Annotated in this window: 57 protein-coding genes (1 of these 57 only partly in view); 28 read left to right on the forward strand and 29 right to left on the reverse strand. The window is 61.7% G+C overall.

The annotated features are described in order from the left end of the window. Positions 1-256 precede the first annotated feature (256 nt). Positions 257-862, forward strand: a complete 606-nt coding sequence (locus ACODSV_RS12665) for a TetR/AcrR family transcriptional regulator (protein ID WP_150056003.1) — start codon at positions 257-259, stop codon at positions 860-862. Positions 863-980: 118 nt separating this feature from the next. Here ACODSV_RS12665 and ACODSV_RS12670 read toward each other — a convergent pair whose 3' ends face one another. Continuing rightward, positions 981-1,421 carry a GlcG/HbpS family heme-binding protein gene (locus ACODSV_RS12670; RefSeq protein ID WP_024074283.1) on the reverse strand — a complete coding sequence of 147 codons (441 nt, stop codon included), beginning with the start codon at positions 1,419-1,421 and terminating at the stop codon, positions 981-983. 256 nt (positions 1,422-1,677) lie between these two features. On the opposite strand from ACODSV_RS12670, the gene gcl reads away from it, so the two are divergent. The 8 genes from gcl (at position 1,678) to ACODSV_RS12710 (ending at position 11,361) form a co-directional block, all read left to right on the forward strand. Continuing rightward, positions 1,678-3,453 carry a glyoxylate carboligase gene (gene gcl, locus ACODSV_RS12675; RefSeq protein WP_069075578.1) on the forward strand — a complete coding sequence of 592 codons (1,776 nt, stop codon included), beginning with the start codon at positions 1,678-1,680 and terminating at the stop codon, positions 3,451-3,453. Positions 3,454-3,463: 10 nt separating this feature from the next. Then, positions 3,464-4,246, forward strand: coding sequence for a hydroxypyruvate isomerase (gene hyi / locus ACODSV_RS12680; protein WP_150095574.1), 783 nt, complete (start codon positions 3,464-3,466; stop codon positions 4,244-4,246). Between the two features lie 161 nt (positions 4,247-4,407). Next, positions 4,408-5,298 (forward strand): 2-hydroxy-3-oxopropionate reductase, encoded by an 891-nt coding sequence (locus ACODSV_RS12685; RefSeq protein ID WP_024074280.1) that lies wholly within the window; start codon positions 4,408-4,410, stop codon positions 5,296-5,298. A gap of 167 nt (positions 5,299-5,465) precedes the next feature. Then, on the forward strand, positions 5,466-6,746 hold the full coding sequence (locus ACODSV_RS12690) for a glycerate kinase type-2 family protein (RefSeq protein ID WP_150055856.1): 1,281 nt from the start codon (positions 5,466-5,468) through the stop codon (positions 6,744-6,746). Beyond that, positions 6,736-8,151 carry a pyruvate kinase gene (gene pyk / locus ACODSV_RS12695; protein WP_150055857.1) on the forward strand — a complete coding sequence of 472 codons (1,416 nt, stop codon included), beginning with the start codon at positions 6,736-6,738 and terminating at the stop codon, positions 8,149-8,151. The genes ACODSV_RS12690 and pyk overlap by 11 nt, the downstream gene beginning before the upstream one ends. A gap of 378 nt (positions 8,152-8,529) precedes the next feature. Further along, positions 8,530-9,405, forward strand: a complete 876-nt coding sequence (locus ACODSV_RS12700) for an urea transporter (RefSeq protein WP_150056580.1) — start codon at positions 8,530-8,532, stop codon at positions 9,403-9,405. Positions 9,406-9,436: 31 nt separating this feature from the next. Continuing rightward, on the forward strand, positions 9,437-10,261 hold the full coding sequence (locus ACODSV_RS12705; protein ID WP_024074276.1) for an ion transporter: 825 nt from the start codon (positions 9,437-9,439) through the stop codon (positions 10,259-10,261). A 95-nt stretch (positions 10,262-10,356) separates the two neighbouring features. Further along, a complete protein-coding gene (locus tag ACODSV_RS12710; RefSeq protein ID WP_150056579.1) occupies positions 10,357-11,361 on the forward strand; it encodes a sulfate ABC transporter substrate-binding protein in 1,005 nt (334 codons plus the stop codon). A 128-nt stretch (positions 11,362-11,489) separates the two neighbouring features. Here the strand turns inward: ACODSV_RS12710 and ACODSV_RS12715 are convergent, their stop codons facing one another. Beyond that, positions 11,490-12,104: a DUF5666 domain-containing protein gene (locus ACODSV_RS12715; protein ID WP_150056450.1), complete on the reverse strand. Its 615-nt coding sequence runs from the start codon at positions 12,102-12,104 to the stop codon at positions 11,490-11,492. 178 nt (positions 12,105-12,282) lie between these two features. On the opposite strand from ACODSV_RS12715, the gene ACODSV_RS12720 reads away from it, so the two are divergent. Continuing rightward, positions 12,283-13,479, forward strand: coding sequence for an MFS transporter (locus ACODSV_RS12720; protein ID WP_024074273.1), 1,197 nt, complete (start codon positions 12,283-12,285; stop codon positions 13,477-13,479). On the opposite strand, the gene ACODSV_RS12725 is transcribed toward ACODSV_RS12720, so the two are convergent. From ACODSV_RS12725 to ccmA, 13 genes are all read right to left on the reverse strand, one after another. Beyond that, the gene (locus tag ACODSV_RS12725; RefSeq protein ID WP_150056452.1) at positions 13,476-13,880 is read right to left on the reverse strand and encodes a type II toxin-antitoxin system HicB family antitoxin; all 405 of its coding nucleotides are present in this window, start codon (positions 13,878-13,880) and stop codon (positions 13,476-13,478) included. The two genes, ACODSV_RS12720 and ACODSV_RS12725, sit on opposite strands and share 4 nt — an antisense overlap. Before the next feature lie 11 nt (positions 13,881-13,891). After that, complete coding sequence (locus ACODSV_RS12730; RefSeq protein ID WP_150056453.1) at positions 13,892-14,080, reverse strand: type II toxin-antitoxin system HicA family toxin; 189 nt, start codon at positions 14,078-14,080, stop codon at positions 13,892-13,894. 508 nt (positions 14,081-14,588) lie between these two features. Beyond that, a complete protein-coding gene (gene phnN, locus ACODSV_RS12735) occupies positions 14,589-15,161 on the reverse strand; it encodes a phosphonate metabolism protein/1,5-bisphosphokinase (PRPP-forming) PhnN (protein WP_024074272.1) in 573 nt (190 codons plus the stop codon). 752 nt (positions 15,162-15,913) lie between these two features. After that, positions 15,914-16,303: a hypothetical protein gene (locus ACODSV_RS12740; protein ID WP_024074270.1), complete on the reverse strand. Its 390-nt coding sequence runs from the start codon at positions 16,301-16,303 to the stop codon at positions 15,914-15,916. Between the two features lie 15 nt (positions 16,304-16,318). Next, entirely contained in the window at positions 16,319-17,509 is a 1,191-nt protein-coding gene (gene ccmI, locus ACODSV_RS12745) for a c-type cytochrome biogenesis protein CcmI (protein WP_150056395.1), read from the reverse strand. Continuing rightward, positions 17,502-17,975, reverse strand: coding sequence for a cytochrome c-type biogenesis protein (locus ACODSV_RS12750; RefSeq protein WP_024074268.1), 474 nt, complete (start codon positions 17,973-17,975; stop codon positions 17,502-17,504). The genes ccmI and ACODSV_RS12750 overlap by 8 nt, the downstream gene beginning before the upstream one ends. Then, complete coding sequence (locus ACODSV_RS12755) at positions 17,972-18,508, reverse strand: DsbE family thiol:disulfide interchange protein (RefSeq protein ID WP_150056394.1); 537 nt, start codon at positions 18,506-18,508, stop codon at positions 17,972-17,974. The genes ACODSV_RS12750 and ACODSV_RS12755 overlap by 4 nt, the downstream gene beginning before the upstream one ends. Then, entirely contained in the window at positions 18,505-20,493 is a 1,989-nt protein-coding gene (locus ACODSV_RS12760) for a heme lyase CcmF/NrfE family subunit (RefSeq protein WP_024074266.1), read from the reverse strand. Before ACODSV_RS12760 ends, ACODSV_RS12755 begins: the two co-directional genes overlap by 4 nt. Positions 20,494-20,496: 3 nt before the next feature. Further along, on the reverse strand, positions 20,497-20,952 hold the full coding sequence (gene ccmE, locus ACODSV_RS12765) for a cytochrome c maturation protein CcmE (protein WP_024074265.1): 456 nt from the start codon (positions 20,950-20,952) through the stop codon (positions 20,497-20,499). Next, positions 20,949-21,125, reverse strand: coding sequence for a heme exporter protein CcmD (ccmD, locus tag ACODSV_RS12770; protein ID WP_003172771.1), 177 nt, complete (start codon positions 21,123-21,125; stop codon positions 20,949-20,951). The genes ccmE and ccmD overlap by 4 nt, the downstream gene beginning before the upstream one ends. Beyond that, entirely contained in the window at positions 21,122-21,877 is a 756-nt protein-coding gene (locus tag ACODSV_RS12775) for a heme ABC transporter permease (RefSeq protein ID WP_024074264.1), read from the reverse strand. The genes ccmD and ACODSV_RS12775 overlap by 4 nt, the downstream gene beginning before the upstream one ends. A gap of 87 nt (positions 21,878-21,964) precedes the next feature. Beyond that, positions 21,965-22,633 carry a heme exporter protein CcmB gene (gene ccmB / locus ACODSV_RS12780; protein WP_024074263.1) on the reverse strand — a complete coding sequence of 223 codons (669 nt, stop codon included), beginning with the start codon at positions 22,631-22,633 and terminating at the stop codon, positions 21,965-21,967. Next, entirely contained in the window at positions 22,630-23,265 is a 636-nt protein-coding gene (gene ccmA, locus ACODSV_RS12785) for a cytochrome c biogenesis heme-transporting ATPase CcmA (RefSeq protein ID WP_024074262.1), read from the reverse strand. The genes ccmB and ccmA overlap by 4 nt, the downstream gene beginning before the upstream one ends. A 199-nt stretch (positions 23,266-23,464) precedes the next feature. On the opposite strand from ccmA, the gene fliK reads away from it, so the two are divergent. Together fliK and ACODSV_RS12795 are read left to right on the forward strand one after the other, a co-directional pair. After that, positions 23,465-25,042 carry a flagellar hook-length control protein FliK gene (gene fliK, locus ACODSV_RS12790; protein WP_150056392.1) on the forward strand — a complete coding sequence of 526 codons (1,578 nt, stop codon included), beginning with the start codon at positions 23,465-23,467 and terminating at the stop codon, positions 25,040-25,042. Then, on the forward strand, positions 25,039-25,368 hold the full coding sequence (locus tag ACODSV_RS12795) for an EscU/YscU/HrcU family type III secretion system export apparatus switch protein (protein WP_024074260.1): 330 nt from the start codon (positions 25,039-25,041) through the stop codon (positions 25,366-25,368). The genes fliK and ACODSV_RS12795 overlap by 4 nt, the downstream gene beginning before the upstream one ends. 271 nt (positions 25,369-25,639) lie before the next feature. On the opposite strand, the gene ACODSV_RS12800 is transcribed toward ACODSV_RS12795, so the two are convergent. Together ACODSV_RS12800 and moaB are read right to left on the reverse strand one after the other, a co-directional pair. Next, complete coding sequence (locus tag ACODSV_RS12800) at positions 25,640-26,866, reverse strand: molybdopterin molybdotransferase MoeA (RefSeq protein WP_150055744.1); 1,227 nt, start codon at positions 26,864-26,866, stop codon at positions 25,640-25,642. Continuing rightward, positions 26,850-27,389, reverse strand: coding sequence for a molybdenum cofactor biosynthesis protein B (gene moaB, locus ACODSV_RS12805; RefSeq protein WP_024074258.1), 540 nt, complete (start codon positions 27,387-27,389; stop codon positions 26,850-26,852). The genes ACODSV_RS12800 and moaB overlap by 17 nt, the downstream gene beginning before the upstream one ends. Before the next feature lie 76 nt (positions 27,390-27,465). Between moaB and mobA the strand changes: the two genes are divergently transcribed. Together mobA and ACODSV_RS12815 are read left to right on the forward strand one after the other, a co-directional pair. Further along, positions 27,466-28,068 (forward strand): molybdenum cofactor guanylyltransferase MobA, encoded by a 603-nt coding sequence (mobA, locus tag ACODSV_RS12810; RefSeq protein ID WP_024074257.1) that lies wholly within the window; start codon positions 27,466-27,468, stop codon positions 28,066-28,068. A gap of 79 nt (positions 28,069-28,147) precedes the next feature. Further along, positions 28,148-28,369 (forward strand): YgdI/YgdR family lipoprotein, encoded by a 222-nt coding sequence (locus tag ACODSV_RS12815; RefSeq protein ID WP_024074256.1) that lies wholly within the window; start codon positions 28,148-28,150, stop codon positions 28,367-28,369. A gap of 54 nt (positions 28,370-28,423) precedes the next feature. Here ACODSV_RS12815 and ACODSV_RS12820 read toward each other — a convergent pair whose 3' ends face one another. The 3 genes from ACODSV_RS12820 to ACODSV_RS12830 all read right to left on the reverse strand — a co-directional run bounded on the left by ACODSV_RS12820 (position 28,424) and on the right by ACODSV_RS12830 (position 30,033). After that, positions 28,424-29,314 (reverse strand): pseudouridine synthase, encoded by an 891-nt coding sequence (locus tag ACODSV_RS12820; RefSeq protein WP_150055746.1) that lies wholly within the window; start codon positions 29,312-29,314, stop codon positions 28,424-28,426. A gap of 72 nt (positions 29,315-29,386) precedes the next feature. After that, positions 29,387-29,722 carry a hypothetical protein gene (locus ACODSV_RS12825; protein ID WP_010565034.1) on the reverse strand — a complete coding sequence of 112 codons (336 nt, stop codon included), beginning with the start codon at positions 29,720-29,722 and terminating at the stop codon, positions 29,387-29,389. Between the two features lie 74 nt (positions 29,723-29,796). Then, positions 29,797-30,033, reverse strand: coding sequence for a glutaredoxin family protein (locus ACODSV_RS12830; protein ID WP_150055745.1), 237 nt, complete (start codon positions 30,031-30,033; stop codon positions 29,797-29,799). Positions 30,034-30,434: 401 nt separating this feature from the next. Between ACODSV_RS12830 and ACODSV_RS12835 the strand changes: the two genes are divergently transcribed. After that, a complete protein-coding gene (locus ACODSV_RS12835) occupies positions 30,435-32,171 on the forward strand; it encodes a cation:proton antiporter (protein WP_024074253.1) in 1,737 nt (578 codons plus the stop codon). Here the strand turns inward: ACODSV_RS12835 and ACODSV_RS12840 are convergent. Next, positions 32,158-33,366 carry an ammonium transporter gene (locus ACODSV_RS12840; protein ID WP_041161126.1) on the reverse strand — a complete coding sequence of 403 codons (1,209 nt, stop codon included), beginning with the start codon at positions 33,364-33,366 and terminating at the stop codon, positions 32,158-32,160. The two genes, ACODSV_RS12835 and ACODSV_RS12840, sit on opposite strands and share 14 nt — an antisense overlap. A gap of 346 nt (positions 33,367-33,712) precedes the next feature. Here ACODSV_RS12840 and ACODSV_RS12845 point away from each other — a divergent pair, with 346 nt between their 5' ends. From ACODSV_RS12845 to ACODSV_RS12880, 8 genes are all read left to right on the forward strand, one after another. Further along, a complete protein-coding gene (locus tag ACODSV_RS12845; RefSeq protein WP_024074251.1) occupies positions 33,713-34,027 on the forward strand; it encodes an ElaB/YgaM/YqjD family protein in 315 nt (104 codons plus the stop codon). A 3-nt stretch (positions 34,028-34,030) separates the two neighbouring features. Next, positions 34,031-34,420 carry a phage holin family protein gene (locus ACODSV_RS12850; protein WP_024074250.1) on the forward strand — a complete coding sequence of 130 codons (390 nt, stop codon included), beginning with the start codon at positions 34,031-34,033 and terminating at the stop codon, positions 34,418-34,420. After that, entirely contained in the window at positions 34,417-34,758 is a 342-nt protein-coding gene (locus tag ACODSV_RS12855) for a hypothetical protein (RefSeq protein ID WP_024074249.1), read from the forward strand. The genes ACODSV_RS12850 and ACODSV_RS12855 overlap by 4 nt, the downstream gene beginning before the upstream one ends. Positions 34,759-34,848: 90 nt before the next feature. Beyond that, a complete protein-coding gene (locus ACODSV_RS12860; protein ID WP_024074248.1) occupies positions 34,849-36,012 on the forward strand; it encodes an EAL domain-containing protein in 1,164 nt (387 codons plus the stop codon). A 71-nt stretch (positions 36,013-36,083) separates the two neighbouring features. Then, entirely contained in the window at positions 36,084-37,415 is a 1,332-nt protein-coding gene (locus ACODSV_RS12865; protein WP_024074247.1) for a deoxyguanosinetriphosphate triphosphohydrolase, read from the forward strand. A 173-nt stretch (positions 37,416-37,588) separates the two neighbouring features. Then, positions 37,589-37,990, forward strand: coding sequence for a response regulator (locus ACODSV_RS12870; protein ID WP_024074246.1), 402 nt, complete (start codon positions 37,589-37,591; stop codon positions 37,988-37,990). A 241-nt stretch (positions 37,991-38,231) separates the two neighbouring features. Next, positions 38,232-38,855, forward strand: coding sequence for a response regulator transcription factor (locus ACODSV_RS12875; protein WP_024074245.1), 624 nt, complete (start codon positions 38,232-38,234; stop codon positions 38,853-38,855). A gap of 8 nt (positions 38,856-38,863) precedes the next feature. Continuing rightward, positions 38,864-42,499: a transporter substrate-binding domain-containing protein gene (locus tag ACODSV_RS12880; protein WP_041160876.1), complete on the forward strand. Its 3,636-nt coding sequence runs from the start codon at positions 38,864-38,866 to the stop codon at positions 42,497-42,499. 39 nt (positions 42,500-42,538) lie between these two features. Here ACODSV_RS12880 and ACODSV_RS12885 read toward each other — a convergent pair whose 3' ends face one another. Both ACODSV_RS12885 and ACODSV_RS12890 read right to left on the reverse strand, forming a co-directional pair. Beyond that, the gene (locus ACODSV_RS12885; protein ID WP_150054314.1) at positions 42,539-43,021 is read right to left on the reverse strand and encodes a GAF domain-containing protein; all 483 of its coding nucleotides are present in this window, start codon (positions 43,019-43,021) and stop codon (positions 42,539-42,541) included. After that, positions 43,018-43,908, reverse strand: coding sequence for an ATP-binding protein (locus ACODSV_RS12890; protein WP_150054313.1), 891 nt, complete (start codon positions 43,906-43,908; stop codon positions 43,018-43,020). Before ACODSV_RS12890 ends, ACODSV_RS12885 begins: the two co-directional genes overlap by 4 nt. Positions 43,909-44,078: 170 nt before the next feature. Between ACODSV_RS12890 and ACODSV_RS12895 the strand changes: the two genes are divergently transcribed. Then, complete coding sequence (locus ACODSV_RS12895) at positions 44,079-46,388, forward strand: hybrid sensor histidine kinase/response regulator (RefSeq protein ID WP_150054312.1); 2,310 nt, start codon at positions 44,079-44,081, stop codon at positions 46,386-46,388. Here ACODSV_RS12895 and ACODSV_RS12900 read toward each other — a convergent pair. From ACODSV_RS12900 to msrB, 3 genes are all read right to left on the reverse strand, one after another. After that, complete coding sequence (locus ACODSV_RS12900) at positions 46,369-46,833, reverse strand: MarR family winged helix-turn-helix transcriptional regulator (protein WP_150054311.1); 465 nt, start codon at positions 46,831-46,833, stop codon at positions 46,369-46,371. The genes ACODSV_RS12895 and ACODSV_RS12900 overlap by 20 nt on opposite strands. Next, the gene (locus tag ACODSV_RS12905) at positions 46,830-47,315 is read right to left on the reverse strand and encodes a glutathione peroxidase (RefSeq protein WP_024074239.1); all 486 of its coding nucleotides are present in this window, start codon (positions 47,313-47,315) and stop codon (positions 46,830-46,832) included. The genes ACODSV_RS12900 and ACODSV_RS12905 overlap by 4 nt, the downstream gene beginning before the upstream one ends. 125 nt (positions 47,316-47,440) lie before the next feature. Next, positions 47,441-47,833 (reverse strand): peptide-methionine (R)-S-oxide reductase MsrB, encoded by a 393-nt coding sequence (gene msrB, locus ACODSV_RS12910; RefSeq protein ID WP_024074238.1) that lies wholly within the window; start codon positions 47,831-47,833, stop codon positions 47,441-47,443. Positions 47,834-48,034: 201 nt separating this feature from the next. Here msrB and ACODSV_RS12915 point away from each other — a divergent pair, with 201 nt between their 5' ends. Continuing rightward, the gene (locus ACODSV_RS12915) at positions 48,035-49,246 is read left to right on the forward strand and encodes a pyridoxal phosphate-dependent aminotransferase (protein ID WP_024074237.1); all 1,212 of its coding nucleotides are present in this window, start codon (positions 48,035-48,037) and stop codon (positions 49,244-49,246) included. Positions 49,247-49,549: 303 nt separating this feature from the next. After that, the gene (gene htpX / locus ACODSV_RS12920) at positions 49,550-50,437 is read left to right on the forward strand and encodes a protease HtpX (protein ID WP_024074236.1); all 888 of its coding nucleotides are present in this window, start codon (positions 49,550-49,552) and stop codon (positions 50,435-50,437) included. Between the two features lie 58 nt (positions 50,438-50,495). On the opposite strand, the gene ACODSV_RS12925 is transcribed toward htpX, so the two are convergent. Beyond that, entirely contained in the window at positions 50,496-51,152 is a 657-nt protein-coding gene (locus tag ACODSV_RS12925) for a thiopurine S-methyltransferase (protein ID WP_150095337.1), read from the reverse strand. 103 nt (positions 51,153-51,255) lie between these two features. Between ACODSV_RS12925 and ACODSV_RS12930 the strand changes: the two genes are divergently transcribed. Beyond that, a complete protein-coding gene (locus ACODSV_RS12930) occupies positions 51,256-52,023 on the forward strand; it encodes a DODA-type extradiol aromatic ring-opening family dioxygenase (RefSeq protein ID WP_024074234.1) in 768 nt (255 codons plus the stop codon). A 102-nt stretch (positions 52,024-52,125) separates the two neighbouring features. On the opposite strand, the gene ACODSV_RS12935 is transcribed toward ACODSV_RS12930, so the two are convergent. Next, positions 52,126-53,799 (reverse strand): DEAD/DEAH box helicase, encoded by a 1,674-nt coding sequence (locus ACODSV_RS12935; RefSeq protein ID WP_150054309.1) that lies wholly within the window; start codon positions 53,797-53,799, stop codon positions 52,126-52,128. 422 nt (positions 53,800-54,221) lie between these two features. On the opposite strand from ACODSV_RS12935, the gene ACODSV_RS12940 reads away from it, so the two are divergent. Next, positions 54,222-55,013: a crotonase/enoyl-CoA hydratase family protein gene (locus tag ACODSV_RS12940; RefSeq protein WP_069075563.1), complete on the forward strand. Its 792-nt coding sequence runs from the start codon at positions 54,222-54,224 to the stop codon at positions 55,011-55,013. Positions 55,014-55,127: 114 nt separating this feature from the next. On the opposite strand, the gene ACODSV_RS12945 is transcribed toward ACODSV_RS12940, so the two are convergent. Further along, positions 55,128-55,879, reverse strand: the 3' portion of a protein-coding gene (locus ACODSV_RS12945) for a spermidine synthase (protein ID WP_150056551.1). 4 nt of this gene lie beyond the right edge of the window; 752 of the gene's 756 nt are visible here — the last part of the coding sequence; the start codon falls outside the window, past its right edge — the gene reads right to left on this strand; the stop codon is at positions 55,128-55,130.

Below are 55,879 nucleotides of genomic sequence, written 5' to 3' on the forward strand. Positions count from 1 at the left end.
ATAACGCGGTACAGCGCTTTACGGGCACCTTGTTGAGGCCCGCGGATGGCCGGTGCTACCATGCCCGACCGCCTGTCCTGGCAAGGAAACATCCCGTGCTCAGTTTCATAGATACGTTTCTCTTTTGGCGAGTGGCTGTTGTCGTCAGGCAAGGAGCCGCGACGACTCATAGCTCGCTAGGGGAAGGAGCGGCGACGCAGAATGGCGGCAACAGACGCCGTCAAAAAAAAACAGTATCTGTGAGACTGAGCACTTTATGAGCACCATTCGCGAGCGCAACAAAGAAAAGATCCTGCGGGCGGCCAGCGAGGAGTTTGCCGACAAGGGCTTCGCCGCGACCAAGACCAGCGACATCGCCGCCAAGGCCGGGTTGCCCAAGCCCAACGTCTATTACTACTTCAAGTCCAAGGACAACCTCTACCGCGAGGTGCTCGAGAGCATTATCGAGCCGATCCTGGCGGCTTCCACGCCGTTCAACCCCGAGGGTGAGCCTTCGGTGGTGCTCAGCAACTACATCCGCTCGAAAATCCGTATCTCCCGCGACCTGCCGTTCGCCTCCAAGGTGTTCGCCAGCGAAATCATGCATGGCGCCCCGCACCTGAGCACCGAGCAGGTTGAACAGCTCAACGCCCAGGCCAAGCACAATATCGACTGCATCCAGAGCTGGGTGGATCGCGGGTTGATTGCACCGATCAATCCAAATCACCTGATGTTCAGCATCTGGGCGGCGACGCAGACGTATGCGGATTTTGACTGGCAGATCTCGGCGGTGACCGGCAAAGCCAAGCTGGATGAGGCCGATTATGAAGCCGCGGCGCAGACGATTATTCGGTTGGTGCTCAAGGGGTGTGAGCCGGACTGATACACCGGGGGGCCTGGGCCAATCGGGGGCAAGCCCCCTCCCACAATTTTGACCATGTTCGCAGTTCAAAATGTGGGAGGGGCTTGCCCCCGATGAGGCCCTGACAGTCACCCAATCCTCAAGCTGACACCCCCGCATCCGCCATCAACCCCACCCCCTCGATCGCCGTGATCGCACACTGCTCGTCAATATCCGACGTATCCCCACTGATCCCGATCGCCCCCAACACCAACCCCGCCTGATCGCGAATCAACACCCCGCCCGGTGCCGGCACCACGCTGCCCTGCCCCAAGCTGTTCAACGCCGCGATAAACGCCGGGCGCTGCTGCGCATCCAGCGCCAGCAGGCGTGAGCCTTTGCCCAAGGCGATCGCCCCCCAGGCCTTGCCGATGGCGATTTGCGGGCGCAGCAGGCTGGCGCCGTCTTCCCGTTGCAGGGTGATCAAGTGGCCGCCGCTGTCCAGTACCGCGATGGTCAGCGGCGCGGCTGAAATCGTACGGCCAGCGGTAAGGGCCTGGCTGGCCAGTTGGGTGGCAATTTTCAAGGTTAAAGCGCTCATGGTGCCGTCCTTATCTTGTTATGGGTAACGCCGTGGAGGTCTGTTTGATCAGATGCTCGATCAAACAAATAGAACACAATTATTTTATTTATTGTATACAATATTTCTTAACAAACCCTCCATCCGTCGAAAAACTGCCTTCCGACGAACGCAAAGGACCGCACATAAAATGCATTGACCTATGTCGCTCGCCGTGAATACACTTTGGACAAACACCACTTGTATACAATTACAAAACGCAAGAGGCACCAAAACAATGAGCAAAATGAGAGCAATCGAAGCCGCCGTTTTAGTGATGCGCCGTGAAGGCGTGGACACCGCCTTCGGTATCCCAGGCGCCGCGATCAACCCACTGTATTCGGCCTTGCAGAAAGTGGGTGGCATCGATCACGTCCTTGCTCGCCACGTTGAAGGCGCCTCGCACATGGCCGAGGGCTACACCCGCACCAAGGCCGGCAATATCGGCGTGTGCATCGGCACTTCGGGCCCGGCGGGCACCGATATGGTCACCGGCCTCTACAGCGCCTCGGCCGACTCGATCCCGATCCTGTGCATCACCGGCCAGGCGCCACGGGCACGCATGCACAAGGAAGACTTCCAGGCCGTGGACATCACCAGCATCGTCAAGCCGGTGACCAAATGGGCAACCACCGTCCTGGAACCCGGCCAGGTGCCCTACGCGTTCCAGAAAGCCTTCTACGAAATGCGCTCCGGCCGCCCCGGTCCGGTGCTGATCGACCTGCCGTTCGACGTGCAGATGGCCGAGATCGAATTCGATATCGACGCCTACCAGCCACTGCCCCTGGCCAAACCCCTGGCCACACGCATCCAGGTCGAGAAAGCCCTGGCACTGCTGGACCAGGCCGAACGCCCGCTGCTGGTAAGCGGTGGCGGCGTGATCAACGCCGACGCCAGCGAGCTGCTGGTGGAGTTCGCCGAGCTGACCGGCATTCCAGTGATCCCGACCCTGATGGGCTGGGGCACCATCCCGGACGATCACCCGCTGATGGTGGGCATGGTCGGCCTGCAAACCTCCCACCGTTACGGCAACGCCACGCTGCTCAAGTCAGATGTGGTGCTGGGCATCGGCAACCGCTGGGCCAACCGCCACACGGGCTCGGTGGAGGTGTACACCCAGGGGCGTAAATTCATTCACGTCGACATCGAGCCGACGCAGATCGGCCGCGTCTTCACCCCCGACCTGGGTATTGTTTCCGACGCGGGCGCCGCGCTGACGATGTTTATCGAAGTGGCCCGCGAGTGGAAAGCCGCAGGCTTACTCAAGGACCGCAGCGCCTGGCTGCATGATTGCCAGCAGCGCAAAGCCACCCTGCACCGCAAGACCCACTTCGACAACGTGCCGGTCAAGCCGCAACGGGTGTACGAAGAGATGAACCAGGTGTTCGGCAAAGACACCTGCTACGTCAGCACCATCGGCCTGTCGCAGATTGCCGGCGCGCAATTCCTGCACGTCTACAAGCCACGCCATTGGATCAACTGCGGCCAGGCTGGCCCATTGGGCTGGACCATCCCGGCAGCGCTGGGCGTGGTCAAGGCCGACCCGAGCCGCAAAGTGGTGGCGCTGTCCGGCGACTATGACTTCCAGTTCATGATCGAAGAGCTGGCCGTGGGCGCGCAGTTCAAGCTGCCGTACATCCACGTGGTGGTGAACAACTCCTACCTGGGGCTGATCCGCCAGGCCCAGCGTGGCTTTGAAATGGACTACTGCGTGCAGCTGTCCTTCGACAACCTCAACGCCCCGGAACTCAACGGCTATGGCGTGGACCACGTCGCGGTTGCCGAAGGCCTGGGGTGCAAGGCCCTGCGCGTGTTCGAGCCGAGCCAGATTGCGCCGGCGTTGCGCAAGGCCGAAACGATGATCGAAGAATTCAAGGTCCCGGTGATCGTTGAGATTATTCTGGAGCGCGTGACCAATATTTCCATGGGCACCGAGATCAACGCCGTCAATGAATTCGAAGACCTGGCCTTGGTCGGCAATGATGCGCCGACCGCCATTTCCCTGCTCGATTAAGGAGAACCCTATGCCGCGCTTCGCCGCCAACCTGTCCATGCTGTTTACCGAACAGGACTTTCTTGCTCGCTTCAAAGCCGCTGCCGAGGCAGGCTTCAGTGGGGTGGAATACCTGTTCCCCTACGAGTTCAGCTCAGCCGACATCAAGGCACAGTTGGATGCCCATGGCCTGACCCAAGTGCTGTTCAACCTGCCGGCCGGTGACTGGGCCAAGGGCGAACGCGGCCTGGCCTGCCACCCGGATCGGGTCGAGGAATTCCGCGCGGGGGTCAACTTGGCCATCGCCTATGCCCAGGTGCTGGGTAATACGCAGGTCAACTGCCTGGCGGGTATCCGGCCCCAGGGCGTTGATGATGCAACCCTGGAAAAAACCTTTGTCGCCAACCTCAAGTACGCCGCCGACAAACTGCAAGCAGTGGGCATCAAGCTGGTGATGGAGGCGATCAATACCCGTGATATTCCAGGCTTCTACCTGAATAACACCGCCCAGGCCCTGTCGATCCGCGAGCAGGTGGGCAGTGCCAACCTGTTCCTGCAATACGACATCTATCACATGCAAATCATGGAAGGTGATCTGGCCCGCACCATGGCCGCGCACCTGGGTGAGATCAACCATATCCAGCTGGCGGATAACCCGGGGCGTAATGAGCCGGGGACTGGGGAGATCAACTATCGCTTCCTGTTCGAACATCTGGATCGGATTGGGTACCAGGGTTGGGTGGGCTGTGAGTACAAGCCGTTGACCACCACCGAAGCGGGTTTGGGTTGGCTCAAAACCCATAACGCCATCTGACAGGCACCACCCAAAACCAAAATGTGGGAGGGGGCTTGCCCCCGATGGCGGCGAGTCAGTCAACACCATTTCGTCTAACACACCGCTATCGGGAGCAAGCCCCCTCCCACCTTGAATCTGCGGTGTCTGGCGGACCGCGCTAATAAAAAGAGGATTTCATCATGGCTAAAATCGGATTTATCGGCACCGGCATCATGGGCCAACCCATGGCTGCCAACCTGCAAAAAGCCGGTCACCAACTGTTCCTGTCCGAGCATCACGGCAAGGCGCCAGAAGCACTGATCGCAGCCGGTGCCGTGGCCCTGGCCAACCCGCAGCAAGTTGCCCAGGAAGCCGAGTTCATCATCGTCATGGTGCCCGACACCCCGCAGGTCGATGACGTGCTGTTCCGCGCCGACGGCGTGGCTGCCGGGTTGTCGCCGAACAAGGTGGTGATCGACATGAGCTCGATCTCGCCCACTGCGACCAAAGCGTTCGCCGCCAAGATCAACGAGACCGGCGCACAGTACCTGGATGCCCCGGTGTCCGGCGGTGAAGTCGGCGCCAAGGCCGGCACCTTGAGCATCATGGTCGGCGGCGAACCGCAGACCTTTGAGCGTGCCCTGCCGCTGTTCCAGGCCATGGGCAAGAACATCACCCTGGTCGGTGGCAACGGCGATGGCCAGACCGCCAAGGTGGCCAACCAGATCATCGTCGCGCTGAATATCCAGGCGGTGGCCGAAGCGCTGCTGTTCGCGGCCAAAAACGGCGCCGACCCGGCCAAGGTACGTGAAGCGCTGATGGGTGGCTTTGCCTCGTCGAAGATCCTCGAAGTGCACGGCGAACGCATGATCAAGGGCACCTTCGATCCGGGCTTTCGCATCAACCTGCATCAGAAGGACCTGAACCTGGCGCTGGCCGGGGCCAAGGAACTGGGGATCAACCTGCCGAACACCGCCGGCACCCAACAGGTATTCAGCACCTGCACGGCGATTGGCGGCGGTAACTGGGATCATTCGGCGTTGATCAAGGGGTTGGAGCATATGGCGAATTTCTCGATTCGCGATAAATAACCCTGCTTTGAAATGCATTCAATGTGGGAGGGGGCTTGCCCCCGATAGCGGTGTATCAGCCGACAACGCTGTTGAGTGACAGACTGCATCGGGGGCAAGCCCCCTCCCACAGTTCGATCGCACGCCAAGCTACACCTCTAATAACAAAAATTCCCCGGAGCCCGCTTATGTCGGTCGATCCGCAACACCTGCTTCGCGAGCTGTTTGCCACAGCCGTCGACGCTGCCCACCCCCGGCAAGTCCTTGAACCCTACCTGCCCGCCGACCGCAGCGGTCGGGTGATCGTGATCGGCGCCGGCAAAGCCGCGGCCGCCATGGCGCTGGTGGTGGAAAATTGCTGGCAAGGTGAAGTCAGCGGCCTGGTGGTCACCCGCTACGGCCACGGCGCGCCGTGCCAGAAAATCGAAGTGGTCGAAGCCGCGCATCCGGTCCCGGATGCGGCCGGACTGGCCGTGGCCAAGCGAGTGCTCGAACTGATCAGCCACCTTGGGGAAGACGACCGCGTGATCTTCCTGCTCTCTGGTGGCGGCTCTGCCCTGCTGGCCCTGCCCGCCGAAGGCATCAGCCTGGCCGACAAACAGGCCGTCAACAAGGCCCTGCTCAAGTCCGGCGCGACCATCGGCGAGATGAACTGCGTACGCAAGCATCTCTCGGCGATCAAGGGCGGGCGGCTGGCCAAGGCGGCCTGGCCGGCGACGGTCTACACCTACGCAATTTCCGATGTGCCGGGTGACCAGGCCACGGTCATCGCTTCCGGCCCGACCGTCGGCGACCCAAGTACGTCACAACAGGCCCTGGCGATCCTCAACCGCTACGGCATCGACACCCCGGCATCCGTGCGCAGCTGGCTGCAGAACCCGGCGTCAGAAACCATCAAGCCCGGCGACCCGATACTGACCCGCAGCCACTTCCAACTGATCGCCCGCCCCCAGCAATCCCTGGAAGCCGTCGCGGTTAAAGTGCGCCAGGCCGGTTTCAGCCCGCTGATCCTCGGCGACCTCGAAGGCGAAGCGCGGGAGGTGGCCAAGGTGCACGCCGGTATCGCGCGGCAGATCGTGCAGCACGGCCAACCGCTGGCGGCGCCGTGCGTGATCCTCTCGGGGGGCGAAACCACCGTCACCGTACGTGGCGATGGCCGTGGCGGGCGCAATGCGGAATTCCTGCTGAGCCTCACCGATAGCCTCAAGGGCTTGCCCGGCGTGTACGCCCTGGCCGGCGACACTGACGGCATCGACGGCTCGGAAGACAACGCCGGCGCCATCATGACCCCGTGCAGTTACGCGCGTGCCGAAGCGCTGGGCCTTTCAGCCAGCGATGAGTTGGATAACAACAACGGCTACGGCTACTTCGCCGCCCTCGACGGCTTGATCATCACCGAACCGACCCGCACCAACGTCAACGATTTCCGCGCCATTCTGATTCTTGAGACTGCCCAACATGACGCCTGACAAGAAAGTCAAAATCCTCGCCACCCTGGGCCCGGCCACCGACGGTATCGATCACATCCGCGAACTGGTGGAAGCCGGGGTGAATATCTTCCGCCTCAACTTCAGCCACGGCGAGCATGCCGATCACGCCCAGCGCTACCAATGGATTCGCCAGGTGGAGCGCCAGCTCAATTACCCGCTGGGCATCCTCATGGACCTGCAAGGGCCGAAGCTACGGGTCGGGCGTTTTGCCGAGGGCAAAGTGCAACTGGTGCGTGGCCAGGCGTTGCGCCTGGACCTGGACCCGACGCCGGGTGACCAGTGCCGGGTCAACCTGCCCCACCCGGAAATCATCAAGGCCCTGGAACCGGGCATGGACCTGCTGTTGGACGACGGCAAACTGCGCCTGCGGGTGATCACCAGGCACACCGATGCCATCGACACCACCGTACTCAATGGCGGCGAACTGTCTGACCGCAAAGGCGTGAACGTCCCACAGGCGCTGCTGGAACTCAGCCCGCTGACCGCCAAGGATCGTCGTGACCTGAGTTTCGGCCTGGAGCTGGGCGTGGACTGGGTGGCACTGTCATTCGTACAGCGCCCGGAAGACATCCGCGAAGCCCGCGAGCTGATTGGCGACAAAGCCTTCCTGATGGCCAAGATCGAGAAGCCTTCGGCCGTGCAGCGCCTGCACGAAATTGCCGAACTGAGCGATGCGATCATGGTGGCCAGAGGCGACTTGGGCGTGGAGGTACCGGCCGAAAGCGTGCCGCAAATCCAGAAGGACATCATCAGCACCTGCCGCCAGTTGGGCAAACCGGTGGTGGTGGCCACGCAGATGCTTGAATCCATGCGCTTCTCCCCGGCGCCGACCCGCGCCGAAGTCACCGATGTTGCCAATGCGGTAGCCGAAGGCGCAGATGCGGTGATGCTGTCGGCGGAGACGGCGTCGGGCGAGTACCCACTGGAAGCCGTGCAGATGATGAGCAAGATCATCCGCCAGGTGGAAAACGGCCCGGACTACCAGGCCCAACTCGACGTCAGCCGGCCCAAGGCGGATGCCACGGTGTCGGATGCCATCAGCTGCGCGATCCGGCGCATCAGCAGCATCCTGCCGGTGGCGGTGCTGGTGAACTACAGCGAGTCGGGCAGCTCCAGCTTGCGCGCGGCGCGGGAACGGCCGGTGGCGCCGATCCTCAACCTCACGCCGAACCTCTCGACCGCCCGACGCTTGAGCGTGGCGTGGGGCGTGCACTCGGTGGTCAATGACCGGCTGCGCCAGGTGGATGAAGTGTGCTCGACGGCGCTGGAGATCGCCCAGGCCCAGGGCATGGCGCAACGCGGGGATACCTTGGTGATTACCGCCGGGGTGCCGTTCGGGCAATTGGGGTCGACCAACTCCTTGCGTATAGAGACGCTGATCTAGCGCCTGTAGAGGCCCCATCGGGGCAAGCCCTCTCCCACATTGGACTGCATTCACATATCCAACTATGTGAACCCAATCAAGTGTGGGAGGGGGCTTGCCCCCGATGGGCATAGGTATCTACACAACGTTGGCTCAACGCTGAATGCCCGGAAAATAGGGCTGTTGTGGCGAGCGGGCTTGTCCCGCGTTGGGCTGCGTAGCAGCCCTACTCAAGAAGAACGCGGTGTATCAGACACTCTGCAGAGGCTGGTTTTGGGGCTGCTACGCAGCCCAACGCGGGACAAGCCCGCTCGCCACAGGGAGATTTGTCAGGGGCTGAAAAGTTGTGTAGATACCCATGCCCCGATGGGAACAACTCGGTCTCACTGAATACCCATCATGCACAACCCAACCTGCCCCGACTGGGCCGAAGCCCTGCTCAACGGCTTCAGCCAGATCTTCCTGCAACGCCATCCGCTGTGCGGTCTGCTGTGCCTGTTGGCCATCTTGGTCAGCGCCCCTGCCTTGCTCGGCGGGGCGCTGTTGGGTGGCGTCGCCGGGTTGCTCACGGCCCAGCGGCGCGGCTATCCCAAGGCCGAGCGCCAGGCGGGTCTCTATAGCTACAACGGCGTATTGCTGGGCCTGTTGATCAGCCAGCATTTCGCCTGGTCGGCGTTGTTGCCGCCGCTGATCCTCGCGTGCAGCGGCTTGAGCGCGATCCTTACGCGGCAGTGGTTGAAACACGCGACGCAGCCCGACGACCTCCCCGCCTACACCGCGCCCTTTGTCGGCCTGGGCTGGCTGCTGCTGGGCAGCGTCCCACACAGCGCCTTGGCCCTGGGCGAGCCCGATACCCTGGCGGTGCTCGGCGCGCCGTTCACCGGCCTCGCGCAAATCATGCTGCTGGACCAGCCGCTGGCGGGCGCGCTGATTGCCCTCGGCCTGTGGCTGGCGAACCGCCGCGCCGCGGTCTGGGCCGTGATCGGCGCCAGCAGCGGCGTACTGATCGCCCTGCTGCTGGACGAAACCACCGCCGCCCTCCTCGGCCTGCACAGCTACAACCCGGCCCTCGCCGCCCTGGCGCTGAGCCAGGCACGGCGCCAACCGTGGCTGCCGCTGCTCGGCATCCTCCTGGCGATTCTCCTCACACCCGGCTTTGCCGCCCTGCACCTGCCAGCGCTGACCGCGCCGTTCATCCTCGCCTGCTGGCTGGTGCGCGCCAGCCTTCGCGTGCTTCGGAAACCGCGCATGGACAGCCCCTTTGAATCCCCCTAGGCTTGCTCGATATTCGATTCAGGCGGGCTTTATGGACAGCAACAACGACTGGCGCCAGCGACTCTACGTCATGGTTTTTCAGAGCGACACCGTCGCCGGACGGCGCTTCGACGGCATCCTGCTGTTGATCATCCTCGCCAGCCTGGTGATCGTGATGCTCGACAGCATCGACCAGATCCACCAGAACTACGCCGATGTGCTGGCCTACATTGAATGGGGCTTTACGCTGATCTTCCTGATCGAGTACGGGTTGCGCCTGTACTGCTCGCCCAAGCCGTTGCGCTACGCCTTCAGCTTTTACGGGCTAGTGGATTTGCTCGCCATCGTGCCCGGCATCCTTGCGCTGTATTACAGCGACGCGCAGTACCTGCTGATCATCCGCATCATCCGCATGCTGCGGATTTTCCGCGTGCTCAAGCTCAGCCCCTACCTCAAGCAGGCCAACTACCTGATGGCGGCGCTGCGCGGCAGCAAGCAGAAGATTGTGGTGTTCCTGGTGAGCGTGTGCACCCTGGTGACGGTGTTCGGCACCTTGATGTACGTGATCGAAGGCCCGGAACACGGCTTTACCAGTATCCCCAAAGGCATCTACTGGGCGATCGTGACCCTGACCACCGTGGGCTTCGGCGATATCGTGCCAAAGACACCGTTGGGCCAGGTGATTTCCTCGCTGGTGATGATCACCGGTTACTCAATCATTGCCGTGCCCACGGGTATTTTTACCGCGGAGCTGGCCAGTGCCATGCGTGGCGAGCAACTGCACACCGACTGCCCGGTGTGCAAGAAGGACAGCCACGAGCCCAACGCAGCATTTTGCTCGCGCTGCGGCAGCAATCTTTTTAAGAAAGTGGAATAAGCAAAGTTCTTTTTAATCTTTAAACGACTATGCCGCCCCAGCTATAGTCGCTGGCAATGTGCCTCCCCCTCTTCTCGAACAACAAGGAATGAGCAGTGAAAAAATTCGTTAGCGCCTCTCTCCTGGCCGCCGGCCTTGCCCTGGCGGGCGCCGCTCAGGCTGCACCGGTCACCCTGCTCAACGTCTCCTATGACGTGATGCGCGACTTCTACAAGGACTACAACGCCGCCTTCCAGAAGCACTGGGAAGCCGAGCACCCGAACGACAAGCTGACCTTGCAGATGTCCTTCGGCGGTTCCAGCAAACAAGCGCGCTCGGTGATCGACGGCCTGCCGGCTGACGTGATCACCATGAATATGGCCACTGACATCAACGCCCTGGTCGACAACGGCAAGCTGGTACCGGACAACTGGGTAACGCGCCTGCCGAACAACAGCGCGCCGTTCACCTCCGCCACCGTGTTTATCGTGCGCAAGGGCAACCCCAAAGCCCTGAAAGACTGGCCTGACCTGCTCAAGGATGGCGTGCAAGTGATCGTGCCCAACCCGAAGACCTCGGGTAACGGCCGCTATACCTACCTGTCGGCCTGGGGTTATGTGCTCAAGAACGGCGGTGATGAAGAGAAGGCCAAGGCGTTTGTCGGCAAGCTGTTCAAGCAAGCGCCAGTGCTGGACACAGGCGGCCGTGCAGCCACCACCACGTTCATGACCAACCAGATCGGCGACGTGCTGGTGACCTTTGAAAACGAAGCGGAAATGATCGCCCGTGAATTCGGCCGCGATCAATTCGAAGTGATCTACCCAAGCGTCTCCGCCGAGGCCGAGCCGCCGGTGTCCGTGGTCGACAAAGTGGTCGAGAAAAAAGGCACCCGCGTGGCCGCTGAAGATTACCTGAAGTACCTGTGGTCGCCAGAAGGCCAGGAAATCGCGGCCAACAACTACCTGCGCCCACGTGACCCGAAGGTGCTGGCCAAGTACACCGACCGCTTCCCGAAAGTCGACTTCCTGTCGGTGGAGAAGACTTTTGGTGACTGGCGTACCGTGCAGAAGACCCACTTCAATGATGGTGGGGTGTTCGACCAGATCTATTCCGGTCAATAACTGAAGAAACGCGGTAAACATGTGGGAGGGGGCTTGCCCCCGATGGCAGTGCATCAGTGAGACATCTGTCGACTGACACTCCGCCATCGGGGGCAAGCCCCCTCCCACATTTAGTTTTGTGGTTGGTGTTACATCGGTGGTGTCACGCCATCCTTGCCGGCGGAAATCGCCTGGGCCGTGATCGTTCCGTCCTTGCCCTGTGCCGCGAACAACACCACCTTGACCCCCGGTTTGAGCAAGCTACGGTCTCCTGGCTCCAGGTTGACGATCGGCACATCCTCCGGCACCACAATCTTCTGCTCGCCGCCCTTGTACTTCACCGTCAATGTGCGCCCGTTACTGACGACCAGGTCGCCGACGGTGCCGTTGGTCATGCTGCTGCCTTCCTTCAGGTCGAACGCCCGATGCCCGTCACCCGTGCCGGCCATCGCCGGTGGGAACACGTGGACTTCCAGGGCGGTCAGGGTGCCGTCGGCGTTGGGCATGGCGGCCGAGCCGATGTAGCTGCCCGGTTTGATCTCATCGATCTTGGCCAGGGTCACGGCGCGGACCTGGGTGGCCTGGGTCAGGTGCACAGTCACCTCTTCACCACTGTTGACCTTGACGTGCATGGCGTCGCCGTCCATCGCGGTGATGGCGCCGCGCACGCCAACCCGCGGCGCCTCCGCGGCGTGGGCGAGGCCGACGGCCATAGCGGCGGTCAGGCTTGACGCCAGGAGCATCTTGTTCAGCGTAATCTTCATGGCACTGGATTTCCTGTTTCGGCAGTTATGACTGAATGTATCATTGCCCTTCGACCCGAAAATTAACGTTTCAGTCATTAATGCCCGGCATGAGTGTTATCACCACAAACGGCCTACTGCCCGCCGGGCCTTGTCTTTATTCTCGCTCGCCATCTTCCTTCGCTTTTATGAGAACACCATGAACGCTACCTCACACGCTGCAAGCACCATGACCCGCGGGATGGTGATGCTGTTTGCGTTTTGCTGCGGCGCCATCGTCGCCAATATCTACTATGCACAACCGATCATCGAACTCATCGCACCGGACATCGGCCTGACGCCGGCGATGGCCAGCCTGATCGTATCGCTGACGCAAATCGGCTACGCCCTGGGCCTGTTTTTCCTGGTCCCCCTGGGTGACTTGCTGGAGAACCGCAAGCTGATGATCGCCACCACCGTGGTAGCCATTGCCAGCCTGTTGGGCGCGGCGTTCACCGAGCAGCCGAACTTGTTCCTGCTGGTGTCGCTGCTGATCGGCTTCAGTTCGGTGTCGGTGCAGATCCTGATCCCATTGGCCGCGCACCTGGCGCCGGCCGAGTCGCGGGGACGGGTGGTGGGCAGCATCATGGGCGGCCTGCTGCTGGGCATCCTGCTGGCACGGCCGGTGTCCAGCGTGGTGGCGGATCATTTTGGCTGGCGGGCGATGTTCATGGCGGCGGCAGCGTTGATGGCGTTTATCAGCGTGGTGCTGATGCTGACCATCCCCAAGCGTCAACCGGATCACTCCGCCAGTTACGGCCAACTGCTGCGCTCCCTCGGCACCTTGCTGCGTGATCAACCGCTGCTGCGCCAACGCGCCTTTTATCAAGGCTGCATGTTCGCCACCTTCAGCCTGTTCTGGACCGCCGCCCCGCTGGAGTTGGTGCGCAACCACGGCCTGAGCCAGACCCAGATTGCGATCTTCGCCCTGGTCGGCGCCATCGGTGCCATCGCCGCCCCCATCGCCGGGCGCCTGGCCGATGCCGGCCACACCCACCGTGCTTCGCTGCTGGCCATGATCTTTGCGGTGTTGAGCTTCCTGCCGGCCTTCGTCCACCCGCTGTACAGCGTGATCGGCCTGGCGGTGACCGGCGTGGTCCTGGACTTCTGCGTACAGATGAACATGGTCCTCGGCCAACGCGCCATCTACGCCCTTGACGCCAACAGCCGCAGCCGCCTGAACGCGCTGTACATGACCAGCATTTTCATCGGCGGCGCCTTCGGTTCGGCGATTGCCAGCAGCGTGTACGAACACGGTGGCTGGCTGGGCGTGATGCTGGTGGGCAGCGCGTTTCCGTTGCTGGCGTTACTGCGCTTCCTCAGTGCATCGCGGCAGGCGGCGGTCGCCACCGCCTAAGAGCGCACCAACTTCTCCAAAGCCGCGTCCGCCAGAAATGACGAGCGGCTTTTGACCTTGTGCTCGCGCACATACCGGTCGATGCGCTGGATGACATAGCCGGGCAAGGTCACATTGACCTTCTCGGTCTTGCCCAGATAGGGAGAGATGTCCAACTCCAGCATCCCCCAGCCCATCCCCGCATAGTCTGCGTGGGCGTAATGATCGGCCACCGACGTGGGCATCGGAATCACCCCACCCTCTGCGGCGATCTCCTGCAGCAGGATGTGCGCGATCTCCACAGCAGCGTTGTACGCCTCTTCAAAACTGTCCCCGGCAGTGACGGCGCCTGGAATATCGGGGATCTGGATACCGGTAGCGGTGAAGTCATCGCCCCATTCGATACAGATTGGGTATTGCATGAATGCTCTCCTTAAAACTGAAACAGCCCGGCGCGTTTCCTGATGCTTCTGACGGTGCCCAGCGGCAGATCCTTCTTGGGATGCGGCACCGGGATCGTGTACGGGTTATAGCGATGGGTAACAATATGATGACTGCCAGTGACCCGATCCAGCACCCAGCCCGCCTCTTGCAACTCCTTGATCAATAGCCTGCTTTGCACCCCAGCCTCCTTGGCTTGGCCTGAATAAAAGCAACCCTAGAGTTATCTTTACTCAAGCACACAATACCTCAGGCTGACTGGCGGTTGTTTTGCGCGATGTTGAAAACCGCCAACCGGATGACACTCCATGGGCATTGCCCTTGGGCTTGTACGCCGCGCTGCCTCGCGATGCGCACGGGATCTATGGGCGGTGTTCCCCACAGGCAGGATGACGAGCGCCAAGGCGCGGGCGTTTGTGGAATATGTGGAAGGGTTATTGGCTTAGCACTGCACGCTTGAACCGTGGGATAGGTCCATTCAACCACTATCAGGATGTGCCAGCACTGCCTCGACGCTCCTGGTGCGGCTGGCGATCCACATCCGGAGGTCGGTGTCGAATAGCAGCTCGTCGACGCGGCGCAAACGTGCGTAATAGTCGTAAGCGTCGGCATGGAGCACACCCTGAAAACCCCCGGTACGCGCCGGCGCACTCGACCGGGATTTGCCGCGCGTTACCGGCCCAGCAGGGTCAAGCACACGCCGAGTGCCCTTGGTCGAGGCAGCACAGCAGACGCTCGACGGTGTGCTCCAATGGGCCGGAGTTATCCAGCACAAACAGTCCTGCCTCATTGCCGGCGATCAGTTGCGCGGTGAACCGCGCATTGCGCGCCAGGCGTTCTTCAATATCTGGCAAAGACTCACGCCCACGCGCAATCAGTCGCTGGCGCAACACGACCTGGTCAACCGTCAGCAACAACACCAGCAACGTCGGGTAGCGCTCACGGGTTTGCGCCAGGTGCGCACGGGAGCCATTGACCAACACGTCCTCCCCCGCCGCCAGCCACTCGTCAATTTGCCTGGGAATCCCGTAGGACAGCCCATTGGCCTGCCAGCTCAGGGCAAACGCGCCCTCGGCCTCCATCGCGGCAAACTGTTCGGGGCTTACTCCTTGCGCGGCCTCGCCCACGGCTTCCGCCGAACGGGTAATCACGCGGCGCACCAAGCGGCAGCCGCGCTCGGCCAAGCGGGGTCGTGCCGCATCCAGCAGGCTGTCCTTGCCCGAACCCGATGGCCCGATGAGATAGATCAACCTGCCTGCCATGAAAACACCCTCTTTGCTTGTCGCCATATGTGTTGCACTACAGGACGCCTTTACAGCTCTGGGTTTGCCGTCGGCTGCTCGCGTCGTCATCACTGGAAAGTCTATCCAGCAACCGTTGGGTCGCCAGGCCGGAGGTGGCCACACTACCCGAGTACGCCCCACCGCGCATCACGTTCGACGCGGCCATCATTGGGCGAAAGCGCTCGATTCCATACCGACCCGGCAGCGAGGGAATGCCGGCACATCCGCCGATATAGCCTGGGCCGGGGCAAAACAAGACTTGTCCTACGGCTCACCCTGGATCGGGCACGCATGATGTCGAGCGAGCTGTACGCAGGAAGGCATGCCCCTGCCGGGTTTCCATCCCCCGGCGCCCAATCTGCGTACGGCTCGTTCTTTCTTATGCCGCCTCATCGTTAGGACCGGCCCTACACAGATTTCGGGTGGCGTTCGATCACCTCACCGCGCCGTGGCTTGATAGCGCGCAGATCTAAACCCTGATGCCAGTCAGTCAAGAGATAGAACGAACAAAGAGTAACCTGTGGCGAGCGGGCTTGCCCCGTGTTGGGCTGCGAAGCGGCCCCAATAAGGCCACCGCGTTTATCCAGGCATATTAAATCGCCAGGTTTTGGGGCTGCTTCGCAGCCCAACGCGGGGCAAGCCCGCTCGCCACAACAAGCACGCTCAGCACAGCCAGCACGCTCGGCACAGTTACAGGGTAATGACTGGCATTACCCGAAGGTCGCCTTTTGTCATTGGGCGTACTGCCTGCTCAACCCCGGCGGCACGCCGTGCACGTCGGTGTCTTCCCAAGGCCCGTTCGGGCTGATGGAGCGGCTCCAGCCGTTGCTCCAGCGGTAGTAGGTGCGCTGGCGGTAGAAGGTGTCAGGCTGGTCGTCCAGTACGTATACCTGCATCTTGCCGTCCCAGTGGCTGGCGGCGCCAGGGGGCGGGGCGAAGGTGGGTGACGAGGTTGGCACAGGTTTCGGTGCCGGGGTCACCGGGCCGGAGGGCCTGGTGCTCGGCTGGGTCGATGGGCCCGGGGGGATGGTCGGGCCGGTGGGCGCGGGAGGTCGGTGGACCGCACAAGCGCTCAGCCCCAGTACCAGGCTGAGCAAGGTGATACGTGCAAATGCGGTCATAGGCGTTTCCTCGAATTACTGGTCCGGACTGTCGATGGTCAACTGCTGCAGCGCAGTGGTGGTGCTGGCCAGGGGTTGGCTGCGGCCGATCCATTCGCCAGTGGTCGGTTGACCGGCCCGGGATATGCGCGCAACCAGTTGGACTTCGGGGAAGTTGGACAGTTTCAACTGCGGCATCATCGCGTCGGCATCGCCCAGTTCGACGGTGACGGGCAAGTCGGCGACGGTCACGCGCTTGGCCGCCAAAGGCGCCGGCGGGCCAGAGACCGCGCGGGCGAAGATGAAAACGCTGTCGCCCGGCAGGGATTTGGCCTTCACGTCGGCGGACAGATCCACGCGAACTTTCAGCGTCGCCTTAGGCGCTTGGGCGACGGTGCCACCGCTCTCTTTCAGCTTCTCTGCCGCGCGGTCAATCCCGCCTTGCAGGGCAACACGGGAATTATCTTCCGGGGGCAGTTGGGCCAGCAGGCGGCTCCAGTAGTCGATCGCTTCCTGATAGCGCTGGCCTTCAAACGCGGCAATACCGAGCAGGCCGAGGCTGGTGACTTCCTTGGGGTCCAGCTTCAGGGCTTCGTCGGTCAGGGCCTGGATTTTGGGCGACCACTGTTTGTTGTCGGCGAAGTACTGGGCCTGTGCCCATTGCCCCAACAGCTCAGGCTGGCGCCCGGCCAGGGCCACGGTGCGCTCGAAGACTTTGGCGGCATCGGCCGAACGGTCTTGTGCCATGTAGGCACGCCCGAGGAAGTACAGGCCTTCGGCAGAGTCCGGTTGCGCGGCGGCAGCACGTTCCAGGCGGCGGGTCATGTCTTGCATGGACACCGGCGGCTGGGAGAATTCGCGGGTCAGTTCGACCTTGTCGCTGGCGCCATAATGCAGGTAAAGCGCAACGCCCAGCACCGGCACCAGGAACGCCGCCAACAATGGCAAGGGTTTGCCCAGGCGCGACTCGCGGGGTTTTTCCACGCCTTCGGTGTCGGCCAGCAGCTCGCGGGCAGCTTCGGCGCGGCCGGTGTCGAGTTGCGCGGCGTTGAGTACGCCTTCGTCCTGCTGCACTTGCAGCTCGGCCACGCGTTCTTGGTAGAGCGCCACGTTCAGCGCGGTGCGGTCCTCTTCACGCTGGGCACGGCGGCCGCGCAACACAGGGATCAACAGGAAACTCAGGGCAATCAGAAGCAGCAACCCGGCTGCGAGCCAGAAATCAATCATCAGTCTTGGTGTCCAGCAATTGGTCGAGGCGTTTACGCTCTTCGGGGGATAGCGCGTCGGAGCCATCGGTAGGCGCGGCGCGGCGACGGCGGACAATCACGGCCATGACGACCACCCCGGTCAGCAGCAGCCCGGCGGGGCCGAACCAGAGCAGCGCGGTCTTGCCGGTGAGGGCCGGTTTGTAGCGCACGAAATCACCGTAGCGGTCGACCATGAAGTCGATGATCTGCTGGTTGTCCTTGCCCTCCCCCAGCATGCGGAAGATCTCTTTGCGCAGGTCGGCGGCGATCGGCGCGTTGGAATCGGCAATGTCCTGGTTCTGGCACTTGGGGCAGCGCAGTTCCTTGGTCAATTCGCGGAAACGTTCGCGGTCAGCGTCCTTGGCAAATTCGTACGTGTCGATGGCGGCATGGGCCACACCGGCCAAGCCCAGCGCCAGTACGGCAGCGGCTAACAGACGCTTCATGGCTTGGCCTCGTCGACCAGTGCCTGGTACTTGGCGGCCAGTTGCTCACGCCACACCACCTCGTCGATCACGCCGACGTATTTGTCGCGAATCACACCCTTGGCGTCGATAAAGAAGGTTTCCGGGGCACCGTAGACGCCGAGGTTCAAACCGAGGTTGCCGTCTTCATCGCGGATATCCAACTGGTATGGGTTGTGGAACTCGGCCAGCCATTTCAAGGCCGCCGCGTTGTCGTCCTTGTAGTTGATGCCGTAGATCACCACCCCCTTCTCGGCAAGCTTGTTCAGCACCGGGTGTTCGACGCGGCAGGAGATGCACCAGGTGCCCCACACGTTGACCAGCGCCGGTTTGCCCAGCATGTCGGCCTGGGTCAGGGTTTTATCGCCCTGTACCGTCGGCAGGTTGAAGGCAGGGAACGGCTTGCCGATCATGGCCGAGGGCAACTCGGCCGGGTTCAGGTACAACCCGCGATACAGGAACACCGCCATCAGCAGGAACACCGCCAGCGGCACGACCATCAACCAACGCTTCATACCGCCGCTCCTTGCAGACCGAGGGCTTCACGCACCCGGCTCTTGACCTTGACCCGATAGCGCCGGTCCAGCGCCGCGAGCAAACCACCGACCGCCGTGATCAACCCACCGAACCAGATCCAGCGCACGAACGGTTTGACATGCACGCGCACCGCCCAGGCGCCATCACCCAGTGGCTCACCCAGGGCGACGTAGAGGTCACGGGTGAAACCGGCGTCGATCCCGGCTTCGGTCATCATCGAGCTCTGCACGGTATACAAGCGTTTTTCCGGGTGCAGCACGGCCACTTCCTTACCGTTGCGCACCACGCGGATGGTGCCTTTGTCGGAGGTGAAGTTCGGCCCTTCGAAGTGCTTGGCGCCTTCGAAGATGAAGTGATAACCGGCCAGGTCCATGGACTCGCCCGGTGCCAGGCGCAGGTCGCGCTCGGCGCTGTTCTGGCTGGAGAGCACGACGCCCAGGGCGCACACGGCGATGCCGATGTGGGCGATCTGCATGCCCCAGTAGCTGCGGGTCAGGGTCGGCAGGCCATTGATCAGGCCCTTGTGCCGGGTCTTGTCGACAATATCGCGCACACCGGCCAGCAACACCCAGGCGGCGAGCAGGAAGGTGGCCAGTACCGCCCAGTTGAAATCGCCATAGGCGATTCCGGCGATCACCGCCAAGGCGACGCTGCCCAGCAGCACTGGCATCAGCATGCCCGCCAGCCATTTGACCGGGGTGTCTTTCCAGCGCACCAGCACGCCGACCGCCATCACCACCATCAACAGGCCCATCAACGGGATAAACAACGCGTTGAAGTACGGCGGGCCGACGGACAGCTTGGCGCCGCTCAGCGCATCCAGCACCAGCGGGTACAGGGTGCCGAGCAGGATCATCGAGGCGGCCACCACCAGCACCAGGTTATTGCCCAGCAACAGGGTTTCCCGCGACCACAGGTTAAAGCCCACCTGGCTCTTGACCACGGGCGCACGCAGGGCGAACAGGGTCAGTGAGCCCCCCACCACACACAGCAGGAAGATCAGGATAAACACGCCGCGCGCAGGATCAGACGCGAACGCATGCACCGAAGTCAGTACGCCCGAACGCACAAGGAAGGTGCCGAGCAGGCTGAGGGAAAATGCCGCGATGGCCAGCAACACGGTCCAGCTCTTGAACACGCCGCGTTTTTCGGTGACGGCCAGGGAGTGAATCAGCGCGGTGCCCACCAGCCACGGCATGAACGAGGCGTTTTCCACCGGGTCCCAGAACCACCAGCCGCCCCAGCCGAGCTCGTAGTAGGCCCACCAGGAGCCGAGGGTGATGCCAATGCCGAGGAAGGCCCAGGCCACGATGGTCCAGGGCCTCGACCAGCGCGCCCAGGCCGCATCCAGGCGCCCGCCGAGCAAGGCGGCGATGGCGAAGGCAAAGGCCACCGAGAAACCCACGTACCCCATGTAGAGCATCGGTGGATGCACGATCAGGCCGATGTCCTGCAACAACGGGTTGAGGTCATGCCCGTCCGCCGGGATCTGCGGCAGGATGCGGGTAAACGGGTTGGAGGTCATGATCAGGAACAGCAGGAAGCCGATGCTGATCATGCCCATCACCGCCAGCACTCGCGCCAGCATCACCTGTGGCAATTGCCGCGAGAAGATCGACACGGCGAACGTCCAGCCGCCGAGAATCAAGGCCCACAGCAGCAACGACCCTTCGTGGGCGCCCCACACGGCGCTGAATTTGTAATACCAGGGCAAGGCGCTGTTGGAGTTATTGGCCACGTAGGCGACAGAAAAGTCGTCGGTCATAAAGGCGTAGGTCAGGCAGCCGAACGCGAAGACCAGGAATGCACATTGGCCCCAGGCGGCCGGCTGCGCCAGGCTCATCCACAGGCGATCGCCGCGCCAGGCGCCGAGCAACGGCACCACGGCCTGCACGATGGCAAAGCACAGGGCGAGAATCATCGCCAACTGGCCCAACTCTGGAATAAACAGTGCGGACGTCATCACTTAGCCCTCCTTGACGGGTGCTGGAGCGGGTTGGCCGCTGTCTTTCAACGCCTTGGTGACCTCGGGCGGCATGTACTTCTCGTCGTGCTTGGCCAGCACTTCATCGGCCACCACCACGCCGTCGGCGTTGAGCTTGCCCAGGGCGACAATGCCCTGGCCTTCGCGGAACAGGTCCGGGAGGATGCCGCGATAGGTGATGGTCACGGCCTTGTTGAAGTCGGTGACCACGAAGGTGACGTCAAGGGAATCACCGGAGCGTTTGAGCGAGCCCTTCTCCACCATGCCGCCGGCGCGGATGCGCGTGTCCTGCGGGGCTTCGCCATTGGCGATCTGGGTCGGGGTGTAGAACAGGTTGATGTTCTGTTGCAGGGCACTCAAGGCCAGGCCGACGGCAATGCCGACGCCCACCAGGATGGCAAGGATGATCAACAGACGCTTTCTACGCAGCGGATTCACTTTTCGGTCTCCCGGCGCAGACGACGCGCCTCTTGTTGCAGGTAACGCTTGCGAGCCAGGATCGGCGCGGCGACGTTGAGGGCCAGCACCGCCAGGCAGATGCCATAGGCCGTCCAGACATACAGGCCATGGTGGCCCATGGCGAGAAAATCACTGAAAGAAGCAAAACTCATCCACGCGCTCCCAGGCTGGCTTGCACTTCGGCCTTGACCCACGTGGTGCGGGCTTCACGCTTGAGCACTTCGAGGCGCATGCGCATCAGCAGCACCGCGCCGAAGAAGCAGTAGAACCCCAGCACCATCAGCAGCAGCGGTGCCCACATTTCCACGGGCATGGCCGGCTTTTCGGTGAGGGTGAAGGTGGCGCCCTGGTGCAGGGTGTTCCACCACTCCACCGAGTATTTGATGATCGGGATATTGATCACGCCGACAATCGCCAGCACCGCGCAGGCCTTGGCGGCGCTGTCACGATTGCTGATCGCGTTGCCCAGGGCAATCAGACCGAAGTACAGGAACAGCAGGATCAACATGGACGTTAGTCGTGCATCCCACACCCACCACGACCCCCAGGTGGGTTTGCCCCAGATCGCGCCCGTGACCAGCGCCACGGCGGTCATCCACGCGCCGATGGGCGCGGCGCATTGCAGGGCGACGTCCGCCAGCTTCATCTTCCACACCAGGCCGACGATGCCGCACACCGCCAGCATCACGTAGCAGGACTGGGCCAGCATCGCGGTGGGCACATGGATATAGATGATGCGAAAGCTGTTGCCTTGCTGGTAGTCCGGCGGCGCGAAGGCCAGGCCCCAGACCAGGCCGATGCCGATCAGCAAAATGGCGGCGACGCTCAACCACGGCAGCAGCTTGCCGCTGATGCCGTAAAACCACTTAGGCGAGCCGAGCTTGTGAAACCAGGTCCAGTTCATTGCTGTTTCCATCACGGTTGCTGCCCGTCGTCACGGGAAGCTCAGGGTCTTTACTGGCTAAGGTTTAGAACGCTTGGCCAGACCTCATTATTCGCCGACGCTGATCTTCAGGCCGGCCGCTATAGCAAAGGGTGTCAGGGTTACCGCCAGGGCGGTCAGGCTACCCAGCCACAGCAGGTAACCGGTCGCCGGCATGCCCATGAGCGCGGCTTGCAAAGCGCCGCTGCCCAGGATCAACACCGGGATATACAACGGCAGAATCAACAGCGCCAGCAACAGGCCTCCGCGCTTCAAACCTACCGTCAGCGCCGCGCCTACCGCCCCCAACAGGCTGAGGGTCGGCGTGCCGAGCAACAAGGAAAGCAGCAACACCGGCAGGCACTCAGTGGGCAACCCTAGCATCATCGCCAGCAACGGCGAGAGCAGCACCAGCGCCAGGCCGGAAAAAGCCCAGTGTGCCAGTACCTTGGCCAGTACCAGAAGTGGCAGGGGGTGCGACGAAAGGACCCACTGTTCGAGGGAACCGTCTTCGAAATCACTGCGAAACAGCCCATCCAGCGAGAGCAGGACGGATAAAAGCGCCGCCACCCACACCAGCCCCGGCGACAAGGTTTGCAACAGTTTAGTCTCGGGGCCGACGGCCAACGGGAACAATGCGATCACAATCGCGAAGAACACCAGCGGGTTGGCCAGTTCCGCCGGGCGGCGGCACAACAACCGCGCTTCGCGTGCGACCAGCAGGGCGAACACACTCATAGCGACCACCGGCCCAGGTCAAGGTCACGGTAGCCGGCGGGCATACGCACCAGCGTGTGGTGGGTGGTCAGCACCACCATGCCGCCCTGCTCGCAGTGACGGGCCAGGTGCTCTTCGAGCTGGGCGACGCCTTGTTTATCGAGGGCGGTGAACGGTTCGTCGAGAATCCACAACGGCGGGCCCGGCAGGTACAGGCGCGCCAGAGCCACGCGACGCTGTTGGCCAGCGGACAGGGTGTGACAGGGAACGTCTTCAAAGCCCTTGAGGCCGACTGCGGCCAGGGCCTGCCAGATGGCATCGCGGGAGGCAGGGTGATGCAGGGCGCTGAGCCAGCTGAGGTTTTCTTCGGCGCTGAGCACGTCCTTGATACCGGCGGCGTGGCCGATCCAGACCAGGTTGCGGGCCAGCTCGGTGCGCTGTTCGTTCAACGGCTTGCCATTGAGCCGGACTTCACCGGCCGTCGGCTGCATCAGCCCGGCCAGCAGGCGTAACAGGCTGGTCTTGCCGCTGCCATTGGGGCCGCTGATCTGCACCATGTCACCGCCCGCCAGACGCAATTCGAGGTGTTCGAACAGCAGGCGCAGGTCGCGTTCACAGGCAAGCGCTACGGCTTCAAGAAGAGGGCTGGTCAAGAGATCGCGGGCCTTTACGGTTCAAGTCGGCGGTGCAGCGGCCGTTATAGAAAGAAGCACAATAACGGCTTTGGCGACCGATTTTAGAGAGCTGGATCAAATAGTTGTGAGGTTTTTACCGCTCTCTTTGCAGACGGGCGGCATTATACATGCGATGCCCTACGCTAAAGAGGGCAATTTCCCAGAGACGACGCGCGCGATGACCGGTGAGATCAACCTTCCTACGCTTCCTCCCGCCCCGGTGGCCGGGCAAAGCCCCGCGCCTGCCCCAGGCGCCTTGCTCAAACTGCTGGAGCCGCAAATCGGGCTGATCGACCCGGGTAAAACCGTGAACGCCGAGGTTCTCGCCCTGAAACAAGGGGGCGAGGCGTTTCAGCTGTTGCTCAAATTGACCCTGGACGGTGGCCGCCAGACCCTGGTGCAGGCCAGCAGCCCGCAGCCCTTGCCGCTGGGCACTAACGTATCGGTCAGCCAGACCCCGGCCGGCAACCTGGCCATCAGCCTGCAACAAGCCTTGAGCGCCAATGTCGCCGCACTGACCCGTATCGATACGTCCAAGCTGCCGGAAGGCACCCTGCTGCAGGCCAAGGTGCTGACCACCCAGGCCCTGCCCCAGGGCACCACGCAGCCGGCGATCTATCGGTCGCTGGTGACCGTGCTCAATAACGCCTTGGCTGGCGCGACGCTGACCGTGGAAAGCCCGCAACCCCTGCGCGTGGGCAGTTTGCTCAGCGCCGTGGTGCAGAACGCGCAAACCCTGAACTTCGTGCCGTTGAGTGGGCTCAAGGATCAATTGGCGGTCACCCAGCAACTCGCCACCCAGCAAAGTCGCCAGGGCTCGCTGGATGTAGTGTTCACCGCGCTGCAAAACCTGCCGAAAAGTGACAGCACCTCGGCCGACCTGCGCGCGGCCGCCGAGCGTTTGCTGGCCGCGTTGCCCGACCTGGCGCAGGTCAGCAACCCCAAGGTGCTGGCGCAGGTGATCCAGAACAGCGGGGCCTTTCTCGAAGCCAAATTACTCGCGGGGCAAAACCCGCAGGTACCGCCGCTGGATATGAAGGGCGCGCTGCTGCGCCTGGTCGCCGACCTGGTACCGGCCCTGCCGGCCAGCACCAACTTGAGTGCCATCCTCGCTGCCAACACCCTGGCCCAGGTCTTACCGAACTTTGTGCGTAGCCCGCTGAACACCCTGGGCCAGGTCAGCGCCCGACAAATACCCGCCAGTTTCCCGCTGCCCGAACGGCTCATGGCAAAGCTGGAGGGTGAAGGCGACTTGGAAAACCTGCTGCGCCTGGCCGCCGGAGCGATCTCGCGCCTGCAGAGCCACCAGCTGTCGAGCCTGGAGCAAACCGGTACCACTGCCGATGGCCGGCTGCAAACCACCTGGCAACTGGAAATCCCCATGCGCACGTTGCAAGACATCGTGCCGTTGCAGGTCAAGTTCCAGCGTGAAGAGCCGACGCCGGACAAGGAACAGCCTGAACGTAAAGACAAAAAGGACCCCAAGCAGATGCTCTGGCGCGTCGAATTGGCCTTCGATATGGAGCCGCTGGGGCCGTTGCAGGTCCAGGCGCAACTGACCCAAGGCAAGCTGTCCAGCCAGTTGTGGGCCTCGCGCCCCTTCACCGCCAGCCTGATCGAGAGCCACCTGGGCAGCCTGCGCGAGCGCCTGGTGTCATCGGGGCTCAACGTCGGCGATCTGGATTGCCACCTGGGCACGCCACCCCGCGGGCCAAAAACCGGGTTGGAACAACGCTGGGTGGATGAAACCGCATGAAAAACTCCAACCCGCCGCGCCAGGCAATTGCGCTCAAATACGACGGCCAGCAAGCGCCGACCCTGACCGCCAAGGGCGACGACGCCCTGGCCGAAGCGATACTCAAGTTGGCCCGGGAAAATGAAGTGCCTATCTATGAAAACGCCGAGCTGGTAAAGCTGCTCGCGCGCATGGAACTGGGGGACAGTATCCCGGAGGAGTTGTACCGCACGATCGCCGAGATCATTGCGTTTGCCTGGACGTTGAAGGGCAAGTTTCCGGTGGGGTACGACCCGGATGCCGGGCCCGTGGAGCGGGATGTGACCGAGCGTGGCGACGATTACTGAATGTACGCATCTTTGTGGCCAGTGGACTTGTTGTGACGAGCGGGTTTGTTGTGGCGAGCGGGCTTGCCCCGCGTTGGGGCGCGAAGCGGCCCCATTACAGGCGATGTGTTTTTAACTGACACACCGCGGTGCCTGGTTTTAGGGCTGCTGCGCAGCCCAACGCGGGGCAAGCCCGCTCGCCACAACAAACCCGTTCACCACAGCAAGCCCGCTCGCCACAGGGATCCCATGTTTACTGCGCGACAGCGCTAAGTCGACATTCAGCTTGAGGTCAATTCAAGACTTCGCTCAGGGGGATGAAATTGACGCGATCACCCATCTCCAGCGTCGTACCCTCCAACACCTCCACCAACCCTTGCGCCCACGCCGCGCTGCGCAGCACGCCGGAGCTCTGGTTGCGATAGATGATCGCCCGGCCCTGCTCGATGCGCCCGCGCAGGTATTCGCGGCGGTTGCCCGGCTTGGGCCAGGTGAAGCCCGCAGGCACTTCGAAACGCAGCGGCTCAACTTCTGCCACACCTTGGCGGCGCAACAGGTAAGGCCGTGCCAACAGGGCAAAGGTCACCAGGGTCGATGCCGGGTTGCCCGGCAGGCCGATCACCGGTACGCCGCGGAAGTGACCAAAGGTCAGCGGCTTGCCCGGCTTGATCGCCAGCTTCCACAAGGCCAGTTCACCCTCTTCACGCAAGGCGATGCCAAGGAAGTCCGCCTCGCCCACCGACACTCCGCCGGTCGACAGAATCAGGTCGACATGGCCCAGGCCCGCCAGGCGGGTACGCGTCTGCTCCAGGTCATCGGGAAGAATACCGGCATCGATCACATCGCAGCCCAGGCGTTCGAGCCAGCTGCATAGCACGCGGCGGTTGCTGTTGTAGATCTGGCCTGGGCCCAACGGCAAACCCGGCTCGATCAATTCGTCGCCGGTGGACAGCACCCCGACGCGCACACGGCGCACGATGCTCAAGCAGTCGTGGCCCAGCGACGCCGCCAGGCCCAGTTCGATCGGGCCCAGGCGTGTGCCAGCGGACAGTACCCGTTCGCCCACCGTGGTTTCCTGGCCCTGGGGGCGAATGTTCTGGCCGACGCGCAGCGGCTGAGTAAAGCTGACGCGCTCATCGGCATGGACCTCGGCGTTTTCCTGCATCTCAACGCAGTCCGCGCCTTCGGGCACTGGCGCTCCCGTGAAGATGCGCGCACAGGTCCCCAGGGCCAAGGGCTGCGGCGCGGCCCCTGCGAAAATGCGCTGGCTCACCACCAGCGGCTCTCCCGTCCAGTCCGCCAGGCGCACGGCGTAACCGTCCATGGCGCTGTTGGGCCAGGGCGGCAGGTCGAGGGTCGAGACCATGTCTTGCGCCAATACCCGACCGTCGCACTCGGCCAGGGGCAATACTTCCTGCTCGCGGATCGGTGCCGCTTCAGCCATGTCCAGTAATTGCCGCAGTGCGTCTTCCACCGGCATCAGGGCACCGGTCTTGCCCGGCTTATCCACGGGATTCACAGGGTTCGGCCTGCTTGAGGTGCGGCACGAAGTTGCAGGGGCGGTGACGGTTGTCCAACTGCTCGGCGAGGATACCGTCCCACCCGGTGCGCACGGCGTTGGTAGAGCCGGGCAGGCAGCACACCAGGGTGCCATTGGCCAGGCCGGCCAGGGCGCGGGATTGCACGGTGGAGGTGCCGATATCGGCCACGGAGATCTGCCGGAACAGTTCACCGAAGCCGTCGACCTGTTTGTCCAGCAGGCAGCTCACGGCTTCCGGGGTGCTGTCGCGACCGGTGAAGCCAGTGCCACCGGTGATCAACACCACTTGCACCACGTCTTCGGCGATCCAGTGGGCGACCTGGGCGCGGATCTTGTAGAGGTCGTCCTTGAGCAGCACGCGTTCGGCAAGGTGGTGGCCGGCGGCGATCAGGCGGTCGACGAACACCTGGCCCGACGTGTCGGTGTCCAGGGTGCGGGTGTCGCTGACGGTCAGTACAGCGATATTCAGGGGTACGAAGGGCGCATCTGCCTTGGCTTTCATGGCACGGTCCGGTTGTCGAAGGAACAGCCCGATGTTATATCACAGGCCCCCATTTACCTGCCGCTGCGGAACCCACATGCCCGATGATTCTTCGCCCCTGCCCTGTTCGATTCTGCTGCTGGCCGGTGGCCGCGGCCAACGCATGGGCGGCCAGGACAAAGGTCTGCTCCAATGGCACGGCGCGCCGTTGATCGCGCACTTGCAGCGCCTGGTCCGGCCGCTGACCGACGACCTGATCATCTCGTGCAATCGCAACCAGGACCGGTATGCGCCCTACGCCGACCAACTGGTGAATGACGACAGCCCGGACTTTCCCGGGCCGCTGGCGGGCGTCCGCGCGGGATTAGCCGCCGCACGCCATGAACATTTGCTGGTTTTGCCGTGCGATGTCCCGCACCTCGATGCCCAACTGCTCGCCGACCTGCGTAGGATTGCACAACAGCATCCACAGCTGCCGGTGATGGTGCGTCACGGTGAGTTCTGGGAACCCTTGATCTGCATCATCCCGACCAGCCTGCAAACCGAGGTAGAACGGGGTTGGCAAGCCGGTGAGCGCAGTCCGCGCAAGCTCTTCCTGCAACTGGGTGGCGTGGGGCTGGACTGCCCGCCCGATGACCCGCGCCTGGCCAACCTGAACACACCCGCGCTGTTACACACGCAGCCTGGCGTGTCAGAATGAACCTCGCACAAGGAACTTTGTCGACGCCTTATACGTCACAGAGTCAGCACTCAAAAAGAATTCTCTCGGAGACACACTCATGACTCAACGGACCATCGCCGCTCTCATGCTTGCACTGGGCCTCGCTACCCTTGCCGGTTGCGCCTCGCCAACAGTGATCACCCTGAATGACGGTCGCGAAATCCAGGCCGTCGACACCCCGAAATACAATGAAGATACGGGTTTCTACGAATTCGAACAGCTTGACGGCAAGCGCACCCGCATCAACAAAGACCAGGTTCGCACCGTTAAAGACCTGTAAGCCCAGCGCTTGCACCCAAGGCCCGCCGCGTGCGGGCCTTGTCGTTTCCGGGGGTTACCAGTGGAGGGTGATCTGGCTGCGGAAACTGCGCGCCTCACCGCTGACCGGGTCGATAAAACGCACCCCCTGGGCCAGCAGTTTCAAGGGGTTGGCGTAGTCGTCCACGGCATCCTTGATCACCTCTGGGTAGAACGGGTCGTTGCAGATACTCGCCCCCAGCGCTGTCATGTGCACGCGCAGCTGATGCTTCTTACCGGTCACAGGGAACAGGCCGTAACGCCATAAGTCGCCGTGTTTTTCACGCACTTCAACCGCCGTTTCGGTGTTGCTGGCACCCTCGCCTTCCTGCATGCGGAAGAACGGTTCGCCATCGACCAGGCGGCTTTTATGCACGAGGGGGAAGGCCAGGTTCGGCAAGGCCGGGGCGATGGCTTCGTAGAATTTATCGATCCGGCGCGTGGGGAACAGTTGCTGGTAGGCCGAACGGCTGTGGGGATTGGCCGAGAACAGCACCAGCCCCGCCGTATGCCGGTCGATGCGATGCAGGGGCACCAACGACGGGTTATCCAGACGGCGAATCAGGCGACGCAACAGGGTTTGCTCGACATATTCACCGGCCGGGGTCACGGGCAGGAAATGCGGCTTGTCGGCCACCACCAAGTGCTCGTCGGCATACAGGATGGTTTCCTGCACCGGGATCACTTTTTCGTTGGGCACTTCACGGAAGTAATAGATGCACAGGCCTTCCTTGTAGGCCAGGTCCAGCGGAATCGGGCAGCCGTTGATATCCAGCACCCGACCACGCGCAATGCGGTCCAGCCAATGTTCACGACTGATCGCCGGGAAATGCCCGCACAGGCACTCCAGTACCGTCGCCCAAGAGCCGGGAGGCAAATACAAAGTGCTGGCTTGGTGCTGGGACGCGGAAAAACCGGAAGTGGACATGCCGATGCTCGAAACCTGGAAAAACAGGCCGGCATTATCCCGCATGGAGCGGGATCAAGCCTAGGGCGGATCTCAGGCCTTGGCCAATTCCGCGCGCAGGATCGGCGAGGCACTGGCCGCCTCGGTGAACTCCTTGAGCCAGCGCAGCACGTCCACCGCCTCCCAGCGGCCGGGGTCGTACAACGCGTAGAGCAAGCCCTGGTAACCCACCACATCCAGCTGCTTGTGGTAACCGGCGCGCTGGAACAACGCCTCGATCTCCGCAAAGCAGGTATTGAAATGCACTTTGTTAAACGGCGTCTTGCCTTCCGTGACCAGGCCGTCGAGGCGCAGCTCGTTCACCGCGTCGCGCACGACATCGGCGGACATGCGATTGACGCTGCTTTTCAGTTGTTCAACATTCACCACGGGCGTTCCCTCTACTCAATCGCTGTACAAACATACAGTAACGTAATATTCGGAAACTCGCCATCGCATAAACGTCAGCGCAGGAAGGCGACAACCTGCTCAGTGTCGAAAGGCCAATCCAGTTCAGCTCCGGTATCTACCCGTCGAAGCACCGGAATCCTTAGGCCGTAGGCGTCGGTCAGGTCTTCGGGATCGGTGATATCAACCAACTCGACCAGCAACCCGCGTTCGACGAGCGGAATGATTTCGGCCTCGGCAATTTCACAAAGATGGCAACCCAGGGTGCCGAACAGCTGGCATTCAGGAAGCATGACGAATGGACCTGATCAGTAAGTAGACGAGCATTCTAAGCCTGACGAAAACCTGTGGCGAGGCGGCCCGTTGTGGCAGGCTTACTGCGTTGAGCAAACTGCCTGTGGCGAGCGGGCTTGCCCCGCGTTGGGCTGCGCAGCAGCCCCAAAACCAAACACCGTATTTCTGCCTGAGGGAACGTGGGGGTTCTATTGGGGCCGCTTCGCGCCCCAACGCGGGGCAAGCCCGCTCGCCACAACAAGCCCGTTCGCCACAAACATCACAATAGGCCCGCTTGCCACGGCAGCTCATCAACCACAATAAGCCCGCCGACCACAATAAAACCCTGACCCAGATCACCATGGCCTATAACTGACTCAGCCACTCTCACGACCTTTTGTCCGCTCGCCCCGCAACGGAGATGCTTGTGTTCGCCAACCTGCTGATCATTCTGGCCTCATCCCTGGTGGTGATTGCGCTGTTTCGCCGGCTGCAATTGCCCCCGGTGCTGGGCTACCTGTGCGTGGGCCTGGCCGTGGGACCGACCGCCCTCGACTGGGTGAATGACAGTGAAGCATTGCCCGACCTGGCCGAACTCGGCGTGGTGTTCCTGCTGTTTTCCCTGGGCCTGGAGTTTTCCCTGACCAAGATGCTCGCCCTGCGCCACGTGGTGTTTGGCTTGGGCAGCTTGCAGGTAGTGGGCTGCGGGATGCTGCTGGGAGGCCTGTTGATGGGGTTTGGGCTCGCGCCCGGCGTCGCACTGTTGCTCGGCGCCGGGCTGGCCTTGTCCTCCACGGCCATCGTCAGCAAGGAGCTGACCAGCCTCGGAGAAATCTTCAGCAGCCATGGCCAGAATGCGATTGGCGTGTTGCTGTTCCAGGATGTGGTCGCGGTGCTGCTGTTGACGCTGGTGCCGGTGTTTACCGGCAGCAGTGAACAGGCCTGGTACTGGGCGCTGCCACTGACCCTGGGCAAGACCGGGGTGCTGTTCATTGGCCTGTTGCTCGCCAGCCGTTGGTTGTTGCCACGCCTGTTCCATGAAGTCGCCGCCTCCCACTCGGCTGAGCTGTTCGTGCTGCTGGCCTTGGTGATCGTCCTGCTGACGGCCTGGCTCACCCATTTGCTTGGGCTCTCCCCTGCCCTCGGCGCCTTTCTGGCCGGCATGCTGCTGGGAGAAAGCCACTACCGGCACCAGATCGAAGCGGATATCCGGCCATTTCGCGACATCCTGCTGGGGCTGTTTTTCGTCAGCATCGGCATGCTGATCGACCTGCAACTGTTCCTTAGCCACAGCCTGCTGATCCTCGGCCTGACCCTCACGCTGATGCTGGTCAAAGGGTGTGTGGTGGCCGCACTGGTCAAGCTGCGTGGCAGCGACAGCGAAACCGCCTGGCGCAGTGGCCTGGCCCTGGCCCAGGGCGGCGAATTTTGTTTTGCATTGATGGCGCAGATGCAACAGGGCCGGCTGATACCCGATGAATTCAACGGCCTGCTGCTCGCCGCGACCTTCTGCTCGATGCTGCTGACCCCACTGCTGTTGCGCGCCGCACCGGCCATCGCCCTGCGTCTGCACCGTAAACCCAACCAGCAAGTACAACTGGAAGCCATCACCGCGCTCAACGCCCAATTGCACGGGCATGCGGTGATCTGTGGCTACGGGCGGGTCGGCCAATCCATCGGGCGTTTCCTGCGTCGGGAACAACAGGCTTACATCGCCCTAGATGATGACCCGGAACGGGTGCAGGAAGCCGCCACCGAAGACAGCAGCGTGCACTACGGCGACTGCCGCCGTGGCGCCTTGCTCAGCGCGGTCGGCCTGGAGCGGGCGCGGTTGGTGGTGATCGCGGTGGACAATACCGATGTGGCCCTGGCGGTGCTGAAGGAGGCGCGCCGGATCAACCCGCAGGTACCGATCCTGGTGCGCACCCGCGACGACAGCCAACTGGCCGAGCTGAAAGCCGCCGGCGCCAGCGAAGTGGTGCCGGAGCTATTGGAGTCGAGCCTGATGCTCGCCTCCCACGCCTTGATCCTGCTGGGCCTGCCGGACCATCAGGTGCAGGCGCGGGTGGATGAAGTGCGACATAACCGCTACCGCCTGCTGCACGGCTTTTATTCGCACCCGGGCACTGACGAAGAGGCGCCGATCAATCCTGACTGACTGCGCCGATCTTGTGGATCGACAGGTCCGCGCCGTAATACTCCTCTTCCTGGCTAAGGCGCAGCCCATGTACGTGCTTGATCACGCCATACACCAACAGGCCGCCGCCCAGCGCCACGACCACGCCGAGGGCCGTACCGATCAACTGGCTGAGCAGGCTCACGCCGCCCAAACCGCCCAGGGCCGCCTGGCCGAAGATGCCGCAGGCAATGCCGCCCCACACGCCGCACAGGCCATGCAGCGGCCACACGCCCAGTACGTCGTCGATTTTCCAACGATCCTGGGCGGCGATAAAGCACCACACAAACAGGCCACCGGCCACTACCCCCGTGACCAGAGCGCCCACCGGGTGCATCAGGTCGGAACCGGCGCAGATCGCCACCAGCCCGGCCAGCGGGCCGTTGTGCAGGAAGCCGGGGTCGTTGCGACCGATCACCAGGGCCGCCACGGTGCCACCGACCATGGCCATCAACGAATTGACCGCCACCAGGCCGCTGACCCCGTCCAGGGTCTGGGCGCTCATCACGTTAAAACCGAACCAGCCGACGATCAGAATCCACGAGCCCAGCGCCAGGAATGGAATACTCGACGGCGCAAACGCCACCAGGCGCCCTTCGCGATAACGTCCATTGCGCGGCCCCAGCAACAGCACCGCCGCCAGCGCCAGCCAGCCGCCCATGGCATGCACCACCACCGACCCGGCAAAATCATGGAAGCGGGCACCAAAGGTCGCGAGCAACCAGGCTTGCAGGCCGAAATTGCCGTTCCACACCATGCCTTCGAAAAACGGGTAGATGAAGGCTACGATCAACGCCGTCGCGCACAACTGCGGAGCGAACTTTGCACGCTCGGCAATGCCCCCGGAAATGATCGCCGGGATCGCGGCGGCAAAGGTCAGCAGGAAGAAGAACTTCACCAGGCCATAGCCATGATCGACACTGATCACCGCGGCCGGATGCATGAAACTCACGCCATAGGAGATCCAATAGCCTATAAAGAAATAGGCCAGGGTCGAGATGGCGAAGTCGCTGAGGATCTTCGACAGGGCGTTGACCTGGTTCTTCTGGCGCACGGTGCCGACTTCGAGGAAGGCGAAACCGGCATGCATGGCCAGGACCATGACCGCACCAATCAGGATGAACAGAGTGTTGGAGCTATGGACAAGAGTGTCCACCGCGCTTTGCAAATTTTCCATGGAGGTTGGCAGGCCTGCATTAAAGGCAAAAAGCACCAAAGCGGTTCAAGCCAGCGAATCGCGCACTAAATTGGCACCAGCGGCCCCACCCCTCTTGCGAGGGTGTGAACCGCTTTAGCGCAGCGATCAGCACAACGGGCCATCCCCGACAGGGTTTTTCCGCGAGTTTCAGTTATTTTGGGTAAGGTTTTTGTAGGCTTGAGCCCCGACCGCCCAGATTCAGCGCAGGCCCAGGGGCAGGCGCACCAAGGCAAAGCAAAAGCTGTACCACACAATTGCAATGAACCTTCACCGACACCGGTGACTCGAAACCACACGCATAGATCAGCCACTCACGGAGATAACCATGGCCAGCAAAACGACGAAGACGGCTCAAGAAATACTGATGGCGGATTTTCAAACCCTGGTCAGCGATACCGAAAAGTTGCTCGACGACACCGCCATCCTGGCCGGCGACCAGGCCGACGAGCTGCGCGCCAAGATCCACGACAGCCTGCTCAAGGCCCGCGAAACCCTGCAACTGACCGAAGATTCCCTGCGCGAGCGCAGCAAGGCCGCCGTTACGGCAACGGAAGATTACGTGCAGGCCAACCCCTGGCAGTCGGTGGGCATTGCCGCCGGCGTGGGCTTTCTGATCGGCCTGTTGGCTACAAGGCGCTAAATCATGTCTATCGGCGAATCCGGCTCGTCAACGGGCCCAAGTTCTACCTCACGGCGCCTGGGTGCGGCTGTGCTGGGCTTGCTGCACAGCCATGTCGAACTGTTTGGTATCGAATTGCAGGAACAGAAGGCGCGCACGGTCAGCCTGCTGCTGTTTGCCGGCCTGGCGCTGGTGTTTGCCCTGTTGTTGCTGGTGGGGTTGTCGACCCTGGTGATGATCCTGGTATGGGACACCGGCTACCGGCTGACCGGGATCGTCTGCCTCTGCGTGTTCTATACCCTGGCGGCAGCCTTTTGCGGCGTGCGCCTGAAAGCAGCGGTGTTCGATGAGTCCACGCCGTTCCACGCCACGCTCGAAGAGCTGGCCAATGATCGGGAGCGCCTGTTGCCATGAGCCTGAATGAAATCCCGCCCTCCACGACCCGTCGGGAAATGCGCAAGGCGTTGATCCGCCTGCGCATGGAAATGCACCGCCAGGAAATCCGCCACGAGTCCCAGCAACTGATGCTGCCCCTGACCAAGGTGCGCAACATGAGCCATAACTGGCAGGACAGCCTCGGCATCAAGCACGCGCCGCTGTGGGGCGTGGCGGCGGTGACGCTGATCGGCTTCTTTACCGGCAAGGGTGCCAAGGGCGGCAGCATCAGTAGCCTGACCCGCCTGGTGCGACTGGGCGCTGGCTTGATTCCACTGATCAAACTGGCCATGCAAGGCGCTTCACGCAAAGGTTGAGCCCTGCTGGCTGCATTCTTGCAAACAGAAACGACCCGGCCCTCCTGCGAGGGCCGGGTCTTTTTTCGCCAACGCTTTTAAGGAGGCCCCGTGATTGACGGGCAACCGCTCGCCTGCTTCCAGCCGTTTATCGACACCGCCACCGGACGCATTGCCGGCGTTGAGGCCCTCGGCCGCCTGCGCCAGGCTGATGGCCGCCTGCTCTCCGTCGGCCCGCTCTTTGCCGACCCGCGCACCCCAGGCGGAGCATTGCGTCGCCTGGACCGGCAGATTCGTGACAACGCCTTGAGCCGCCTGCATGAGGTGCCGCAGGACTGGTTCCTCAGCCTGAACATCTCGCCGCGCTGGATCAACCGCTTGCGCGTCGGCCAGGCCTTGCCCAGCCTGCAACAGCTCAAAGCCCATGACGTCGACCCGGCCCGTATCGTGTTCGAGATCACTGAACTGGGTGGTGATATCCAGCGCCTGGCCGATGTGGTGGCGCGCTATCGCGAGGCCGGCGCGCGCATTGCCATCGATGACTTCGGCGCCGGTTATTCCCAGCTCGACCGGGTACTGGCTTTGCAGCCGGACATTCTCAAGCTGGACATGCGCCTGTTCCAGGAAGCCGCCCGCGGAGGCCCCAGCAGCGAAGTGGTGCGCGCCCTGGCGCAAATGGCGGAAAAAACCGGCTGCTGGATCATCGCCGAGGGGGTAGAAACCGAGGCGCAGTTGAGCTTCGCCCTGGAGTGTGGCTCGCGTTATGTGCAAGGTTATCTGTTCGCCCAGGCCCAGTTGGACTGGTTTGCCACCGATGCCTTCGTGCCGCGTTTTGCCCAACTGCGTGCCGCGTACGTCCAGCAGAAACTGGCGGAGCGCGGGCGCGTCATGCAACTGCGCCGGCAATTGGCCGAGCTGATGAGCATCCTGCAGGCCTGGGCCCAGGGCCAGGCGCCACTGAGCCAGCTGCCGCAACTGCCGGACTATCCATGGTTGTTGCGCTTTTACCAATGCGACCGCCATGGCACCCAATTGACGCCCAACTTCGAATGGCGCCAGGACGCCTGGCAAGCCGACAGCCGCTATCTGGGCCACAACTGGTCGTGGCGCCCATACTTCTATCATCTGCTGGCTGAAGGCTGGGAGGAGCGGCGCCTGACGCTGTCCTCGACCTACCGCGATGCCACCACCAACCAGTATTGCCTGACCGCCGGACAATTCTTCGATAATGGCCAGCGCTTGCTGTTGATCGATATCGACGCGGCCGGCCTGTAGATTTTTGCTTGCCCCGCCAAGGCGGAACCGGGAAGCTGGGCGGGTCATTCACCGCACGGAGAGTACCCGCCTTGGATTGGCCCACCCTGCTGACCCGCGAACGTCTTGGTAAACCGCTGCACAGCCCGGAAGAACTGGGCCGCAGCCCGTTTCACAAAGACCACGACCGCATCATTTTCTCCGGCGCGTTTCGCCGCCTGGGCCGCAAGACCCAAGTGCACCCTGTGTCGAGCAACGACCATATCCACACGCGCCTGACCCATTCACTGGAAGTCAGCTGCGTCGGACGGTCACTGGGCATGCGCGTGGGCGAAACGCTACGCAGCGCCCTGCCCGACTGGTGCGACCCGAGCGACCTGGGCATGGTGGTGCAATCAGCCTGCCTGGCCCATGACATCGGTAACCCGCCGTTCGGGCATTCCGGCGAAGATGCGATTCGCCATTGGTTCCAGCAGGCGGCCGGGCGCGGCTGGCTGGACGACATGAGCACGGCCGAGCGCAATGACTTCCTCAATTTCGAAGGCAACGCCCAGGGCTTTCGGGTACTCACGCAGCTGGAATACCACCAGTTCGACGGCGGTACCCGGCTGACCTACGCCACGTTGGGCACCTACCTGAAATACCCCTGGACCGCACGCCACGCGGACTCGTTGGGCTACAAGAAGCACAAGTTCGGCTGCTATCAAAGCGAACTGCCGATCCTCGAACAGATCGCCCACAAGCTCGGCCTGCCGCAACTCGAAGAACAACGTTGGGCCCGCCACCCGTTGGTGTACCTCATGGAAGCGGCGGACGACATCTGCTACGCCCTGATCGACCTGGAAGACGGCCTGGAAATGGACTTGCTGCAATACGCCGAGGTCGAGTCGCTGCTCCTCGACCTGGTGGGCGACGACCTGCCGCAGACCTATCGGCAACTCGGCGCCCAGGATTCGCGCCGACGCAAACTGGCGATCCTGCGCGGCAAGGCCATCGAACACCTGACCAATGCGGCGGCGCGGGCCTTTGTCGAACAGCAGGACGCCTTGCTGGCCGGCATGCTGCCCGGTGACCTGGTCGAGCATATGCACGGCCCCGCCAAGCGTTGTGTGTTGGATGCCAAAGACATGGCGCGCAAGAAGATCTTCCAGGACAAGCGCAAGACCCTGCATGAAATCGGCGCCTACACCACGCTGGAAATTCTCCTCAACGCCTTCTGTGGTGCAGCCCTTGAGCAACATGGCGGGCGCACGCCGTCGTTCAAGAACCGACGCATCCTCGATCTGCTCGGCAATAGCGCACCGGATCCGGCCTGGTCGCTGCACGCCTCGTTCCTGCGAATGATTGACTTCATCGCCGGCATGACCGACAGCTACGCCACTGAGATGGCGCGGGAAATGACCGGGCGCTCAAGCCCTCAATAATGTTTTCGATCACGCGTCTGTTCCCTGAAAAGAATCTCCCTACGATGGGAACAGAGCGGCCTGATCGAATTCGTACAAACCGCCGATGAATAATCACGCACCCTCTTAGGGGGCATGGCGAGACGTTCCTACGCCCCGCCCAATCGCCGCTTGACTCACCGTGTGCCCTTCTTATGCCTAGATATCGCCTTCGCCTCCTGTTGGTGGAGGATCACCCTTTTCAGCTGCTGGCGACCCAGTGCCTGCTCAACAGCTTCGGTTTCGACCGGTTGACCCTGGCTGAAAACGCCGAACAGGCGATCCGGCTGATGACGCAGTGCGAACAGCCCTTCGACCTGATGCTGTGCGACCAATGTCTGCCCGACCTGCCAGGGCTGGAGTTGGTCGAAATCGCCAGTCGCGGAGGTTTTATCGTGGGAGCCATCTTGCTCAGCGGCTTGCCCGCACTCGAACTGGAAAACCTGAATACCCAAGCCCTGCAACGTAACTTGCCATTGCTGGGTTACTTGGCAAAGCCGTTAAACCGCGACGAACTGATCGACTTGATACCCGCCACTCTAAATGTAGGAATTTAAACATGTTCATATAAGAAAAACTTACAACAACCCGGCTACTAAAACATTGGCAGCGACAGGAGCCCCGTCGCTCCCCATGCTCAGACACAAACACCCACAAAGCCTCAGCAACTCGTAAGACGATACCTTTTTTAATGTAGGATTTTTCCTGTTTTGTACCTATTCCCCTTGAGCTTCATGCTCCTTCCTCAGCTTCTGAGCTAATGTGCCCGCTTTATTTGCACTTGCATGGAATGTGATTATGAACACAGTTTTCATCATCGATGACCACCCTGTTATCAGGCTGGCGATTCGAATGTTGTTGGAACATGAAGGTTATAAGGTCGTCGGCGAAACGGATAATGGTTGTGATGCGATACAAATGGTTCGCGAATGCCTTCCGGATTTGATCATTCTGGATATCAGTATTCCGAAACTTGATGGCCTCGAAGTACTCTGCCGCTTCAACGCCATGAACACCCCGATGAAAACCCTCATCCTGACGGCACAATGCCCAACCCTGTTTGCCACCCGCTGTATGCGCTCTGGCGCCGACGGCTATGTGTGCAAGGAGGGCGACCTGAGTGAATTGCTGAGTGCGATTCGCGCGGTATTATCGGGTTATAACTATTTCCCGAGCCAGGCATTGAACGCTTGCGGCTCGGAAGGTAATTCCGAAGAGCTGGAACTGTTCAAGGCCGTTAATGACCGGGAACTAATGGTTTTGCAACTTTTTGCACAAGGCCGCACCAATAAAGAAATCGCCAAAGGCATGTTTCTAAGTAACAAGACCGTCAGCACCTATAAAAAGAGGCTTATGCAAAAACTCAAAGCCAAGTCCTTGGTAGAACTTATCGAGTTGGCAAAACGAAACGCGCTAGTGTGAGAAAGCGGATGCCCAGGCGTATAAAGGACTATTTGATCATATTGAGCGCAGGCATGTGCTTGAGCACCGCCGTGCTCGCCGTTCAAACAGAACCGGAACACTTCACCTTGTTGAGTCGCGCAGTCGGCGTTCAACTGGACTCCCAACTGGACACTGCCCAGCGGCAGTGGCTACAGAACAAACGCGAACTGGTGTTAGGCACTGCGGCACCTGACTACCCGCCCTTCGACCTCACCTCCAGTGGTCGCGACTACGAAGGGCTGACTGCCGACTACGCCGGGTTGCTGGCCAAAGCGCTGGACTTGCCGATCAAGGTGATGCGCTACCCGTCACGGGAAAAGTCCATCCAGGCCCTCGAAGCAGGCGAGATTGACTTGTTGGGCTCCTCCAACGGCTTCGAGGCCGCGAATCCGAACCTGGTCCTGTCAGCCCCCTATGCCGTGGATCAACCGGTGCTGGTCACTCGGGAGGGTGAGACACGCAGCCTCAGCGAGGCCCTGGCTGGGCTGCGCCTGAGCCTGGTCTACCATTACCTGCCCCTGAGCGAAGTGGAGAAGCTGTACCCCGATGCAATCATCAGCACCTATCCCTCTTATCAAAATGCCCTGAATGCGGTGGCGTTCGACCAGGCAGACGTGTTTCTCGGCGATACCATCTCGACCCACTACATGATCAACAAGGGCTACCTGAAGAACATTCACATGGCCAACTTCGGCAAACATGAAGCCTATGGCTTCAGTTTTGCCCTGCGCCGGGACCAGCACGTGTTGCTGGGCATTGTGAACGCAGTGCTGGCGGCCGTGCCCACCAACGAACGCGAGAGCATCGCCAAGCGCTGGAGCGCCGGCAGCGATATTTTGCTGACCGACAAGAAACTGCAATTGACCCCACGCGAGGAGCGCTGGCTCAAAGAGCATCCCGTGGTGAAAGTGCTGGTGAACGAAACCTTCGCGCCCCTGACCTTTTTCGACGCGGACGGCAATTTTCGCGGCATTACCGCCGACCTCCTGGAGCTGATCCGCCTGCGCACCGGCCTGCGCTTCGAGATCCAGCGCGGGCGGGATGTGCACGCGATGATCGAACAGGTCAGCAACCACGACGCCGACATCATCGGGGCCATGACGCCCAGTGTCGAACGGGAAGCGCAACTGGATTTCAGCCGGCCCTACCTGGAAAACTCCTACGTGCTGCTGACACGCAAAGAGCCCGGCGCCCCCTCGAACCTGGAGCAGATGGCAGGCAAGCGCCTGGCGATCACCCAGGGCAACCCGCTGCATGCGGTCCTGCGCAGGGACTTTCCACTGATCCGCCTGGTGGAGACCAGTGACACCTTCAAAGCCTCGGAGCTGCTCGCCCAGGGCCAGGTGGAGGGTGCGGTGAATTCGTTGGTGATCGCCAACTATTTCCTGTCATCGCCGATGTTCCAGGACAAACTGCAAATCAGCACCAGCATCGGCACTCTTCCGGCCACCTTTTCCCTGGCGACCTCACGCCATGCCACCGAACTGAGTTCAATCCTCGACAAGGCCCTGCTGAGCATCGCCCCGGATGAACTGGGCGTGATCAACAGTCGCTGGCGGGGCTACACCGCCGCCTCCGACAGCTACTGGCGCAATTACCACCACTTGATCGCCCAGATCATCATCGGCACCGGCTTGTTGCTATTGATTTCCCTGACCTGGAACGCCTACATGCGTCGCCAGATCAAGCACCGCCAAATGGCTGAGCGCGCCCTTAACGATCAGTTCGAGTTCATGCGCGCGCTGGTCAACGAAACGCCCCACCCGATTTATGTACGCGACCGCAACGGCCTGCTGCAGACCTGCAACGACAGCTACCTGCAGGTGTTCGACGCCAAGCGCGAGGACGTGATCGGCAAAAGTGTGGTGCAGATCGGTACGGCGCTGGAAACGGAGGCCGCGCAATACCATGCGGACTATTTGCGCGTCGTGGCACAGGGCGACCCAATGATCCTGGATCGCCCGCTGCACATCCGTGGAAAAAAACTGACGATCTACCACTGGATCCTGCCCTACCGCGACTCAACCGGTGAGGTGCAAGGCATTATCGGTGGCTGGATCGACATCAGCGAACGGCGCCAACTGTTCGATGAACTACGCGCCGCCAAGGAGCAGGCCGACGAGGCCAACCGGGCCAAAAGCACGTTTCTGGCGACCATGAGCCACGAAATCCGCACGCCGATGAACGCGGTGATCGGCATGCTGGAGCTGACCCTCAAGCGCGCCGACCAGGGTCACCTCGATCGACCGGCCATCGAGGTCGCCTACAACTCGGCCAAGGACTTGCTGGAGCTGATCGGCGACATCCTCGACATCGCGCGCATCGAATCCGGCCGCTTGAGCCTGGCCCCCGAGCGGGTCAACCTGAAGGAAGTGATCGAATCGGTGGTCCGCGTGTTCGACGGCCTGGCGCGTCAGAAAACCTTGAGTCTGTTGCTGGAGTTCAAGCCTGAACTCGAAGACACCGATGTGCTGATCGACCCACTGCGCTTCAAGCAGGTGCTGTCCAACCTGGTGAGCAATGCAATCAAATTCACCGAACGTGGCCAGGTAAAGATCAAGGTGGACGTTCAAGCCACCGAAATGCCCCAGCAGGTCGAGCTCAAGCTGGTGGTCGAGGACACCGGCATCGGCATCAGCCGGGACGACCAGCTACGCCTGTTCGAGCCCTTCGCCCAGGCCGACAATTCCGGCCACTTGGCCAGGAGTGGCGCGGGTCTTGGGCTGGTCATCTGCCGTAGCCTGTGTTCAATGATGGGCGGGCAACTGAGCCTGAGCAGCGTGCCGATGGTGGGCACCCAAGTGCATGTCAGCCTGAAGATGAACCGCCTGCTGCCGGTCGAGGCCGCGGACGAATCCAAGCCCATAGCAGCGGCACCGGCACCGGTGCTCAATGTGCTGGTGGTGGACGATCACCCCGCAAACCGCCTGCTGATGTGCCAGCAACTCGGTTACCTCGGCCATCAGTTCACCGCCGCCCAGCACGGCGCGGCCGGGTTCCAGGCCTGGCGCCAGGAACACTTCGACCTGGTCATCGCCGACTGCAACATGCCGATCATGAACGGCTATGAGCTCTGCCGCTCGATCCGCGAATATGAGCAGCGAGAGCAACTGCCCGCTTGTGTCGTGCTGGGCTTTACCGCCAATGCCCAGCCCGAAGAGAAACTGCGCTGCGCCGAAGCGGGCATGAATGATTGCCTGTTCAAGCCCATCAGCCTCACGGCATTGGAGCGGCAACTGGCGCAGATCGAGCCACAACGGCCGGCCATGCAGCTGGACCTCACCAGCCTCGATGCCCTGACGGGAGGCGACCCACAGTTGAGTCGACGCCTACTTGAGGAGTTGTTGAGCAGCAGCGCCCATGACCGCCAGGAACTCGTCGCGATGTTGGTTCGACAGGCCTCGCCCCAGGACATCATCGAGCAAGCCCACAAGATCAAGGGCGCCGCCCGCATCGTGCAGGCCGTCGGGCTGGCCGGTCAGTGCGAAGCGCTGGAACAGGCATGCGCCCGAGGCGATGACCACCGCGTGATCGAAACCGGTATCAAGGCCCTGGAGAAATGCATGCTGGAAATGGAGAGAATGCTGCACATGCAGCTCAACAGCCTGAATTCATCGGGATAGGCAGACGCGAGCTTGACCGCTCGCGCCTGCCGCCACCTATCAGCAGTCGGTCAACCGCAGGAAAATCGCCGCCAACTGTTCGATACCGGCCTGGTCCTGCACGGTAAAGCGGGCCAGCGAAGGGCTATCGAGGTCGAGGACGCCAAGCAGTTGGCCGTTCTTGACCAGGGGCACCACCAGCTCACTGTTCGAGGCACTGTCACAGGCGATATGCCCGGGGAACGCGTGCACGTCTTCCACTCGCTGGGTTTGCCGCGTTGCCGCGGCCGCCCCACATACGCCACGACCGAAGGGGATACGCACGCAGGCGATCTGGCCCTGGAACGGGCCGAGCACCAATTCATCATTGCGGTTGAAGTAAAAGCCGGCCCAGTTCAGGTCGTCCAGCTGGTTGAACAAGAACGCAGAAAACTGCGCGCTATTGGCGATGAAATCCCGCTCATCGGCCAGCAGCGACTCCAGCTGCGCGCACAACAGGGCATAGCCATCCAGACCGGTACCGGCCTGTTGCAAATCGATCATGGTTGACGCTCCAGCAATTTAAGGCCCACCCAGTAACGGGCGAACTGATACGCGCACCGGCCGTTGCGATTGCCACGCCCGGTGGCCCAGCGTACGGCGAGGATGTCGAGGGCTTCATCGCGCTGCCACGGCAAGCCGGCCTTGTTCGCCAGCTCACCGATCCAGTGCTCGACCACGTTAAGGAAGTGTTCCTGGGAAAACGGGTAGAACGACAACCACAGGCCAAAACGGTCGGACAAGGCGATCTTGTCTTCCACCGCTTCACTGGGGTGCAGCTCGCCATCCACGCGCTTCCAATTGTCGTTGTCGCTCTGGTTTTCCGGCACCAGGTGACGACGGTTGGACGTGGCGTACAGCAACACGTTCTCCGGGGCCTGCTCCAGGGAGCCGTCGAGCACGCTCTTGAGTACGCGGTAGTCACCTTCGCCAGCCTCGAACGACAAATCATCGCAGAACAGGATGAAACGCTGCGGCAACTTGAGCAATTGCTCGACCACGCGCGGCAGGTCAGCCAGGTGATCACGTTCGATCTCGATCAGGCGCAAGCCGGCCTTGGCGTGCTGGGCGAGCAAGGCACGCACCATGGACGATTTACCGGTGCCGCGCGCCCCCCACAGCAACGCATGGTTGGCCGGCAAGCCGTCGAGAAACTGCTGGGTGTTGCGCGCCAGTTGTTCACGCTGCTTGTCGACGCCGATCAAGTCAGACAAGCGCATGTCCAGGCTCACGTCCAGGGGCAGCAAAAAGCCGCTGCGACCGTCACGCTGCCACCGGGCGGCGAGGCACTGGTTCCAGTCGATGGTTTGGCGCGGAGCGGGTAACAAGGGTTCCAGGCGAGCGAGCACAGCGTCGGCACGCTCAAGAAAGGCATTCAATCGAGAATCCACGACTATTCCTCTGGCAAGTTCTTGCAAAAGATGGCGTATTGGCAACCCTACGGCTGACTGCTGGGGGCTGCCCCCATAAAACCTAACGATTCGTGCCGGGCAAGCCAGAGCCTGTGGATGTTCAGCTATGCTTGCCGGGCGAAGGGACACGTGAAGTGGTTCAACACTCGATGGATATCAAGTTCGCCCACCGCTTGTCTTATAAACAAGCCAGATTGACGGTGCTGGTCGGTTTCGTCTTGGGAACCTTGCTCAGCCTTATCCAAATCGGCATTGATTATGCCAGCGAAGACGCATCCATCAACCGTGAAATTCGTTCCCTGATCGAAATCAGCCATAACCCCGCGTCTCGCATTGCCTACAACATTGACGCCGAACTGGCCCAGGAGTTGACCCTGGGTTTGTTGCATTCCCCCGCTATCATCCACGCACAGTTGATCGACAACAACGGCGTGGTGCTGGCCGACGTCGACCGACCGCGCAAGGAAAGCCCGTATCGGCCCTTCAGCGACTTCCTGTTCGGCGCCAACCGCCAGTTTGAAGACCGCCTTTTCCTCAGCCATATGCCCAACGAAGCCCTGGGCGTGTTGCGCCTGGACGTTGACACCTACGCTTTTGGCAGTCGCTTCCTGCGTCGCGCCGAAATCACCTTGCTCAACGGCTTCGCGCGCAGCCTGATACTGACGGGGATCTTGCTGGGCCTGTTCTACACCATGCTGACCCAACCTCTGGTGCGCATCATCCGTGAGCTGAGCACCCGTAAACAGGCCCGCCTGGACTGCCCGCCAGGGCATGAACACGATGAAATCGGTGTGCTGGTCAACGTCGCCAACCAGCAATTCGAAAACATGGAAACCGAGATACAGCAGCGTCGCCACGCCGAGGACCGTCTCACCGAGTACCTGGGGCAACTCGAGGACATCGTGTCCGCCCGCACCCTTGAGCTCAAGGCCAGCAACCAGCGCCTGAGCCAGTCCAACGAGGAACTACAGGCCGCAAAGCTGACCGCCCTGAACATGGCCCAGGCGCGGGCGGCGTTCCTGGCGAATATGAGCCACGAAATCCGCACACCGCTCAATGGCTTGCTGGGCATGATCGCACTGTCCCTGGACAGCCCGCTGACCGCCGAACAACGCCAACAACTGTCGATCGCCCACGACTCCGGCAAAGTACTGGTGGAATTGCTCAACGATATTCTCGACCTGTCCAAGTTCGACGCCGGCCAGTTGGAGCTGGAACGCATCCCCTTCGACCTGGGCTCGCTGGTGGAAGACACCGCCAACCTGCTGTCGCAGAACGCCGCGCCCAGTGTCGAACTGACGTGCCTGATCGACCCGCAGTTTCCGGCCCAGGTGCTCGGCGATCCGACGCGCGTGCGGCAGATCGTCAGTAACCTGCTGTCCAACGCCCTCAAGTTCACGCGCTTTGGCCGTGTGGATGTTCGCCTCAGCGCCCACGATGGCCGGGTCAAAATTGATGTATGCGATACCGGTATCGGCATTGCCCAGGACGCACAGGTCAAGATCTTCCAACCGTTCACCCAGGCCGGCGCGGGGATTACCCGGCAGTTTGGCGGCACCGGCCTGGGCCTGGCACTGACCCATAACCTGTGCGAGGCAATGAAGGGGCGGTTGAGCATCAGTTCGGAGGTCGGCTTTGGCAGCCAGTTCTGCGCCGACCTGCCCCTGCCAGCCCATTTGCCCGCCACCCGGCAACCGCCGCTCAAAGGTGAAGTGCTGGTCATTACCAACGCCGGCAGCGGCCTGACGGAACTGCTCACCACCCTGCTGCCCCACTGGGGGCTGACCGCCCATTGTCGTGCCCTGGATGATGATTTGAGCGGGCAAGCCCCGGACCTGCTGATCACCGACTGCCCGGAGTGCCTGTTTCGCCTGCGGCCGGCGATCACGGCGCCGATCCTGCTGGTGACCGCTTATGGCAATTTCATGCCCAGCGAAGAAGTCGCGGCGCTGGCGCCATTACAGCAACAGGCTCGCCCGTTGAGCCGTACCGCGCTGTACCAGATCCTGCAACGCAACCTGCGCAGTGATCCACAACTGATCCTTGAGTCCATCCCGCTCGACGCCGCGCCGCCTGCAAACCGCGCGCGGATCCTGCTGGTGGAGGACAACCCGGTCAATCAACTGGTGGCCAAGGGCATGCTGAGCAAGCTGGGTTGCGAAGTGATCGTCGCCGCCCATGGTGGCGAGGCGCTCAAGTGCCTCGAAGAGCGCCCCTTCGACATGGTGCTGATGGACTGCAACATGCCGGTGATGGACGGTTACGAAGCCAGCCGGCAGATTCGCCGCAGCGGACGCTGGCCAGACCTGCCCATTGTCGCTTTGACGGCCAACGCGCTGTCGGAGGAGCGCGAGCGTTGCCGTGCCGCAGGAATGAATGATTACCTGGCCAAGCCGTTCCGCCGGGAAGAACTCAACGCCCTGCTGGACCTGTGGGTGCCTAAGGCGACAACGCTCTGATCTGAGCCAGCAATTGGTCCAGGCCGTCGCGCAGGGCGTCGGCCTGGTTGAGGTCGACGCCGCTGTCGCACAGCAATCGGGTTTTCAATTGATAGGCCTGGCCGCGCAATTGCACCCCGGCTTCGCTCAGGCTCAGATGCACTTCACGCTCATCGCGCAGGCTGCGTTGGCGCTTCACGGCGCCAAGCTGCTCCAGGCGCTTGAGCAACGGCGTCAAGGTGCCCGAATCGAGCATCAGGCGCTCACCCAAGGCCTTGACCGTGGCCTGGGTCGCCGCTGCGTCATGCCATTCCCACAGCACCAGCATCACAACGTATTGCGGGTATGTCAGGCCCAACTGGTCCAGCATCGGCTTGTAGGCGCGTGTCACCGCCCGCGACGCCGCGTAGAGCTTGAAACACAGCTGGTCGTCCAGGGCCAGGGACACGGAAGGTACGCCAGTCATTTGAGCAGGGCTTCGATCTCTTGGGTCAAGTCCTGCGGCTTGGTCGTCGGGGCAAAGCGCTTGACGACCTGACCGTCGCGGCCGATCAGGAATTTGGTGAAGTTCCACTTGATGCCCTTGGAGCCCAGCAGGCCCGGCGCCTGTTTTTTCAACTGCACAAACAGGGGATGGGCCGCGCTGCCGTTGACATCGATCTTCTTGAACAGTGGAAAGCTGACGCCGAAGTTCAGCTCGCAGAACTCGGAAATCGCGCCTTCGTTGCCCGGTTCCTGCTTGCCGAACTGGTTGCAGGGGAACCCCAGCACCACCAGGCCCTTGTCCTTATAGGTCTGCCAAAGCTGCTCCAGCCCCTTGTACTGCGGGGTAAAACCGCACTTGCTGGCGGTATTGACCACCAGGATGGCCTTGCCGGCGTAATCGGCCAAGGTCTTTTGCTCACCCTTGATGGTGGTGCAAGGGATACTCAGCAGGTTGTCGCTCATGGCAGTGCCTCGAATCGGGAGAGAAGCGAAAACATAGCGCTCAATTCAATTGCGTGCAATTTAATTGATCGGACTGATACCTCGCCATAGATCGTCCCTGCCGACATCACAGGGACGCCTCACGCTCAACGTGGCACCAGGTCCAGGCACACCGAGTTGATGCAATAACGCAGGCCCGTCGGCGGCGGACCGTCGGGAAACACATGCCCAAGGTGCGCATCGCACTTGGCGCAGGTGACTTCGGTGCGGATCATGCCGTGGCTGACATCGCGGATCTCGATCATCGCGCTGTCGGCAATCGGCTCATAAAAGCTCGGCCAGCCGCACCCGGAGTCGAATTTGGCCTTGGAGTCGAACAGTGGCTCATTGCAGCATATGCAGTGGTACACGCCGTCCGTCTTGGTGTCGTTGTACTTACCGCTGAAAGGCCGCTCGGTGCCTTTGAGCCGGCACACGTTGTACTGCTCTGGATCGAGCATTGCCTTCCACTCTTCAACCGTTTTTTGCAACTTTTCCATCGATACACCTCGGCAACTTAAAAAGCCTGATCTGTGTCTTTTCCATGAACCAGGCGGCACGTATGATTGCGCCTCTTCAACACGCCAGTCTGGCACCCGCGTTAGCGGCATTCAAACGTATTTATGGGTGCACCAACGCAGGATTCCCGGCACGGTAGGCTCCGCACCGTCTGGATCGTTCATTTTCAGGATCACATCGCCATGCAGGTCAGCAAATCGAACAAGCTCGCCAACGTCTGCTACGACATTCGCGGCCCAGTGCTCAAGCACGCCAAGCGCCTGGAAGAGGAAGGCCATCGCATCCTCAAGCTGAACATTGGCAACCCGGCGCCCTTTGGTTTCGAAGCACCGGACGAAATTCTCCAGGATGTGATCCGCAACCTGCCCACCGCCCAAGGCTACAGCGACTCCAAGGGACTGTTCAGTGCGCGCAAGGCGGTCATGCAGTACTACCAGCAGAAGCAGGTCGAAGGTGTTGGCATTGAAGACATCTACCTGGGCAATGGCGTGTCCGAGCTGATCGTGATGTCGATGCAGGCCTTGCTCAACAACGGCGACGAAGTGCTGGTGCCAGCGCCCGACTACCCGCTGTGGACCGCTGCGGTGACCCTGGCCGGTGGCCATCCGGTGCATTACCTGTGCGACGAGGGCGCCGACTGGTTCCCGGACCTGGCCGACATCAAGGCCAAGATCACCCCGAATACCAAGGCCCTGGTGATCATCAACCCGAACAACCCCACTGGCGCGGTGTACTCCAGGGAAGTGTTGCAGGGCATGCTCGAACTCGCACGCCAGCACAACCTGGTAGTGTTCTCCGACGAGATCTACGACAAGATCCTCTACGACGACGCCGTGCATATCTGCACCGCGTCCCTGGCGCCGGACCTGCTGTGCCTGACCTTCAATGGCCTGTCCAAGTCCTATCGCGTGGCGGGCTTCCGCTCCGGCTGGATCGCCATCTCCGGTCCCAAGCACAATGCCCAGAGCTACATCGAAGGCATCGATATGCTGGCCAATATGCGCCTGTGCGCCAACGTACCAAGCCAGCACGCGATCCAGACGGCGCTGGGTGGCTACCAGAGCATCAACGACCTGGTATTGCCCCAGGGCCGCCTGCTTGAACAGCGCAACCGCACCTGGGAACTGCTCAACGATATCCCGGGAGTCAGTTGCGTGAAGCCAATGGGCGCGCTGTATGCCTTCCCGCGGATCGACCCGAAGGTCTGCCCGATTCTCAACGACGAGAAGTTCGTGCTCGACCTGCTGCTGTCGGAAAAGCTGCTGGTGGTGCAAGGCACAGCGTTCAACTGGCCGTGGCCGGATCACTTCCGCGTGGTGACCTTGCCACGTGTGGATGACCTGGAAATGGCCATTGGTCGTATCGGCAACTTCCTCAAGTCCTATCGCCAGTAAGGGCCATGGCGCTGTACGACCGGCATTCGGTCGTACAGCGATTATCTGGCAACACTTCTTTGCCTTCATTCTCCCCGGCAGGTCCGTTGCCCCCTGCAAAGCATCTACCCCCTGTAATTACAGGGCGGCAAGGGGATGGGAGACCGATAACATGCGAGATTTCTTGTCGGAAAATCCTTTCAAGGCTTTACATTCAGGCTGTAGGACACAGTTTGAAATAGTCGCTCGGTTGAATCACCCCAGGCCGCACCTTATATACCCCGCAGTACGCGACATATTAAGCATGAGGAGAACTCTACAACCATGATGCGCATCCTGCTGTTCTTGGCCACTAACCTGGCGGTCGTGCTGATTGCCAGCATCACCCTGAGCCTTTTCGGCTTCAACGGGTTCATGGCGGCCAACGGGGTTGATCTGAACCTCAATCAGCTGCTGATTTTCTGTGCGGTCTTTGGTTTTGCCGGCTCGCTGTTCTCGCTGTTCATTTCCAAGTGGATGGCGAAGATGAGCACCAGCACCCAGGTCATCACCCAGCCACGTACCCGCCACGAGCAATGGCTGCTGCAAACCGTTGAGCAGTTGTCCCGCGAGGCGGGCATCAAGATGCCCGAGGTCGGGATCTTCCCGGCCTATGAAGCCAACGCCTTTGCCACCGGCTGGAACAAGAACGACGCGCTCGTTGCAGTGAGCCAGGGCATGCTGGAACGCTTCTCGTACGATGAAGTGAAGGCGGTACTGGCCCACGAGATCGGCCACGTGGCCAACGGTGACATGGTCACCCTGGCGCTGGTCCAGGGCGTGGTGAACACCTTCGTGATGTTCTTCGCGCGGATCATCGGCAACTTTGTCGACAAGGTGATCTTCAAGAACGAAGAAGGCCGTGGCATTGCCTATTTCGTGGCGACCATCTTCGCCGAAGTGGTGCTGGGCTTCCTGGCCAGCGCGATCGTGATGTGGTTCTCGCGCAAACGCGAATTCCGCGCAGACGAAGCGGGGGCCCGCCTGGCCGGTACCGGGGCGATGATCGCAGCCCTGCAACACCTGCGCTCCGAACAGGGCCTGCCGGTGCATATGCCGGACAGCCTGACCGCATTCGGCATCAACGGCGGTATCAAGCAGGGCCTGGCACGCATGTTCATGAGCCACCCGCCGCTGGAAGAGCGGATCGACGCACTGCGTCGTCGCGGCTGATAACCCGCAGTCACGCAAAAAGGGGCGATCTGATCGCCCCTTTTTTTGTGCGTGCGATTTACCCCTTGGTCAAGCGGTAGACACGCTCTTCAAGGCGCGTGACGCCGTCCTGAACGAACTTCCAGCTATCGCCCAGGATGTCCTGCTCCTCGAGGATGTCCAAGGTCCAATGTGCGCCCAACAATACTTTCACCTCTTCATCGGTGACCGCAAAGGGCGGGCCGGCCTTTTGCGTCTGATCGTAATCGAGGGTGATCAGCAGCCCCTTGCAGCCCGAACCCAGCAGGCGATTGAGATGCTCGGTGTATTGCGCCCGCATCAGCGGCGGCAGTGCAATCAACGCCGCGCGATCATAGAGCGCGCAGCAATCGGCCACGGCCTCAGCATCGAGGGCGAAGAAGTCGCCGCACCACACCTCGATCACATCAGCCTGATACACGCTGAACACGCCGTGCTGGCTGATACGTGGCGTCAGCCCCTGCTCGCTGAAGAAGGCTTGCACCGCCTGCTCCGACAACTCCACTCCCAGCACAGGGTGCCCATGGCTGGCCAGCCACACCAGGTCCAGGCTTTTGCCACACAGCGGCACCAACACTTTTGCTCCATCCGCCAAGCCCAGTTGCGGCCAATGCCGTTGCAGATGTGGATTGACCTCCGGCAAGTGAAAGCCGATCTGATTGCGCGCCCAGCGCTCCCGCCAAAATGTAGGCTCCATAAATCACCCTGAAAATTCGATCAAAAGGCGCTAAAACTTATATTAGATTTAGATCAATGATCTGATTGAAGATAGCGCCATATTAACGCTCAGGATCCCTCCTATGTTCCCCAGCCTATTTATCTCTCACGGTTCGCCCATGCTCGCCCTGCAACCGGGTGCCAGCGGCCCGGCCCTGCAGCGCCTGGCCGCTGAACTGCCACGGCCCAAGGCGATCGTGGTGGTGTCGGCGCATTGGGAGAGCCAGGAACTACTGGTCAGCGGCGGCGCCGCCCCCGAAACCTGGCATGACTTCGGCGGCTTCCCGCGCGAATTGTTCGCGGTCCAATACCCAGCGCCGGGCGATCCGCAACTGGCCGCCGAAATTGTCGAACTGTTGCATGCCGATGGCCTGAATGCCCGCATCGACGAGCATCGCCCGTTCGACCATGGCACATGGGTACCGTTGTCGCTGATGTACCCGGCGGCGGATATTCCAGTGGTACAGGTCTCCCTCCCCAGTCGCATGGGCCCTGCCCTGCAGACACGAGTCGGGCATGCTCTGGCCAGCCTGCGCGAACAAGGTGTGCTGCTGATCGGCTCCGGCAGCATCACCCACAACCTGGGTGAACTGAACTGGCACGCCGGCCCCGAGAGCATCGAACCGTGGGCGCGGGAGTTCCGCGATTGGGTGGTGGACAAGCTGGCTGCCAATGACGAAGCCGCGTTGCACGATTATCGCCGCCAGGCGCCCCATGCAGTGCGCAGCCATCCCAGCGATGAGCATTTGTTGCCCCTGTACTTCGCGCGGGGGGCCGGGGGGCCGTTCAGCGTGGCGCACCAGGGCTTCACCCTGGGGGCCCTGGGCATGGACATCTATCGCTTTGGCTGATGGAGATCCAAATATGGGCCGCCAACCCTTTTCCACATGACAAAAAAAATCCCCGAACCAGTCGGGGATTTTTTATGTGCGATCAATCAGCCCAAGGGCGGATTAATCTTCGCGGTAGCGACGCAGTTTGAGCTGCTTACCGGCAACGCGAGTGTCTTTCAGCTTGGTCAGCAGTTTCTCCAGACCGTCTTCCGGCAGTTCCACCAAGGAGAAGCTGTCACGGACCTGGATGCGACCGATGGCTTCACGTGCCAGGCCACCCTCGTTGAGGATAGCGCCCAGCAGGTTCTTGGCCGCGATACCGTCACGCGCGCCCAGCGCGGTACGGCAACGAGCACGACCTTCAGCCAATGGAACCGGAGCGCGACGCTCACGATCACCACGGTCTGGACGGTCGCCCGAACGCTCTGGACGATCACCGCGTGGCGCGCTGTTCGGAACCAGTGGACGTTCTTTCTCGATGGCTGCCAGGGTCAGGGCTTGACCGTTGGTGGCCTTGCGCAGCAGGGCTGCGGCCAGGGCACGCGGGGTGCAACCGATATCGGCGGTCAGGCGGTCCAGCAGGTCGCCGTGGGTCGATTCAGCGTCAGCCACCAGCGGCGACAGGCTGTTGGTCAGTTTCTTGATGCGGGCATCGAGAACGGCCTGGGCATCCGGCAGGCGGACCTCAGCAACCTTCTGACCGGTGACACGTTCGATCACTTGCAGCATGCGGCGCTCACGCGGAGTCACCAGCAGCAGTGCACGACCTTCGCGACCAGCACGGCCGGTACGGCCGATACGGTGAACGTAGGATTCTGGATCGTAAGGCATGTCAACGTTGAACACGTGGGTGATACGTGGAACGTCGAGGCCACGGGCAGCAACGTCGGTCGCCACAACGATGTCCAGGCGGCCATCCTTGAGGGAGTCGATCACGCGCTCACGTTGGTTCTGGGCGATGTCACCGTTCAGCGCAGCGGCTTTGTAGCCTTTGGCTTCCAGGGCACTGGCCAGGTCCAGGGTCGCTTGCTTGGTGCGCACGAACATGATCAGGGCGTCGAAGTCTTCGACTTCCAGCAGGCTCAATACAGCCGAGGTCTTCTGGTCAGCGTGAACCAACAGGTGAGCCTGTTCGATCGCGGTAACGGTCTGAGTCTTGGTCTGGATCTTCACGTGTTGCGGATCGCGCAGGTGGCGTTCGGCAATGGCACGGATCGACTGTGGCAGGGTGGCCGAGAACAGGACGGTCTGGCGGGTCGGTGGCAGCGCCTTGAAGATGACTTCCAGGTCATCCATGAAGCCCAGCTTCAACATTTCGTCAGCTTCGTCCAGAACCAGGTGGTTCACGGTCGACAGGACTTTCTCGTCACGACGCAGGTGGTCGCACAGACGGCCCGGGGTGGCGACAACGATCTGTGCGCCATTACGGATAGCTTTCAGTTGTGGGCCCATTGGCGCACCGCCATAGACGGCCACAACGGTAACGCCCGGCATTTGCTTGGCGTAGGTTTCAAAAGCGGTTGCTACTTGCAGCGCCAACTCACGAGTTGGCGCCAGGATCAGGGCTTGCGGTTCGCGCTTGGCAGGATCGATGCAGTGCAGGATAGGCAGGGCGAACGCGGCGGTTTTACCGGTACCGGTTTGCGCCTGGCCAATCATGTCCTGGCCGGCCATGATGATCGGGATCGATTGCTGCTGAATCGCCGAAGGTTCTTCGTAGCCGGTCGCAATGACGGCAGCAAGAATGTTCGGGTTAAGATTAAAAGCGGCGAAGCCGCCGGTTTCCTGGGTCATGGGTCTGCCTCTAAGTGCATCCGCAAAGACCCATGCTCCAAAGCTGCGCATGCCGTGTTGAGACTCAAGAGTCGCCCTGGCTGCTTTGTCGGCGGGGATTTGCGAAAACGAATGAATGAAAAAGATTCGTCAAGGAAGAGTCCGCTGTGCGGACGTGCAGCCGAAGCTGACTTCGGGGAATTGCGCTACCTAAACGCGGCCCGGTTAAAGGCCGGCGCGCACTATACCGGAAATAGCTGAAAAAGGGAGCTTTTTTTATCGCCAAGCGCCGATAAACCGCACCGCGTCACAGCCTTTGCAGTTAAGTGCGGCAGGGTCTATTTTTCAAAGGCCCGGCCCTGTTGGCCAGAACACTTAAACGGTTCACCTCCCCCGTGAGACCTTTGGTCTGAAACCTTTCCCTGCGCCCGAGGGCACACCCGATGAATCAAGCCAGCAGCAGCCGCGTCAGCCGTGAACTCCGGGGCCATGTCCTGCTGTTAGGCCTGGACAGGGTAGCCAAGCGCAACGCCTTTGACCTGGATCTGCTCAATGAGCTGAGCCTGGCCTATGGCGAATTTGATCGAAACGATGAGGCTCGGGTGGCGGTGGTCTTTGCCCATGGCGACCACTTCACCGCCGGGCTGGACCTGGCCAATGTCAGCGGCGTGATGGCGGGGGGTTGGCAGCCCCCGCTGGGGGGCTGTGATCCGTGGGGGGTATTCGCCGGCCCCAGGGTCAGCAAACCGGTGATCGTCGCCGCGCAGGGCTACTGCCTGACCATCGGTATCGAGTTGATGCTGGCAGCGGATATCAATCTCTGCGCCAGCAACACCCGCTTCGCGCAGATGGAAGTCCAGCGGGGGATCTTTCCCTTTGGCGGTGCGACGTTGCGCTTTCATCAGATCGCCGGCTGGGGGAACGCCATGCGCTGGCTGCTCACCGGCGATGAGTTCGACGCCCACGAAGCCCTGCGCCTGGGGTTGGTGCAAGAGGTCATGGCCAGCGAAGACCTGCTGCCCCGCGCCATTGAACTGGCCAGCCGTATTGCGCGCCAGGCACCGCTCGGCGTGCAGGCCACCTTGATGTCGGCACGCCTGGCGCGGATGGAAGGCGAAACCGTGGCGGCGGCTGCGTTACCGCCGATGGTCGAGAAGCTGCTCAACAGTGAAGACGCCAAGGAAGGCGTGCGGGCGATGGTCGAGAAGCGGCCGGGGGTGTTCAAGGGCATTTGAGTTGGTAGTAGCGACGCCATCGGGGGCAAGCCCCCTCCCACATTTGGAACTCATTTCAAATGTGGGAGGGTGGTGTGACGATTCGGCTTGCCCCGATGGCGTCGCTACAGACGACTAGGTCGCGGGCCGAATCGCCTTGATCAATGGCTGCAACGAATACCCCAAGCGCGGCGCCAAGGCTTCGGCGCGGGCCGTCAGTGCGTCGATGTCCAATGCCTGATCCAGCTCCGACGGCACCAGCAGGATCACATTGCCCTCCTTCACCGGCAGTTCCCAGTAATGCCGGTGATACAACCCACGCAGCAAGGCCGCACCCAGCGGCTTGCCATCGTCGGTGGCCCACTGGTTGATGACCAGCCAGCCGCTGGGGTTGAGTTTCTTCTGGCAGTTTTCCAGGAATGTCCAGGCCAGGTGCCCGACACCTGGACCGACATCGGTGTACAGGTCGACGAAAATCAGGTCTGCCGTTTCGGCAGTATCCAGCAACTCCAGGGCATCGCCGATACGGATGTACAAGCGCGGGTCGTCGTCCAGCCCCAGGAACTCGATGGCCAGGCGCGGCACATCGGGGCGCAGCTCGATGGCTTCGACATCCTCCAGCGGCAGGAACCTGAGGCAGGCCTGGGTCAACGTACCGGCGCCCAAACCGAGGAACAACGCGCTCTCCGGCTGTTCATGGCACAACGCGCCAATCAGCATCGCGCGGGTGTAGTCGTACTCCAGCCAGCTCGGGTCGGCGGTGAACACACAGCTTTGCTCGATGGCATCGCCGAACTCGAGAAAACGGTAATCGGCCACTTCGAGCACACGGATCATGCCGAAATCATCATGGACTTCGGCCAGCAGGCGCTCGACACGCTCCTCGG

Source organism: Pseudomonas sp. FG86 (assembly GCF_057808775.1).

Coding starts and splice junctions, on each gene's coding strand:
- ACODSV_RS12685 (WP_024074280.1), top strand. CDS start 4,408: ATGGCTAAAATCGGATTTATCGGCACCGGCATCATGGGCCAACCCATG.
- hyi (WP_150095574.1), top strand. CDS start 3,464: ATGCCGCGCTTCGCCGCCAACCTGTCCATGCTGTTTACCGAACAGGAC.
- msrB (WP_024074238.1), bottom strand. CDS start 47,833: ATGGAAAAGTTGCAAAAAACGGTTGAAGAGTGGAAGGCAATGCTCGAT.
- ccmD (WP_003172771.1), bottom strand. CDS start 21,125: ATGAGTTTTGCTTCTTTCAGTGATTTTCTCGCCATGGGCCACCATGGC.
- ACODSV_RS12845 (WP_024074251.1), top strand. CDS start 33,713: ATGGCCAGCAAAACGACGAAGACGGCTCAAGAAATACTGATGGCGGAT.
- ACODSV_RS12750 (WP_024074268.1), bottom strand. CDS start 17,975: ATGAAGCGTCTGTTAGCCGCTGCCGTACTGGCGCTGGGCTTGGCCGGT.
- ACODSV_RS12670 (WP_024074283.1), bottom strand. CDS start 1,421: ATGAGCGCTTTAACCTTGAAAATTGCCACCCAACTGGCCAGCCAGGCC.
- ACODSV_RS12885 (WP_150054314.1), bottom strand. CDS start 43,021: ATGATCGATTTGCAACAGGCCGGTACCGGTCTGGATGGCTATGCCCTG.
- ACODSV_RS12855 (WP_024074249.1), top strand. CDS start 34,417: ATGAGCCTGAATGAAATCCCGCCCTCCACGACCCGTCGGGAAATGCGC.
- ACODSV_RS12815 (WP_024074256.1), top strand. CDS start 28,148: ATGACTCAACGGACCATCGCCGCTCTCATGCTTGCACTGGGCCTCGCT.
- ACODSV_RS12755 (WP_150056394.1), bottom strand. CDS start 18,508: ATGAAGCGTTGGTTGATGGTCGTGCCGCTGGCGGTGTTCCTGCTGATG.
- ACODSV_RS12720 (WP_024074273.1), top strand. CDS start 12,283: ATGAACGCTACCTCACACGCTGCAAGCACCATGACCCGCGGGATGGTG.
- ACODSV_RS12820 (WP_150055746.1), bottom strand. CDS start 29,314: ATGTCCACTTCCGGTTTTTCCGCGTCCCAGCACCAAGCCAGCACTTTG.
- ACODSV_RS12870 (WP_024074246.1), top strand. CDS start 37,589: ATGCCTAGATATCGCCTTCGCCTCCTGTTGGTGGAGGATCACCCTTTT.
- htpX (WP_024074236.1), top strand. CDS start 49,550: ATGATGCGCATCCTGCTGTTCTTGGCCACTAACCTGGCGGTCGTGCTG.
- ACODSV_RS12835 (WP_024074253.1), top strand. CDS start 30,435: ATGCTTGTGTTCGCCAACCTGCTGATCATTCTGGCCTCATCCCTGGTG.
- ACODSV_RS12915 (WP_024074237.1), top strand. CDS start 48,035: ATGCAGGTCAGCAAATCGAACAAGCTCGCCAACGTCTGCTACGACATT.
- ACODSV_RS12705 (WP_024074276.1), top strand. CDS start 9,437: ATGGACAGCAACAACGACTGGCGCCAGCGACTCTACGTCATGGTTTTT.
- ACODSV_RS12930 (WP_024074234.1), top strand. CDS start 51,256: ATGTTCCCCAGCCTATTTATCTCTCACGGTTCGCCCATGCTCGCCCTG.
- ACODSV_RS12900 (WP_150054311.1), bottom strand. CDS start 46,833: ATGACTGGCGTACCTTCCGTGTCCCTGGCCCTGGACGACCAGCTGTGT.
- ACODSV_RS12840 (WP_041161126.1), bottom strand. CDS start 33,366: ATGGAAAATTTGCAAAGCGCGGTGGACACTCTTGTCCATAGCTCCAAC.
- ACODSV_RS12775 (WP_024074264.1), bottom strand. CDS start 21,877: ATGAACTGGACCTGGTTTCACAAGCTCGGCTCGCCTAAGTGGTTTTAC.
- ccmB (WP_024074263.1), bottom strand. CDS start 22,633: ATGAGTGTGTTCGCCCTGCTGGTCGCACGCGAAGCGCGGTTGTTGTGC.
- moaB (WP_024074258.1), bottom strand. CDS start 27,389: ATGAAAGCCAAGGCAGATGCGCCCTTCGTACCCCTGAATATCGCTGTA.
- ACODSV_RS12725 (WP_150056452.1), bottom strand. CDS start 13,880: ATGCAATACCCAATCTGTATCGAATGGGGCGATGACTTCACCGCTACC.
- ACODSV_RS12850 (WP_024074250.1), top strand. CDS start 34,031: ATGTCTATCGGCGAATCCGGCTCGTCAACGGGCCCAAGTTCTACCTCA.
- ACODSV_RS12690 (WP_150055856.1), top strand. CDS start 5,466: ATGTCGGTCGATCCGCAACACCTGCTTCGCGAGCTGTTTGCCACAGCC.
- fliK (WP_150056392.1), top strand. CDS start 23,465: ATGACCGGTGAGATCAACCTTCCTACGCTTCCTCCCGCCCCGGTGGCC.
- ACODSV_RS12740 (WP_024074270.1), bottom strand. CDS start 16,303: ATGACCGCATTTGCACGTATCACCTTGCTCAGCCTGGTACTGGGGCTG.
- ACODSV_RS12925 (WP_150095337.1), bottom strand. CDS start 51,152: ATGGAGCCTACATTTTGGCGGGAGCGCTGGGCGCGCAATCAGATCGGC.
- gcl (WP_069075578.1), top strand. CDS start 1,678: ATGAGCAAAATGAGAGCAATCGAAGCCGCCGTTTTAGTGATGCGCCGT.
- mobA (WP_024074257.1), top strand. CDS start 27,466: ATGCCCGATGATTCTTCGCCCCTGCCCTGTTCGATTCTGCTGCTGGCC.
- phnN (WP_024074272.1), bottom strand. CDS start 15,161: ATGGCAGGCAGGTTGATCTATCTCATCGGGCCATCGGGTTCGGGCAAG.
- ACODSV_RS12795 (WP_024074260.1), top strand. CDS start 25,039: ATGAAAAACTCCAACCCGCCGCGCCAGGCAATTGCGCTCAAATACGAC.
- ACODSV_RS12715 (WP_150056450.1), bottom strand. CDS start 12,104: ATGAAGATTACGCTGAACAAGATGCTCCTGGCGTCAAGCCTGACCGCC.
- ACODSV_RS12760 (WP_024074266.1), bottom strand. CDS start 20,493: ATGACGTCCGCACTGTTTATTCCAGAGTTGGGCCAGTTGGCGATGATT.
- ACODSV_RS12940 (WP_069075563.1), top strand. CDS start 54,222: ATGAATCAAGCCAGCAGCAGCCGCGTCAGCCGTGAACTCCGGGGCCAT.
- ACODSV_RS12895 (WP_150054312.1), top strand. CDS start 44,079: ATGGATATCAAGTTCGCCCACCGCTTGTCTTATAAACAAGCCAGATTG.
- ACODSV_RS12905 (WP_024074239.1), bottom strand. CDS start 47,315: ATGAGCGACAACCTGCTGAGTATCCCTTGCACCACCATCAAGGGTGAG.
- ACODSV_RS12665 (WP_150056003.1), top strand. CDS start 257: ATGAGCACCATTCGCGAGCGCAACAAAGAAAAGATCCTGCGGGCGGCC.
- ACODSV_RS12935 (WP_150054309.1), bottom strand. CDS start 53,799: ATGACCCAGGAAACCGGCGGCTTCGCCGCTTTTAATCTTAACCCGAAC.
- ACODSV_RS12830 (WP_150055745.1), bottom strand. CDS start 30,033: ATGCTTCCTGAATGCCAGCTGTTCGGCACCCTGGGTTGCCATCTTTGT.
- ACODSV_RS12880 (WP_041160876.1), top strand. CDS start 38,864: ATGCCCAGGCGTATAAAGGACTATTTGATCATATTGAGCGCAGGCATG.
- ccmI (WP_150056395.1), bottom strand. CDS start 17,509: ATGATTGATTTCTGGCTCGCAGCCGGGTTGCTGCTTCTGATTGCCCTG.
- ACODSV_RS12875 (WP_024074245.1), top strand. CDS start 38,232: ATGAACACAGTTTTCATCATCGATGACCACCCTGTTATCAGGCTGGCG.
- pyk (WP_150055857.1), top strand. CDS start 6,736: ATGACGCCTGACAAGAAAGTCAAAATCCTCGCCACCCTGGGCCCGGCC.
- ACODSV_RS12700 (WP_150056580.1), top strand. CDS start 8,530: ATGCACAACCCAACCTGCCCCGACTGGGCCGAAGCCCTGCTCAACGGC.